We start from the raw sequence: 46,243 nt of genomic DNA, 5'->3' as shown, positions 1-46,243 counted from the left end.
TCTGCAAAATACTTTAGAATTTTTCTAAATTTCTTTTCCGAAATTCGGGAACGAATTATATATTTATTTTTCATAGTTCTCATCGTAACTTACTGCTCCTTTGTGTGAGCTTAAGTTAAAGAGGGCCAAATTTATTTTAAATTTAACGCGCAGCCCTTAAAATCAGAGTGTAAAATTTTAAAATTTCAAATCCGCGCGAAGTTTCGTCCCGCGTCCTCAAAAAATTTCAAATTTCTTAAATAGCTCGGGCTCATCCTGCACGATGCCGCGCTCTATGAGACCTGCCACCACTTCGCGGCTGCATAGCGTCTCCTGCGGCCACCGACGCGTATAACCCTCCCATTCGTGCTTGCTCGTAGCGTCGATGCAGATTCGATCGTCCTGCGTCACAAACACGTCGCGCAGCGCATCGATGCTGTTTACGACGCGCCAAACGCTCATATAGAGGTTGCTCGCGTCGTTCCCCGCATCGGTAAAAATCAAAATTTTAAAATTCTCGCTAAATTTCAAAAGCCGCCGCCAGCTACGCTCTACGGGCTCTTTTTTGTCTATATTTATCAACACGAGCGGGTTTTTCGTATCGCAAAAGTGTTGCTTAAGCGCCAAAATAGCGGGCTCCTCACTTTGAAATTTCGCTAGCAGCTCCTCGTCGCTTAAAATTTGCGGCGCCTGCGAGCTTAAATCCGCAGTCGCATCGATACCGAGCTTACCGCCGAAGCAGGAGTTCGGGCTTGCGTGATCTAGCTGATCGCACACCCCCTCGCTAAAAACGAGGCTGCGCGCGCCTATGCGGTTTAGGACGTACTTCGTAAACGCCTCGTACTCATCTAAGCTCGGCGCGTCCTGTGGCACGAAAACGGCGTGTTTTACGAAGCTCATCTGCCCTACGCCCCAAAACGCGTGCATGATCTGCTTAGCCGCAGCGGGGTAGCGCACGGCGATCTTAGCCAAAATCAAATTGTGAAATACGCCGTTTTCGGGCATTTTATAATCGATCAGATCGGGCGCGCTCGTGCGAAACAGCGGCAAAAAGATCCGCTCGGTCGCGTACCCCATAAATTTATCCTCAAGCGGCGGCTTGCCCACGACGGTAGCGTGAAATATGGGCGCGCGCTTGTGCGTGATCGCGCTAACCTCCATCACCGGGAATGGTTCTACCGGCGTGTAATATCCAGTGTGATCGCCGAAAGGCCCCTCCGGCTCGCTTACTGCGGGATCGACAAAGCCCTCGATCACGTAGTCCGCATCCGCGGGAACGTAAATTTCATTCGTAAGCGATTTTACGAGGCGAGCGGGGCTGCGGCGGATGAAGCCGTAAAGTAGCAGCTCAAAAATCCCCTTTGGCAGCGGCGCCTGACCGCACCAGATATAGAGCGGATCGCCGCCGATCGCCACGGATACGGGCATCTTGCGCCCAGCTTTGCGATATTCGTCGAAAAAACCAGCACCGTCCTTGTGTATCTGCCAATGCATCCCCAAGCGGTCGCGCCCGTAAATTTGCAGGCGATACATGCCGAGATTTTGCGTTTGCGAGTTCAGATCCTTCGTATAGACCTGCCCCATCGTGATAAACGCGCCGCCATCATTCTCCCAGGTCTTAAGCACAGGAAGCTCGCCAAGATCGACATCGGCGCTCAGATGCGCGACCTGCTGGCACTCTCCGCGACCACTAAGACGCTTTACAAAAATTTTACGCAGCGAGATTAAGTGCGCCAAGAAATCAAGCTTTTCGCCGAAGCTTTGCGGACGCTTCGGCTTTAGCAGGCCCTCAATCTCGGCGGCGATCTCGTCAGGTTCGCGACCGAGGATTAAATTTAACGCCTCGAAGGAGCCGAAAATATTGGTTAGCACCGGCGGCATCTGTTTGCCCTGCGCGTTTCGCACGTTCGTAAAAAGCAGCGCCTGCGAGTGCTCGCGCTTAACCTCGATATAGCTTGCGTGCGCTATCTCAAGCTCGGTGCCGATCTGCTCCTTCACCTCGCGCAATAGCCCCTTTTCGTAAAGCCTCTTTAGCCAAAAATTTCCGTTTAAAATTTCATTAAAGCTCTGCATCCGCTGCCTTTAAAAAAATAGATTTTTTTCTTGCGGTTTTTGATTTAGAAGCTGCAAGATCGCGCTCTTTTCCGCAAAAACCAGCGCGTAGTGAAACTCGGGCAGGCTTTTTAGCGCGCTTAGCTTATTGAAGCGAAAGTCGATCTTAACGCCGTCTAGGCGATCCTCCCAGCTGGCGCAGACGATAATTTTTTCGCGGAATTTCGCCCGCAAAAACTCCGCCTCGCGCGCAAAAAGCTCAGGATCGCTCTCGGCGATAAAGGCGCGGTAGCTTCCGCCAAGCGAGCTAACGTTAAAAAATCTATCCACAAAAATCGGCTCGAAATGACCGAATGCGCTTAAGTTTTGAAATTTAAAGGGTATGTTTTTGCGCGAGAGATACTCGATCACGCCGCATAGCTCGGGCAAAAACAGCTGCGGAAAGATTAAATTTGAATAATAAAGCCCGCCGAAAACGAAGCTACTGTAAAATATCGAGCCGCCGTAAAGCAGCCTAAAATCGTCGCTCGCAGGGATCGTGACAGGCGAGATACCGAGGCTTTGCAAAAGCTCAGCATCGGTGGTGAAGTAGGTATTTTTCTCCTTGGCATTCAGCAGGCTGATAAAAAGCTCGCCCTTGCTGCGCGGCGCAAACATCAAATTTTTCGGCACACTCGTGTAGCGCAGGATCTCGCTTTGCACCTCGTTTATCAGCACGAAGCCGTGCCGCCACGTCTCGCCCAAAAATTTTATTAGACGCACGAACGCCGAGCATAAATTTTCAACCTTGATAAAGGCGATCTCGTCGTTGAGCGGCTTGAAATTGTTATCGAAAATGATCGCGTACGCGCCGTTATCGATCGCGGTGCGCACGTCGCGCTCGTTTGCGCCGAGCGCTATGAAAGCTCCCTTTTTTGCGACCTTTGCGGGCTCGATCGCAAAACTCTCGACCGCGGAGATCGCAGGATTATTTAGCATCGTTCCGTTTACGATGCGGGTTAAATTTAATAAATTTACCATTAAGACTTCCCTGCGGCGGAGCTTTTGGCGGACGCGCTCTTTACGGCGCGGCGAAGCTGCTTTGCGGTAGACGCGGAACTTGCGCCGGATGCGGCGGCTTCTTTTGCGGCGATTACGGCAGGTGTGGCAGTATTTTTTACGATACGGCGAGATTTTGCGTTCTGAGAGGCACTTTTAGCGGGTGTCCATTTTGCGCTTGGCGCGGAAATTTTATTTTGCGCGGCGCTTTTTACGGATGCTGATTTTGCAACAGATACAGAAGCTGCGGCGGGCGCGATACTTTTGGCAGTCGATGCGGTTTTTGCGATAGGTACAGGTTTTTTAGCCAGCGGAGATCTTTTTGCAGGCACGCTTTTTGTTGCTGCATTTTTTTTAGCAGAGGCGCTTTTGGAAAGCAAGGCGTCCTTTTTAACGCTCGCGCTAGAAACGCTTGCCGTGCGCTTTCTGCGCGACGCGGCGCTTGTATTAGAATTCTCGCTATCCGCGCTTGCGCGCTTTTTCGAACGCTCATCCGCAAGCTTATCGGTACGCGAAAACGAGCGCACTACCGCGCGTGCGCCGAGTTTTGCACATTTTAAAGCGGCGAACTTCGACAGCTCGCAAATGCCAAACGTTAAAATTTTACGCGCCGCAAATTTTAAAGCAACCCCAGCGCCGAGTTTCAGCGCCAAAGGCGTGGCGCATACAAGCCCGCCTGCACCGATCTTTGCGGCAAAGCCACAGCGGCGACAAAGCTTTAAAATTTTATCTGAAGCGCCGCTTTTCCGCGCGCAGAGCCCAGCCGCGCCGTAGATAGCGAGCTTTGAAGCCTTGCGCGCTAAAGCCCTCATCGCTAACCTACGATCGCGCCGTTTTTTACGGGCGCGAGAGTGCTAAGCAGCGTAAGGCTACCGTCCTCGGCGCTCAAAATCATACCCTCACTGCTATGTTTAAAAATTTTAGCGGGTTTTAAATTTGCCAGCACGCAGATCTGCTTGCCGACAAGCGCGGCGGGATCGTAAAATTTCGCGATACCGCTTATGATTTGGCGCGGCCTCTCCTCGCCCAAATCGATCATAAATCGCAGCAGCTTCTCGCTGCCCTCTATGTTTTCGCACTCCAAAATCGTGCCGACTTTGATAACGCACTTTTTAAAATCGTCGATTTTGATTTGAGCTTCGGTTGTCTCACCCTGGACCCCTTGCGTGGTAGCGCATGAGCCGGAAGCGTTTGCGTTTAAATTTGGTGCGCCTTTTGCCGTGGCGTCTGCGCCCGAACAGCTTGTGGAATTTGCAGCGCCATCCAGCCTATCGTAGTCCGCCTTCGGCATTAGCTCGTGATCGATCTTGGTAAAAAGCGGCTCGCACGGCTTAGCCTTAAAATCTAAAATTTCACCCCGCAGCACTAGCTTCTCATAAAGCGGAGTGGTTATTTCAAAGCCCAGAGTGTCCGCGATACATGCCGCCGTCTTCGGCATCGCGGGGCTTAGCAGCACGGCGACTTTAGCCAAAATATTTGCAACCAATGCGACGAGAGCCAGCGCCTTAGCCTGCTCGCCGTTTTTCATCAAATTCCACGGCTCGTATTTTGCGATCGAAGCGTTCGCAAGAGCAAGCGCCCTCCAAAGCTCTTCTAAGTATCTATTGGTAGCGACCTCCCCAAGCGCGTTAAGTGCGGCGCTCAGATAGGAGTTCGCTTCCTCGATCTCGGCGGTGAAAAATTTCATCACGTCTTTGGAATTTATGACGTAGTCCGAGTATTTCGCGCTCATGCCGACGATGCGGCTGAGTAGATTTCCAAGCTCGTTGGCAAGCTCGGAATTTACGCGGTTGATGATCGCTTTTTGCGAAAAATCGCCGTCTTGGCCGAACGGCACCTCGCGTAGCAAAAAATACCTAAACTGCTCCAGCCCATAAGCGTTTGCGACCTCACGCGGATCCACTACGTTGCCAAGGCTCTTGCTCATCTTTTTGCCGTCGCGCGTCCACCAGCCGTGAGCTGCGATGCTGCGTGGCATATTTAGTCCCAGGCTCATCAAAAACGCAGGCCAATAAACGGCGTGAAAACGCAAAATGTCCTTACCTACGATGTGTAGAGCGTCGCTCCAATACTCCATTCGTTCGCCGCCCGCGCAAAATCCGAGCGAACTAAGATAATCCATCAGCGCGTCCAGCCAGACGTAAATCACGTGCTTCGGATCGTTCAGTTCGGGCGGAATTTTAACGCCCCAATCAAAGCCCGTTCGCGTGATCGAAAGATCCTTCAGACCGCTTTTTACGAAGCTTACGACCTCGTTTTTTTTGCCTAGGGGAAGGATGCACTTTTCGTCCTCATACCATTTTAAAAGTCTGTCTGCATAGGCGCTAAGTCTGAAAAAATAGCTCTCCTCTTTTAAAATTTTAGTCTTTTTGCCGCAGTCGGGGCAATATTCGCCGTCGATCAGCTGATTGGAAGGGAAAAAACTCTCGCAGCTTACGCAGTAGTTGCCCTCGTATTCGCCCTTATAAATGTCGCCCTTTTCATACATCTTGCGAAATACGTTTTGCACCGCCACCTCGTGCGCGGCATCGGTAGTGCGCGAAAACATATCGTAGCTGATGCCAAACTCGTTCCACAGGTCTTTAAATTTAGCGCTCACGCCGTCTACGTACTGCTTCGGGCTTTTGCCGTGCTTGGCGGCGGCTTCTTCGATCTTTTGACCGTGCTCGTCGGTGCCCGTTTTAAAAAAGACTTCGTGTCCTTGCAGGCGGTAAAATCTAGCCATAGTATCGGCGATGATCGTCGTGTATGCATGGCCGATGTGCGGGACGTCGTTTACGTAATAAATCGGCGTCATTATATATTTTTTCATTATTCTCCTTAAGTGTGTAGGATTATCCTACTGCCCTCCGGGACCGGTATTGGAAGCCAAAGTATAATTTACATATCCGGTCTCGGGTTGGATGGTAATAAGGGCATGCTCGCCCGCATCATTAGTAAGTGTGATAACGCAAGGAGTTACAAACATCCTATCATAGGGTACGGCAGAGCCTACCACTTGTCCCATAGGGCGTCCGTAAGAATCAAAAGAGATCGTTTGATTCTTCTTATTACCGCAACCACTAAATTGAATATTGCTTATATTATATGTTTTGGTCAAATTCATCTTTTTATTCATTCTATCGGCTTGAGCATTAAAAGGTTGATCCGAAAATCCCGACGTTAAAAATTTATTAGGGTTTTGTGGATCAATCGCTATATCGTTTAAAGAATTCGGATTGCCGCTTGGAACGGGCGTGCTATCAAAAAATACCGTATATCGCAAGTCGTTCGGCGAGCCTGCTCCACCGCTTGCTGTGTGAAACTGAATCCTCCATAATCTCTTAAACCAATTCGGATCGTCGGGATCGAATTTGTTATCATTCATAGCCAGCTGCTGAGTATAGCGAATATGAGCAGCTACTTGATCTGCCGCCTCCACAAGGCTATTTCGATTGATTTGAGGCACCGCCACCGCCGCTAGAATTCCAACCACCACGATGATGAAAATCAGCTCTATCATAGTAAATGCTTTTTTCATAATTTTTACCTTTCATAAAAATTTTGTTTATATTTTAACATAAAATTTCGCAATTCGCACGCCTCGCTTGTAAATATCTATATTTTGTATCGAATTTTTATGATCCGAGACATATTCCGACTCATCCGCATAGATAAAAGCGCTGTCCCCGCTAGGCAGTCCGTAAAATTTTAGGCGCAGGCAGAGCCTCTCGTCCTCACAGCTTACGCTTTTTACTCCACGATTTTTTAACTCACTTGCCAGCTGCCTAGCTACGTCAAATTTATAGATAAAATGCCGCTGCGGTTTGTTTGCGAACATCGCCCCATACATCACATCGCTAAAAATCACTGCAAAATAACTCACCGCTAAGCTTACCAGCGTTACACCCACGGCGATCTTGTGAAAGGTGCGAAATTTAGGCAATCTAACGCGGTATGAATTAAATAAAACCCGAATGATCAGAGGCGTAGCGATAACGCAATACGGCAGCATCATCTCAAGCGGCACGCGTTGTCTTAGAGAAAAAAGCATCGTTAGACAAAGCGCACTTGTAGCGATGAACCATAGCAGGCTCTTTTCCTCTTTGATCCAAATTCTATAGATAGTGTAGATGAAAAATAAAAACACTAAAGGCGAAAACGCGCCCGCAAAAACGCCCACGGTGTCTAAAAAATACCCCTTCGGCTTGCCCTCAGAGCTCACGTCGTAAAAAATCACGCTGAAGCTAAATAGCGCTATGCAAAGTAGCAAAAGCTCCTTTTTGCGCGTATAAAGCGCCCAAATTCCAAAGCCGACGTATAGCATAAAAAACGCGCGGTCGATCAGGGCGCAAACGGATAGAAGCACGAAAAGCGCGATATCGTATTCGCTCTTTGCAAAATAGATCGCCAGCAGCGTGAAAAAAACGATGATGCCCGCGGGATTTAGCAAAATCGCGCTACTCATAGACGCAGGAAGCGCCATAAATAGCGCCGTAGCGACCACTCTATCGAAGCGACGCTTTAGAATAAATTTTGAAATTTTATAGATCATCGCGGCGTTTGCGAAGTGGATCAAAATAAACGGTATGCGCAAGACGTAGTCGTTGCGCCCGAAAATTTCGCAGCTTAAATTTGCGATTAGCGAAACGAGGGATTTTTTATCGTAAAAAATTTCGGCTTCGTAGTAGCTGATGCTTAAATTTGAGATCGCATAAAGCAGAAATATGCCCTGAAATAGGCACATTATAGAGATCACGAAAATTTCGTTTTGATAAAGCTTCTTCACTCTCATCCTTGCTGCGGGCACTTTAAATTTACGGCTAAATTCTTCGGCTGAAATTTTATAAAATTTAAACTGCCGAATCTTTTAAAATTTAGCCGCTAAATTTAACCGGGCGCCGCTTCATTCCTCTATCGTATAATTTTCCCAAAAGAAATTTATCCACTCATCCGTCTTTGAAATTTTAAAATCGGGCTGGATAAGCGCCTTAGGTTTGTAAAAAATCACCGCGGTTTTAAGCTCTATTTGCGGGAATTTCTCCAGCAGCACGCGCTTGATCTCGACCATGCTGTCGCCGCTGTCGATGATATCGTCCACCAGCAGCACGCGTTTGTAAAGCTCCAGATCGGGCACGTTGAAAACGTCGATGGTGTCGAGCTTTTTGGTGTCTGCGTAGTGGATGGAATTTATCGAAAATATCGTCCGCATATCAAGCGCATTGGCTAGCGCGTGACCGAATGTGAGCCCGCCTCTAGCGATCGCCACGATTGCATCGGGCATAAATTCGTCCCTAACCTGCTTTGCTATAACTCTTGCGTCGCGATCCATCTCGTCAAAACTATAAAATCTCATATCTTTCCTTAAAATTTAATGCATTAAAAATACTAAAACGCTAATCGCGCCAAGCGTCAAAACGCCGAAATTTAAATCTTTGATCCTGCGCTGAGCAAGTCTAACTACGATATATGCGATGAAGCCAAAGCTTAAGCCGTTGGTGATCGAGTAAGTAAAAGGCATCAAAAATACTATGAAAAACGCGGGGATTAAAATTCCAGCGTCGCTATAATCGATCTTGCCAAGCTCGCTAAACATCAAAACCCCGACCATTACGAGAATCGGATAGATCGCATTTGCAGGGATCGCCTTAAATAGCGGCAGCATAAACAGCGTCAGCACGAAAAACATAGCGCAAAATACCGCGGTAAGCCCCGTGCGGCCGCCCGCCTCCACGCCGCTGGCGCTCTCGGCAAATGCAGTAACCGTGCTCGTTCCTATAACGGCGCCTGCGACGCTACCTATCGCATCGGAGGTTAAATTTCTAGATAATTTTTTCATGCCGTCTTTGCTATTCTCTCCAAAAAGTCCTGCGCGGTTTCCCACGCCAGTTAGAGTGCCGATGCTATCGAATAGATGCGTAACGAAAAATGTAATTATAAAAGGCACGAACGCAAGCTTTAGCGCTCCGGAGATATCTAGCTTAGCAAATATCGGCGTTATGCCGCTTGGCGCGCTTACTATGCCATGCGGTGCGGGCGAAATTCCAGCCACCCACGCAACGCACGAAGTAATCAAAATGCTTAAGATAAACGCCGCCTTGATTCTAAGCACAAAAAGCACCAGCACGACCGCTAAGCCTAAAATTCCAAGCAAAACGTTTAGATCTTTTAAATTTCCTAAAGTTACTAGCGTCGCCTGACTAGGCGCGATGACGCCCATCTGCTTAAGTCCGATGAAGCAGATAAAAGCGCCGATACCCGCGCTTATGGCGCGACGCAGATCAAGTGGGATAGATTTGATAACCCAAACGCGAAAGTTCGTAAACGAAAGCACGGTAAAAAGCGCCCCGCTTATCGCTACGATGCCAAGTGCACTCTGCCACGGCATCTTCGCATCCACGCACAACGCAAAGGTAAAATACGCATTTAGCCCCATGCCGACGCTAAGCGCGACGGGGGTATTTGCAAAGAGCCCATTAAATAGTGTCGCGATTATCGTAATAAGCGCGGTTGCCGTAACCAGCGCATCAAACGGCATACCTGCAATACTCATAATATTTGCATTCACGGGCACAATGTAAATCATCGCCAAAAACGTAGTAAGTCCCGCGATAAGCTCCTGCCTTACCGACGTTTTCGCGGCGGCGAGATGAAAGAATTTCTCCACTTGCTCCTCCTTTAGAATTTATTCGTAAATTTCGATTTGATTATACAAGCTGTCGCGCTCTACGGGCACGAAACCTGCAGTGCCGATCATATCGATAAAATCGCGCTTGCTCTGCCCTTTTTTGCTACCGGCGCCGGCGCTGCTTTGAATGCTTTCGTTCTCGATCGTGCCGTCAAGATCGTCCGCGCCGAAATCCTGCGCTACAAGAGCCAAATTTAACGTCGAAGTCGCCCAATACGCCTTGATATGCGCGACGTTGTCGAGCAGAATTCTACTAATCGCGATCGTTTTTAAAATTTCGACCGAGCCCAAAAAGCCCTTAACGTCCAGGTAGTTGTTCTCGCGCTGATACACGAGCGGGATGAAGGCGTTGAAACCGCCGCCGTTAGCGCGAGCTAGGCTCTCATCTTGCAGCGCGCGGATGCGCAAGATGTGATCGATGCGGTGAGCGCGGCTTTCGATATGGCCAAAGAGCATCGTGGCGTTGCTCTGACGCCCGCGCGCATGCCACAGCGAGTGGATACGTAGCCACTGCTCGCTTGAGACCTTGCCTTTGCAAATTTGATCCCTGATCCGTTCGTCAAAAATTTCGGCGCCGCCGCCGGGCATCGAATCCACGCCGCTTTGCATCATCAGCTCTATCGTCTCCTCGTAGCTCATCTTCCACTTTCGCCGCCAGTAATCGATTTCCGCCGCGGTCATCGCTTTGATATGCACAAGCGGATATTTTTGCTTTATCGCTTTAAAAATTCCCAAATATTGCTGCGGCGTAACGAATGGATTGTGCGAGCTTACGATATGAATCTCCTTCGTGCCGCGCGCTACGGTCTCATCCACGATACGCATGATCTCATCATCGCTCATCGTGTAGGCGTTTTGATTTTTGCGGTGCGCCGAAAATGCGCAAAATTTACAGGTATCTGCGCATAAATTTGAAGGATTGATATGACGATTTGCGTTGAAATAGACGTTTTTACCGTTTTTTTCTTTGCGAATTTTAAAGGCGAATTTGCCCAGATCGAAAAGGTCCAAATCCCATAATTTCACGCCGTCTTCGTAATTTAATCTCTCGCCGCTTTGTAGTTTTTCTAAAATTTCCATCGATTTCCCAAGCCAAATTTTGTGCTAATTATATAATTTTTTGCTTACAAAACGGATAAGCGGACTAAATTTAGAGCCGAATTTCGTTAATTTAAAATAGCGTAGTAAAATGGGCGCCAAATTTTAAACAAGGAAAGCAAAATGTGTGGAATCGTAGGCTACATAGGAAACGCCGAAAAGAAAAAAATCATAATAAACGGACTGAAGGAACTCGAATATCGAGGATACGACAGCGCGGGCCTTGCCGTGATGGACGAGAGCGCCAACATAAAGTATTTCAAAGCGGTCGGCAAGCTGAATAATCTGGAAGATAAGATGAAAGATTACCAAAGCAGCGGCTTTGGCGTCGCGATCGGACACACTCGCTGGGCGACGCACGGAAAGCCGACCGAGCTTAACGCACACCCGCATTTTGGAGATTTTAGCTTCGTCGTACACAACGGCATCATCGAAAACTACGCCGAGCTAAAAGACGAGCTCGAAGCGGACGGCGTGAAATTTTTAAGCCAGACCGACACCGAGGTGATCGTGCATCTTTTCGAGAAAAATTTCAAGGCGACAAACGATGCGTTTAAGGCATATGAAGCCACAATTAAACGGCTAAAAGGCGCATACGCAACGCTTTTAATCACGAAAGCAGCACCCGGTGAAATTTTCTTTGCTAAAAACGCAGCTCCGCTGATCGTCGCAAAAAACGATAAAAACGAAATTTTCTTTAGCTCCTCAGACGCCCCCCTCATCGGGCTTGCGAATACTGCTGCGTATCTGGACGATCAAATTTACGGCGTTGCCAAGCTCGGACAAATAGACATTTTTAAAAACTCTAAACCGCATAATTGCGCCTTTAGTGAGCTTCCGAAGGATAAAGGCTACGCGCAAAAAGAGGGCTTTAGATTTTTTATGGAAAAAGAAATTTACGAGCAAGCGCAAGTCGTAACCGAAGCGATGATGGGGCGCGTAATAAAGGGCGGCAAGATAAAATTTGATGAGCTTGATCCGGCGATGTTTGAGGGCATCGACGAGGTCGTATTATGCGCCTGCGGTACGAGCTATCACGCCGCGCTCGTAAGTTCGTATCTTTTCGAGCGCATCGCTAAAATCCGCACAAAAGTGGAAGTTGCTAGCGAATTCCGCTATAAAGAACCGTTTTTGAATAAAAATTCCCTTTTTATCGTGATTTCGCAAAGCGGTGAGACAGCCGACACCTTAGAGGCGCTGCATATCGCTAAAAAAGCCGGTCTTAGGACGCTTGCGATCTGTAACGTCGATAACAGCTCGATCGTGCGCATGGCAGGCAGCGTGATCCTAACTCGCGCGGGTATCGAAAAGGGTGTGGCATCTACGAAGGCTTTTGCGACGCAGGTTATGGTGCTATGGATGTTTGTGGTGTATCTTGCAAATCTGCGCGAAGTCATCTCGGCGCGCATGAATTCCGCTGAAATTTCGGCGATGCTTCATATCCCGCAAATTTTAAAGATCAAAGACGGCTTGCAGGATAAAATTTACCGCATGAGTAAGCACTATCTGCACGGACACGGCTTTTTCTTTATCGGTCGCGATATTTTCTATCCGCTCGCTCTTGAGGGCGCACTCAAGCTCAAAGAGATCTCCTATCTGCACGCCGAGGGCTATCCGAGCGGCGAGATGAAGCACGGACCGATCGCGCTTGCCGATTCTAATCTCTTTACGGTTGCGCTGATGCCAAAGCATTTGCTCTACGAAAAAACGAAAAGCAATGTCGAAGAGCTTGCCGCGCGCGATGCGTATATTTTAGCTATCAGTCCCGAAGAGCCCGAGATCGCGGATGATTTTATCAAAACGAGCGAGCAAAACCACGCGATGAGCGAGTTTTTTGAGATGATGATAATTTTACAAATTCTAGCTCTTGAAATCTCCGTCAGACTTGGCAACGACGTGGATATGCCGAGAAATTTAGCCAAAAGCGTAACCGTAGAATAATCGTTTTTTAAGTTCATTTTGACTAATATTTCTCATTAAAAAATCGGGGAATGTTAGTATATGAGACTTATCGGATTTATCAGAGGTGAAAATGTCATAGTCGCCACGGGCGGGGTCGAGTATAGCTACGAAATGCTAGGCGAGCGCGATCCTAGCCTAACCGACGGCGATGAGGTAAGCTTCGACACGCTAGCATCCAGCGCGATAAATATAAAGCGCGTCGAGGGCTCTAAATCCAAAGACCGCATAGCGCAAAAAGTAGCCCCACAGCCAAAAGAATCTGCAAAGCAAAACGATGAAATTTTTGGTGATAAGAATTCCGCAGAAAACAATGTATCCGAAGCGCCATCCTTTCAAAGCTCCACCGAAAATATCGCAGAGGATAAATCCGCCGTAAAAGAAGCGAAGGTCGCAAAAAAATTTAATAATTTTAAATTTAACCGTAAAGCTAAGCCTGCGAGTGCAAAAAAACCGAAATTCTTTGGATTTGAGTTCGTCCAAACAGACGATCTGCGCACTACGCAAAGCGTCGAGAGTAAAATTTATACTTCATCTATCCGCAAGGAAGGGCTTAAATCCATAATCCTGCCCATAGCGCCGATAGTCATTATTTTGATATTCCGCTCGCAAATCGCAAGCATATTTCTATCTTTTTCGCAGATCCAAGACTACGTCAATCAAGACACGGTTTATATGGTAATGGATCTGCTGATTTTCCTTAGTTTTGCGCTATTTTATCTGCTGCCGCTTAACCGCGCGATAAACCTACTCTCCATAGCGACGCACGATCAATACCCGATGCATCAAATGGCGAATTACAACGTCTTTATCATCCTGTGCGTCATCTCTACGATCCTACAGGATAAGAGCCTGGGGCTAGATGAGTTCGAGCAGTTTTTCATCTGTGGCGTGATCGGACTTGGGCTCATTTCGTTTTATTATAAGTTCAAGGCATTTGCGTTTATGTTTTTCAAAACCGCAGGCTCAATCCTATTTGCTCCCGCACTGCTTGTAGAGCTCGCGGCTATTATTTTCATCGGCATCGGCGACCGCTATACTGGCGCGTCGATGAAATTTATGGAGCTTACGGGGCTATTTTTTGCGAGCACAGCGTGGAGATACATCATAATTTTTATCGTTATGTCGCCGCTTTATTTCCTTGGATTTTGTATGCTAAGGCGGATTAAAAAATAATTTTACAAAATTTTGCCGCAGATTTAGTTACGATGAAATTCTACTATGATAGAATTCTGCTCAAAATTTCATCGCAAAATTTAGCACGAAGACAGAATTTAGCGGGGATTTGAACTTTATCAAAGTAAAATTCTACCGCATTGAAATTTTATCGCAATAAAATTCCATAATTTTAGGCGTAGATCATACCATAAAGCAATATATGTCTTTTATACGCGTTAACGCACGGCTTACAAAAATACCAGTGTGCCTGTGAACTTTCGATGCAATGTTCCCTTTTATTTGACAAAAGCCATAGCAATTTTACATCGCGTCTGTAAAATCCTACCGCTAAATTCCATCTTTAAATCTCGCGCGCTCAGCACATATCGACGCAGAATTTTATCCACGCAATTCAGCGCAAAATTCAAAGCCAAATTTCACATCGCATTCTACGGCGAAATTCCAAGACATAACTATATCATAATAAAATTTTGCCGAAATAAAATTCTAATCGATACGAAAGCCTAAGCTCAGAATTCAAATCAAATTTAAAGCTACAAGCTCCACGCTACGCAGCTCTTAAAATTTCACTGCCCAAATTTTGTCACGTTTAAATTTAGCCGTCCGCGCGCCGTATAAAATTTCATCAGTCACCGCAGCTAAATTTAACTATCGCGCTAAATCCGCGCCCTCGCCTGCTGAAATTTAATCTCGCGCCCCGTTTCGTGCGACGTAGAATTCCTGCCTAAACTCGGCAAACCGCCCGCACATTATCGCCTCCCTCATATCCGCAGCAAGGCGCAGGTAATAATGCAGATTGTGAATGCTAGCAAGGCGGTAAAAGCTAAGCTCTCGCGCGCGAAATAGATGATTTAGGTAGCCGCGGCTGAAGCGCTTGCACGTGTAGCAGTCGCAGTGCGGATCGATCGGATCGTGATCGCTGATAAAGCCTGCGTTTTTGATGCTGATCTTGCCGAAGCTCGTAAATAGCGTGCCGTTGCGGGCGTTGCGCGTAGGCATCACGCAGTCGAACATATCCACGCCGCGAGCGACGTTTTCGACGAGATCCTCGGGCGTGCCGACCCCCATCAAATATCGCGGTCGCGCCGCATCGACGTATGGCATCATGGCCTCTACCGTGTCGTACATCAGCTCGTTTTTCTCGCCCACGCTAAGCCCTCCGATCGCAAGCCCGTCGAAGCTCATCTCGCACAGCGCTTCGGCGCAAAATTTGCGCGCCTGCGGGTCGGTGCCGCCTTGGATGATACCGAAGATATTTTGATGCGCGTGCAGGCCGCGAGATTTCATGGCCTCGTGATAATCTATCGCCTCGCGAGCCCATTTTATCGTGCGCGCGACGCTTAGATCGATACGCTTTTTAAGCCTCGATCTATCATCGCTGCTAAGTGCGCCCGGCTCGCGCGGCAGCTCCACTAAGTCGTCTAAAATCATCATAATATCGGAGTTTAGCTCATACTGCGTATCCAGCACCGAGCGCGGCGTGAAATAATGCGTGCTGCCGTCGATGTGGCTTTTAAATTTTATGCCGCCCTCATCTTTTTTGGTGTTTGCGCGCAGGCTAAAAGCCTGAAAGCCGCCGCTGTCGGTCAAAAAGCTGCGGGAAAACTTCGTAAATCCGTGCAGCCCGCCGAACTCCGCCACTACCCGCGAGCCCGGACGCAGATACATATGATAGGTGTTAGCAAGGATGATCTGTGCGCCCAGGAGCTGCTCTACGTCCGTCGCATCGAGCGCTTTGACCGCGCCCACGGTGCCGACCGGCATAAAAACGGGGGTGCGGATCGTGCTATGCGCCGTGCGGATCGTGCAGGCGCGCGCCGCGCCGTCTGCGGCGTCTATCTTAAAATCCATCTTGATCCTTTAAATTTAGCTTTTTTGGCTTTTTAGCCTCTTTACGCACATTCGGCGCAAAATTTTAAAAAGCGATTGTAGCGAAATTTAAATTTGCGGCAGGTAAAGGCGGGTGAAAAAATTTAAAGGATATTATGATGCGTTTACGGATTAAAATTTCGGTAGCTAGCGACCGACACAGCCGCTAAATGTAAAATTTACAAGCGAAGTTATAACCGCATAATTTAAAAATACAAATATCGCTTAAATTTACGAAGTGAGAGATTATTGATTATAAATTAGTCGCGAACGGCGCAAATTTCACTGCTTGCGACGTTTTATTCGGCGACTGCGTCTAGATAAAATTAGCGGTTTTAGAGTTTATCTTTGCACTTAAAAACTTTTGGCGATTCGCACTTAGGAAGCGATGCGCTGATAGGTTTTAGAGTTTCTTTGCACTTTCAAAAGCCGCGACGCACTATGCCGCTAGGCGCTTTTGCGCGTGCGAGGCTTTCTTTTCGCGGGCGCACTTTTTGCAGGCGTGCTTTTGCCGTCCGGCAGATTTTCCAAAGCTAAATTTGCTATGGATCTCTTTCTGCCCCTGCTCTTTGCTTTTCTATTTTGCAAAAACTCGCTGTACGGTGAGCCGTAAAGGCTAGCGTGCCAGATCGCGCATCCCAGCATCACTATGCCGGAAATTTTATGCAGCTGCGACATGCGCGAGTTCATATTTAGCGCGGTTAGAGCCGTGATACCCATACTCACTCCGAGCGTCACTTTAGCCGCTTTGCGCTGAAAGTTTAGATCCAAAATTTTATCTTCAATGCTCAAATTTTACCCCTTTAATGGAATTTAGTAGTAGCCCAATCGTCGTGCCGTTATGCAGCAGCGCCGTAGCTACAGGACTTAGCGCGCCGAAGGTCGCCAAAAATAAAATGATCGAATTTATCCCCACGGTGGCGTTGAAATTTCGATTTACGAGCCGCAGCGTGTCGTTGGCCAGCGCCTTTACCTGCGCGACACCCTCGATGTCGTTTTTCAAAAGCCCGATCTGCGCGGAAGCCTTGGCGATCTCGGCGCCGTTTAGCATGCTGATGCCGATGTCCGCCTTCATCAGGCTCGGCGCATCGTTTATGCCGTCGCCCACGAAGACTACCTTCCGCCCCTCAGCTTTTAGCTGCTCTAAGATTTCGGTCTTTTGCGTCGGCAACAGCTCGCCGTAATAGCGATCTACGCCGAGCTTTTTGGCTACGGCGCGGGCTTTTGATTTCACGTCGCCGCTTAGCATGACGATCTGCTCTACGCCTAGCTCGCGGAGCCTAGCGATGACGGTGCGGGCATTTGCGCGCACCTCGTCTCTAAGCCCGATGACGCCTAAAAGTCTGCCGTCAAATGCGATGTAAAGCAGCGCGAGCCCCTTTTGCATCGCAAGATCGATGGTCTCTTCGTGCGCCGCGAACGAGATCATCTCGTCGTCTTCGAGGAAGTGGCGCGAGCCGATGATGAGCTTTTTGCCCTCGATACTGGTCTTTACGCCGTGAGCAACGACGAATTCCACCTCGTCATGGTGTTTGTGGATAAAGCCGTGTTTTTTGGCGGCATCCACGATCGCCTCGGCTACGGGGTGAAAGTAATGCTCCTCGGCGCTCGCGGTTAAATTTAAAATATCGTTTTTACTGAAGCGCTCGTCAAACGATATGATCTCGGCGACCTCCAGGTTACCGTACGTAAGCGTGCCCGTCTTATCGAATACGAAGGTGTCGGCGGCCGCAAGCGACTCAAGAGCCTTGGCGCCTTTAATCAAAATCCCGTTCTTGCCCGCTTTTGAGATGCTTGACTTAAAAGCAACCGGCGTAGGCAGCTTAAGCGCGCAAGAGTAATCCGCCTGGAGCACCGAAGCTACGCTCATAAAATTTCGATTTATCAGATAGGACGCGCCCGCAAGCCCGAAGGTCACCGGCACGAGCTTGTCGGCTAAGTGAGTCGTATGCATGCCGATGCTGGAGCGCTCGTTAAGAGATGCCGTGATGTAATGCTTGATGCGCTGCGTGGAGGTGTTTTCGCCGACATTTTCCGCCCAGATACGGATCCTGCCCTCCTCCACGATCGTACCGCTTAGCACGCTATCGCCGCGAGATTTTTTCACCGCAACCGATTCACCCGTCATATTGGCTTGATTTATCATCGCTTCGCCGCTTACGACGTGTCCGTCCACGGCTATGACGTCGCCTGCGCCCACGACCACGATATCGCCTACCTTTAGCTTAGAAGTTGCGATTTTAACCTCGGTCTTTTTGCCGTTTTGATCTATCTCGACCCACGCCTCGGCAATATCCGGGCGGGCGAGCTCGCGGATCAGATCGTCGCTTTTATAAACGGTGCTCTCCTCCATGTATTCGCCAAGAGCGAGCATCGTATTGGTACTGTTTGCGGCAAAGATATCTCCGCGCGCGAGAGAAATTCCGACAGCAGCAGCCTCCAAACCCTTTGAAGTAAGCCCGTGACGAAAGCTTTCTTTAATGCCCTCTTTTAAGATAGGCACGCACGCTACGATGCTAAATGCGCGCGCTAAAGGCGAAGTGCGAAAGATTAAATTTCCGCCCAACGCAAGAAGCGCTAAAATAAATTCGTTTTTGCTTGGCAAATTTTTATGGCTAGCGGGGATAATTGATTTTAGCTCGCTTAAATTTAAATCTTCAAGTTGCTTTAGAATTCCCGCCTTATTTGCACCCGCGTCAAGCCTAAGGATCAAAGAGCCGATTTTAGCGTTAAATCTAGCTTCAGTTACGCCTTCAAGCCTCGCAGCAGCTTTTTGCAACGCGCTCGTATCAAGCCCTTTAAAGCCCGCGACCTTTATGCGTAGTCTAGTTTTGGTCTCATGTAAAATTTTAAAATTTTGCATCGACTACTCTTGCATCTCTGCCTTGGCGTCTTCGAATCGCTCCTTCATCTCTTCAACGCCCATCTGAAACATCTCGGTGCCCTTTGCGATGAGCTTAAAAAGCTTTTTTTGCGCATTTTCGTCGGTGAGAAAATAGGTCGCTGCGGCCCCCAGAACGATGCCTGTGATAAATGAGTTGCTACCGAATAAGCCGTTCGCGTTTTGCCTGCCACCCAAGGAATTAAAAATTCCACCGAAAGCGGAGCCCTGAGTAGAATTTACATCTCTTGAGCTTTGAGCGGCGGAATTTTTACTATCCGAGCCATTGTCGGAGGCTGAGCTATTAAAAGGTGCAGAATTTACCCGCTCGTTTATCCATTTAGCCCAACCGCCGAGCTTTTCATCGCCGGCAAAGCTACCCGCAGAGCTGCTAGCATATTTGTTGTCACCAAAATCGTAATCGTCTAGAATTTCTTTCAAATCTTTTTTTGTGATATAGGGATTACTCATTGCCTACCTTAAGAATAAAATTTCTACCCGCAATGAGCGCGCCTACACATACTGCGACGCCTGCCGCTGCGCGTAGATACTCGCCTTGTACGAGTTTATTTGCGCTATAAATCGCGCCGCCGCCAATGATACCGCCGCTTAGCGCAATATCTAGCGCATCGCGAATCGCTTTAGATTTGCTCTTGCCTTCTTTGGCTTTAACGAGCTCTACGGCGCAACCGCCGATCGCCCCCGCTATAGCGCCGCTTAAAACGTGATCCAGCGGCGAACGCTGTGTCGTAAGTGATCTATTCATTCAAGCCTCTATTTTTCTGATTTGTCGTCTGCGGACGTAAATTTTACCGAAGAATTATCGTCCATTTTTACGATCTGCGGGATATTAAGCGGAGTAGTAGATGCTGCGGATGTCTCACCTACCGGTGTTGCGCCAGTCTTAGCGCTCGCGGTGGATTTTTTAGTTCTTTTAAATCCAGGTTTTGGTCCCGGCTTTTTTCTGGTTTTTTTTGCAGTGCTAGTTTCAGTGTTAGCGCTACTTGTCGCAGCTTTTTTGCTACTAGACTTTCTTTTACCTTTTACCGCCTCAGCGACATCGTCTAGACCTTCTTTGGCTTCCGCAAAAATTTCTTTTGATTTTTTGCTTAATTTTTCCGCTCCGCCTTTGACGCTATTTTTTAGCTCCTCGACGCTTTTGCTACTTACGATTTTATTCGCACCTTCTTTGATTTTATCTCGATTGTTATAAGCGTAAACCGCCGCGCAACCAAGCGCAAAACCTGCTAGAAATGGGATCGGCATTTCATTCTCCTTGTGTTAAGATTATAAAGTCATTTTATCAACTTTACATAGATTTTGATATTATAGCGACTTTTTTAGATTTTTGCAATCCTAATTTAATTTTTCTGCAAAATTCCTTTAATTAAATTAGAAAATGCGCTATTTAAGATATTTTGCAAATCGTATTTTTGAAATATCCGCTCTAATTCCTGCGGATTTTTTAAAATTTCATTTAATAAATCAGCGAAATTCAAAGAATTTAAATCAGCCTCGTATTTAGAATTTAATTCCTTTAAAATCGGCAAAATTTCATTATACGAAACCGCCTGCGCCTTATACAGCAGCTCTTTAAATTCCGCGTTCTTACACGAATTAATTAAATCGTCATAAAACATCATAGAGCTTTTTTCTATCAAAAGTGCCGAAGCCAAAAACTCATTCATATCTTTTACAGCTAGTGCCTCACTGCTATTTTCAGGAGGCGTAACGCCAAGCTCACAAGAATTTGCAAAGTCTAACACCCGCTCAAGTAATCCAGCTCGTAAAGATAGAATCTCTCCTAACTTTTTATCTTGAAATTTAACTGCGCCCAGCGAATAAAACTGCAAAATTTGTGCCTCTTTTTCGAGCAAAAGAGCAATATCTGCAATTTGTGCCTCATTTAAATTCCGAGATTTATTAGAAATTCTACGCGATTTTTTGGTACTACGTAATGCTTCTTCGCTCAAGAAATCGCCTCTATATTGGAATTTACGAGCGCTATTAGCTCAGGCGAACTGATGCCGCTTAAAAACTGCTCCCAAAGGTGCATCGGAAAAATATTTTCGTCGTAGTGAATCGTCAGCGAGCCGATTAGAGAGTTAAATTTATACTCTTTTATCCCGCGAATTGCAGCTATTTTAGCCTTCAGGCTCTCCTCGCTCACGCTATCTCGCAACTCCCTAATTTTGGGACTTACGCGGATACGAATACGACCTTTGCTGTGGCTGATTTTGCTAAAATACTTATGAAATTCCAAAATATCGTTGTGATTTATTTTCATATTTTTCCTTAAATTTGCGCCCAAATAATATCATAAATCATTTAATTCCTGCTAAATTTTGCGAATTATTTGCGTTTAGGGCGAAATATTTTTATCTTATTTTCATCCGCTGTTATGTAATTTCCTCCCATTAAATCAATACAATACGGCACGGCAGGAAACACTGGCAGAAGGCACTCTTTAATCGCTTTTGGATTACCCGGTAAATTTATAATCAGAGATTTTTTGCGGATCGCTGCTATCTGACGCGATAAAATTGCCGTAGGCACGATCTTTTGGCTTTCTGCGCGCATTAGTTCGCCAAAGCCTGGCATTAATTTCTCACTTACCGCCTCGGTCGCTTCAGGCGTTACATCGCGTGGAGCAGGACCCGTACCGCCCGTAGTTAGCACCAAATCACAACCCGCTTCATCGCAAAGATAAATCAGCTTATCTTTGATCAGCTCTAGCTCATCGGGGACAATTTCATAAAAATACTCTTTCTCGCAAGTTAGCCAATCATCCATCACGGCAATTATCTCTTTGCCTCCTAAATCCTCGTAAACGCCACCGCTGGCGCGATCACTTATCGTTAAAACACCTATTTTTACCATTTTCCTCTCCTTTATTGGAATTTTAAAATTTAATCAAAATTTAGCGTGCCGTCTTGCGGCTTTTCTTCAGAGCTTTCGCTATCTTTTTCCAGCTTTTGCAAATTTTGCTCCTGCGCAGAAGCGCCCTCTTGCTCCACACCATCAGATTCGCAGATCTTTTGAACATCCTCGAAAGTTATGAACTCATAGACGAAAATTTGCTTTGAAATTTGATTTAGCTTATCCTGCATCGTACGGATTATCTCGCTTACCTCGTCGTAGCAATCTTGCAAAATTTTATTCACGCTCTGCGCGCTAGGAGTGAAACTATCGCCCATCGCGAGCTCAAAAACCATCTTTTGCGCCAGCGCGATAGCCTGCTTTACGTCACTAGCGGAATTTGAAAAAGCGTCGTTTTTATGGATCTGTAGCGCCGCCATGCCGCTTAAAAGCACTTTGATTTGATTTAAAATTTGCGTTTTGGATTCGATCTCGAAATCCTCGTTTAAAAATTTATCGTTTAAAAGCTCGATCTTTTCGAAATCAAACGAATACCAATACGCGCTAAGCGCCTTTGCGCCCTGATAGAACGCCTGGATCTCCTTTTCGTATTCAGTTAGAATTCTACTTTTTTGCACGCCGTAAAAGACCCTCATTCGCACGTTTTCAAAATCGCTAAGCTCGATCGTATCGCTGCCGCGCTTAAGAGCGTTGATCGCCGCTTCATTTACCAGCGTCGCTACTCCAGCGCCGCTAAAGCCCACGCACAGGCGGCTTACTTTGTTGATATTTGCGCTACACCTTTTGCCCTCGAGGTAAATTTTTAAAATTTCGATGCGGTCTTTGTAGTTCGGAAGCCCGATAAAAACGCGCCTATCAAAGCGCCCCGAGCGCAGAAGCGCGTCGTCGATCAAATTTATTTTGTTGGTTGCGCCGATTACCATCACGCCGCTGTTTTCCTCAAACCCGTCCATCTCGGTCAGCAGCTGATTTAGCGTCGCTTCTCGCTCGTCGTTGCGCCCGATACCGCGCTTGCCGCCGACCGCGTCGATCTCGTCGATAAAAATAATCGCGGGCGCACAGGATTTAGCCTTCGCAAACAGCTCGCGAACCCGCCTAGCGCCGACGCCTACAAAGACCTCGGCAAAGCTTGCGCCGCTTTGGTAAAAAAACGGCACGTCCGCCTCGCCGGCCACGGCTTTTGCGATAAGCGTTTTACCGACGCCGGGTTCGCCGATCATTAAAATTCCTTTCGGCAGCTTGATGCCAAAATTTCGGTATTTTGCGGGATTTTTTAAAAAATCTACGATCTCTATGAGTTCGTCCTTAACCTCGCTGATGCCCGCGACGTCGCTAAATCTCACGTCGCTAACGCTTGGCGAAAGATCGCCGAGATCGCCGCTTGCGCTAGCGCTCTGACGCGCGGCGCCGTCCATCTTGCGGCGTCTAGCCAAAACGGTTTCAAAATAATATACGAAGAGAAAAAATGCGAATGTAAAAATTACCAAAATCGCGCTAATACCGCTCGTGCCATCATCCTTTTCTTTGCTGATTAGAGCGTGATTTGATAGCTCCTTAAGATCTACGAGATCGACTAAAATTTTATAGCGTTTGCCGTCGTAGGTAAAATTTAAATTGCCGTCCTCGATATGCGCGCGCTTGATCTGATCTGCGCGGACTAGCTCGCTAAATTCGCGCTCGGTGATGTATCGCGAATCATCTTTAAAATAAACGATCGAGAGCAAAACGATAAGCAGCACTAAAAAAATCAAAATTATATTTAGCTTGCTTTTTTTGATGTTATGCAAAATTTCCATCAAATTTAACCTCATAATCTCTTATCTCCATCCATTTTTTCGACAAATCCTCATCGCTTTTGATCCAAATTTTATCATAAAATTGATCATATCCTTCATAAAACTCTCCATTTTTCCGCTCGATCAGCACATTTAGCGGCACCTTGTGCGAGAGGCGAAATTTATAATTATTCAGCGCCGTTATGTTTTGCAGCATCTTCAGCCGCGCCTTCGCCGTTTTGCCGTCTATGCGGCCTTTTAGCGATGCCGAGGCGGTCCCTTGCCGCGGCGAAAAGATAAAGGCGTGCAGATGCGTGAGCGGGAATTTTTTGAAATTTTCTACCGCTTCGAGCCAAATCTCTTCGCTTTCGCCCGGATGCGCGACGATAAAGTCTGTCCCCAGCGCAAACCCGCGCTCCGCAAGCTCGCAAAAAAGCTCCAAATCCCTCAGCGCGGAATTTCGGCGGCGCATTATGCTTAGCATCTTTTGCGAAGTGTGCTGAAGCGCGATATGCAGATGCCGCTCCAGCCAGGGCTCGGATAAAATTTCGCGAAAGCTCGCATCGATCTGCGAGGGCTCGATGCTGCCTAGGCGAATGCGTCGAATTCCGCGTATCGCGCCCAGTTTTTGAAGCAGCGCGCCCAGGCTCGTGCCCATGGCTTTGCCGTAGCTTCCGATATTGGTGCCCGTTAGCACGATCTCGCTAAAGCCGTTTGCGGCAAGGCTCGCCGCCTCTTTTAAGATCGCGTCTTCAGAGCTGCTGCGCGAGCGGCCGCGCACCGAGGGGATTATGCAGTAGCTGCAGTTAAAATCGCACCCTTCTTGAATTTTAATAAAGGCTTTGGTGTGATCCTCGTAGTCGCTTACTAAGCTTTTTTCGACGCTACTTAGATCGCCGATATCGTAAAATTTCGACTCCAAGCCCAAAAACTCGTCGATTTTTTCCTTTTGCGACATCCCGAACACGCCGAAGACCGCGCCGCTTTTATACAGCTCCTCGCCGCGCGAAACCGCGCCGCAGCCGGTTAGCAATATCTTTTTACCGAGGCGGTTCATCTTATTTACGTAGTTTCGCACGTCTGCGTCAGCGCCGTTCGTAACGGTGCAGGAGTTTATCACGACTACGTCCGCGCCCTGCTCGTCGTGCGTGATCTCGCCCGATTTGAGGTTACTTTTGATAAGCTGCGTGTCGTAGATATTTGTGCGGCATCCAAACGTTTTAAAATAAATTTTCAAATTTCGCTCCCCGATCCGCTTCCTGCGGCAAAGCCCGCACCCTGCGCCGCTGCGTTTAAATTTTGTGAGCCTTGCTGCTCGGAGCCGAGATCTTGCGCCGCAAAATTTCCGCCCGCAGCCGCATAATTTTTGCCGTTAAAAAGCGTATAAGCAGGATAGGCGATCTTGATGTCGGGCTCGCTTCTTAGGGCGTCTAAAATTTCAGCCGAGATGTTGCTGCGAAGCCCGAGCGTAGCGTAAGAGTTCGTCATATACCAAACCGAAATTTCAATGCCGTATGGCTCAAAAAAGCTAAAAATTCTAGGCTCGACGTTTGGATTTTTGATGCTGTATTGCGAACGAAGCTTGCCCATCTGCTTTTTGGCGATGTCGGTGTAGCCTTTGGAATACTTCCGTACGATGTTTTTTATGAGATACATCGCCTTTTTATGGTTGCTATCAAATGTTAAAAGTATGCTGATGCCGTCCCAGACGGTCTTAAGTCCGCTATGGGTGTAGTTTGAGATAAGATCGGTAAAAATATAATTATTCGGTATGAAAATTACCCTGCCTGCGCGTTTATTTTCTCTCCACGTAGTCATAGTGACGTCCTCAAAAATCGTCATCCTAAGCACTGAAATATCGATGATATCGCCTACGTAGGTCTCGCCATTTTTATGCACTCTGATACGATCGCCCACGCGAAAGCTGCCGCCAAGCACGATCGTAAGCCAGCCTAAGGAGCTCATAAACATATCTTTCATCGCAATCGCAAGACCTGCCGAGGCAAAGCCAAGAACCGTCACGAAGTGCGTCATATTCTCGATGTAAGAAAAGAGCAGTATCAGCGCAATCAGGGTGAAATTTAAAACGTTGATAGCTTTATTTACGATATAAAAATTCTCGTCGTTTTTGATATATTTTTTCGCCACTACCTTGCAGAAAAACGACAGCGCGATGACTATGAGTATCCATACGGCGATGTTTCCCGCGCGCTTGATTTGAGCTTTTATATCGGCGGTCTGCACGGCGATTTGAGAGTTGATCTTTTTTTCGTAAACGTCGTACGTAGTCTGCGCGATCTCGTACGCGGAGCTGAACTCGCCAAGCTCGTAATCTAAGCTTTTAAGCTCCGCCGCAGCGCTTGCGTCCGTATCAATCTGCATCAAACGCTCATATAGCGCCCTTTTTGCTTCAAGTTTATCGATTAAAGCTTTAATATTTTCGATGGCGTTTTTCTGCTCCATCTTTTGAGCTTGCAAATTTCTAATCGTAGAAAAACCGGAAATTATCGAAAAAGGATTTGTAATGCGCGCAGGCTCGGGAGTTTCAGGCATCGCGATGATATCTAAAAACGGAGATTTTTCATACTCTTTTAGCAGTATGAGCTGCTCTTTTACGGCGCGAAGTCTTTTTTGAATCTCTGCGATCTTATCGGTGCCGGCGCTCTTTTTTAGCTCCGCTTCGAGCTGGTTGGATTGCTTTTGTAAATTTTGATAGCCGATGAAATTTGAAAAGCGCGAGATCCAGATATTGTTTTTGATCTCATCGTCAATAACACGGATCTGATCTTTTAGCGACGCGGATAGCTTAGAATTTTCATCTTTCTTCTCACCAGCGGCAGAGCTAGCGTTAGATTCTAAGCGCGTATGTGCGGCGGAGAGCGTAGAATTTGCCTCGCAAAATGCAAGATTAAAAATCAAAAAAATAGCTGCAAGCGCTCTCATTCAAACTCTTTCAGCGCTGCGATTACTTCATCTTTTGCGATCTCTTTGGAAGCGTAGAATTTACCGATGCCGTCGGGCAGGATAAATTTTATCTTGCCGTTTTCGCTCTTTTTATCGAGAAAAAACAGCTCGTAAAATTCCGCCGCATCCTCTACGTGGAATTTTATCGGAAGCGCAAATTTTTGAAGCACTTTGCGGATCTGCTCCTCCTGTTCGCCGCTTAGCTTGCCGAGACGGCGCGCTAGCGCGTTTGCCATCACCATGCCAATCGCCACAGCCTCGCCGTGCAAAAATTTTTTATAATTAGTAATTTTTTCGATAGCGTGAGCAAAGGTGTGTCCGTAGTTTAACACCGCACGCACGCCGCTTTCGCGCTCATCACGCTCTACGATGCCCGCTTTAATCTCCACGCAACGAGCGATTACGTGCGAAATTTCATCGGCGCTTTTCAGATCGTGCGTTTCGAAAAATTTAAATAGTTCGACATCAAAGCATACAGCCATCTTTACAGCCTCCGCAACGCCTGCGGCAAACTCCCGCGCAGGAAGCGTCGATAAAAATTTGCTCTCGCAATAAACCGCTCGCGGTTGATAAAAGGAGCCGATTAAATTTTTACCGAAACGATTATTTACGCCAGTCTTACCGCCGACGCTCGCATCTACTTGCGCTAGCAGGGTCGTCGGAATATTGATAAAATCGATGCCGCGCTCATAAATGCTCGCGCAAAAGCCCGTTATATCGCTAATGACACCACCGCCAAGAGCGATGAGCGTGCTTTTGCGATCAAGCTTGGAGCTAAAAAGCTGCTCTAAAATTTGCTCCACGCTCGCGGTATTTTTATACTCCTCGCCGTCTGGGATCGTGATGATAAATTTTTGCTCGCAATCTAGCCGCTGCAGTAAGAAATCAAGCCACAGCCCCCCTACTTTGGGATTTGTGATGATCGCTACCTTGCCTTTAAGTTTGATCTCTTGCAATTCGTCGATAAAAACGCTGTATTTTTTACCTAAATTAAGATCGATTTTCATACGCTAGCCTTTGATTTTTGGGTAATTGTAACATAAATTTCGATTACTTTTCATACCCGTAATCGCTCGGAACGAAAATTTGATGATTTTTGCCGAGTTTAAAATACATCTGATCCAAATCCTGATTGAAAATAGATGTGAGCTTGCGCGCCAAAATTCTATCATTAAATGGCACGAACTGCAGCAGATCTCGCTCGCTGCCTAACGCTAAAATCGGATTTTGTCGCTCGCAAGGAATCACGAATAAACTCTGCTTAAAAAGCTTCGATAAGCTCACGTAGCTTTGCGCAAACTCGCCCTTTTCGCTCTCGCCGAAAAGATACAAATACACGTCTAGCCCTAGCTGTGAGCTAATGTCAAAGACGATACTCGATTCCTCGCGCAGCCGCTCGCCGGCACTTAGCACGACGCTTTTACGCACATCTTTTAGCTCGCCCTCTCCAAGGCTTAGCACGGGGATTTCAAGCGCTTTAAGTGCTGCTTTTTTCGCCTCAAAAACTCCGCTTGAGCAAACTACCAAGCCTGCTTTATTTTCGCTCACGTCGCGCTTTAAATTTAGCTCGCTCGAGTAATCGATGAGAATTTCAAATTTATCTCGCTCAAACAGCGCTTTAAGCTCGCTAAAAGCGTCGTTTAACAGCGGATTTAAAATTCTTAAATAAATTTTATGATTTCTAATATGCAAATCCAAAAACTCAAGCGCCCTAACCGTCCTAGCTATCTCGTCACCGCTCATTTTTTTCATATCGATTAGCGCGAAAATATTTAGCCCAAACGGCGATGGAAATTGCCCGCTTTGCTTTTTTACTTCAGCAAACACCGCTCGCAGCGCACTAGGCTCACCAACGACTAAGATCGTATCATTCGGATATATCCGCGAGCCGGGCGTCGTTACGATGTAATTATTGTGGCGGTAGATCATCGGAATTTGATATTTGGCATTAGAAAGCGTGCTGATTTTTTTATACGCGAACGAGCTTCCTACGGGCACTTTTACCTCCATTATCTCTCCGCGTCCAAGCCCGATATTATCAGCAAAAACGGGGCTATCGGGTAAAAAACCGATGAAGCGCGAGGAATTTAGCGCAAGGGTATTTACGATTTTTACGTGAGCTTCATTTTTATTTTCGCGCAAAAGTCCCCAAAAATCAGCCACATAAAGCTCTAAATCCGGAGCGAGCGTCTTTAAATTTTCAAGCGTTACTTTAGTGTCAAATTCATCCTCCATTATCATTATGCAGCGGTCAAATTCCTCCCCTACTAGCACCACGCGCAACCGCTCAATGCTAGTAGGATCAAAAATCTCGACCGAAAAATTTGACTCGTTTTCAAGCTCTGCGGGCACGGCATCCGTATTTTTAGCTATGACGCGATATGATCTGATGACATCTTTGATTTTACAAACTTTGGATAAAAAATGGCGTGCAAACTTTCCGCTTGCGATGATTAAAACTTGTTTCATTGCTCTCCGTTTCGTGGTTTTGCAAAGATTATAACCAAAAACGGCTAAATTTTAAACCGCGTGCGGATAAATTTTGCGGGCAAGCCGAGGCGCGGTGACTTAAAAATTTAAAGATCTAAATTTTAAAATCAAAGTTTGAAATTCCAAAAGCGAGGCTTAAATTTTAAAATATATTAAAACCAAGCCTCGTTAAATTTAGTCTTGCTGCTTAGAGCGATAAAATTTCATAAATTTAAAAGCGGTCGCGGTATCTGCACGCGCGCCGCTCAAATAGAAATTTTAAGCCCGCTAGATTTTAAAATTTCACCTCCGCAGAGAGCATAAAGCTTCTGCTTTCGCCTAGCGTTACGCCGTTTGCCGAGCCTAGCACGCTAGTTACGTTAAGTCCGCCCGCACCGTCGGCACTCGCAGGATACATTCCCGCCCAATATTTTTTGTTAAATACGTTATTTACGTTGAAGCGCAGCGTGGTCTTATCGCCCAAAAGATGCTCGCTCGTGTATCTCATTCCAAGATCGGTAACGAAAAAGCTAGGAGTGCTCTGGGTATTTAGATCATCCAGATACATCTTGCCGGTGTAGTGGAAATTTGTGCTGATCGCAAGTTTATTGGTTCCCGGGATCTCGTAATCAAACATCAAATTTGCGTTAAGCTTAGGGATACCGTTTGCGACCTTGCGATTAGCGCCCTCAATGCTTACGTTATGCATCTTAGGATCGATGTAGGTAAAGCCTCCGAGCACGCTTAAATTTTCAGTTATTCGTCCGCCGCTCATAAACTCAAATCCACGGTTGCGCTGCTCGCCGTTTATGCCATAGAGTCCGGTAGAGCTATTTAGATACGCGATAGGTCTGCGGATATCAAAATACGCTACGCTAAAATCGATCATATCGGCTACGCGGATCTTGGCGCCGATCTCGTGCTGCTTGGAGCGATACGGCGACGTGGAGACCACTTCTCCGCGATGCGGACCGCTCTTATAAACATAGGTAGAGCCCTGCTGTAAGCTATCTGCGTAAGTGTAGTAGATGCTAGCGTCCTCTATCGGATGGAATATCAAGCTACCCGCCCAGCTATAGCCCGAATCGCTATAGGCTTTGACAAGTCTTTGCTCGTTTTTATTGTAGGATTCCTGCCTCATCCACGCCTTAGATGCGCTTAACATCACGTCAAATTTATCGTTTATCGTGATATCGTCTAGCACCGAGACGTTATACATATCTATTACTGCGAAATGATATAACCCGCTTCCGCGCTTAGCGTTAGTGTAATCTAAAATTTTAGGATCGTTTATGTTACCGATAGTAGGCGAAGTATGGTTGGTACTCGCGTTTTTATATCTATCCTGCGTCCAGTGGTATCCGTTGGTCTGCACGCTAAAATCATGCTCGATATCGCCCGTGTTAAACTGAGTATTGGCCTTGAGATAACCGCTTGGCAGGTCGAATCTATATGCCGCCGTAGCACCGCCGCTATGTTGGGTATAATAATCGCCCGGCTGCGTCCATTTCGCATTTGGGTTACTTAAACATATAGCAGGCTTTCTATTATTCGGCAAAGCAGCGTAATTAGCGCAATCAAACCCTTCGGGAAGCAAATAGTTTACGACGCTGTGAATGTCGCGATCGGTGCGCTGAAACTGAAAGCCGCCCTCTAAATACCATTTATCGGTAGGCGTAAATTTAAATTTCGCGCTTGCAGTCGTGGTTTTTAGATGCATACCTCCGAAGCTCTGCCCAAGACCGCGCTCTGAGGAATCTACTGCTCTTGGAAGCGTAATTCCGTCCGTAATCTTGCCGTCTTTTACGCCGAGGGCAAACTGCCCCGCAAAACCTTTGGTATTGTGCTCGTAATAGCTCGCCGCGGTTTCAAAAGTAAGATCGCCCGTCGGATAAAATTCCATCGTGACGCTGGCTAAGCGGCGCTGTAAATTTGAACCCTTGGGCTGTCTGTCGCCGTTGGATCCATAAAACACCGCGCGGTAGCCGAATTTTTCAAATTTATCGGATAGATCAAGTCCCAGCCCCAGGTTGCTTCGAGACATATAATCGCTCCAAATTATGTATTGATCTTTTACCGGGCGCTTGCGCGTGTAGCTGAAAATTCCCACCGGATTTTGCGCGCCGTAGAGCGAGCCTGCGACGCCGTTTTGCACCTGAAAGCTCTCAAACATCGCCATCGGAATCGCCGTCGTCGAAATCGTATAAAAGCCGTCCCAGAAGCTGTTGCCTACGACGCTACCTTCAAAGCCGCGCGTCTGCGGGCGTCCGACCGTAGCGCCGCCGCGCATCTGAATCTGCGCGGACGGGAAGTATTTGACCGCCTCCTCGTAGCCGGTGACGCCTTGGTGGTTCATGATCTCCTTACTGATCGTGTTGATCTGATACGGAAGATCCAAAGCGCGCTTGCCCGCAAGGATACCATGCTGCACATTTTTGCTCAAAAAGCCCTCGTCGATGCCGCTCTCGCTGATATTATCGCCGACGGAATTTACCTCGATTACGCCCATATTCTGCGACTTTTCAGGCGCAGAATTACCGCCACTTTGCGCTGCAGCCAAACTGCTGCATAGTAGGCACATACATGCCGCTAATGAAATTTTAAATTTCATCGTTTTCCTTCGTTCCATTATTTTCCCTTCGTTATGGATATATTTAATATTATTTTTTAGCATATTAGAAAAATTTTCCTAAATTTAGGCTAAATTCGAGATATAAATTTATATATTTGTAGTCGCATTTTTTAGCTTTAAATTTCATAGACGATATACTGAGATACAAAAGAAAAATTGTGCAAATTTATATGAAATTCTAAAATTTTAATGTAAAATCGCCCGTATGAAAAAACTAATACCGGCGCTTAAGCAAGCGCAAAACCGACTCAAAAATTTTTTCCGCCTCTACGATACCGAGCTCATGCACCATGCATCAAGCCTTAGCTTTCACACGATTCTGGCGCTACTGCCGGTGCTGATGGTCTCGCTTAGCGTTTTTATGCAGCTGCCAAGCTTTAAAGGCTACTACGACAAGATTATGGGCTTTATCTTTTCAAACTTCCTGCCCGCAAATCAAGCGAGCATGGCACACTATATCGAGGAATTTATGGCTAACGGACTAAGCCTTGGCGTAACGGGCTTTTGCGCAGTGTTAGTTACGTCGGTGCTGTTTTTCGGGGACTTTGAAGCGATTATCGCGCGCATTTCGCATTCGCCCGAGCGAAGCTTTTTTAAGAGCCTAAGCACCTACTGGACGCTGATGACGCTCGCTCCTGTGGGGCTTGGAGCATCGTTTTATATCAGCGGCGAGCTTCAGGAGCTACTAAATAAAACTGAGCTTACGAGCTGGATAAATTTGCTTAAAATTCTACCCTACTTAATCGTTTGGGGGATTTTTGCTATCACTTACGCTACGGCGATCAACCGCGAGATCCGTGCAAAAGCGGTGCTTGCCTCATCGCTCGTAGCATCGATTTTATGGTGGCTTTCAAGACTGGTTTTTGCGCAATACGTCTTTTATAACAAAACCTATCTTAGCATATATGGCTCATTTTCGGTCGCGCTATTTTTCTTTCTGTGGATCTACATAAGCTGGATTTTCTACCTATACGGCGTGAAATTCTGCGTATTTTTGGACGCCAAATTTAAAAGAGGTGGCGAGCGACAAAGTGCTTGAAATTTTTAAATTTCATAACGAATTTTACGAAAGATTATAGTAAGAATTGACGATAATCGTATATTAATTGGCTGTTTAAACGATAAGTTATCGTCAGCGAAAGGATTAAATTTGAGCTCTCGTCTTTGCTCGGTCTATATACGAGCGATCTACTTTAAATTATAGAATTCCTTAAGGAGGAGAGAATGGCGTTTATTGCGGAGTATATTTCTAAAGAGGACTTGGAGAAATATGATATTATATACGCTGTTAATAAAATTAGAACAAAATTTAGAAAACCTTTATTGAGCGATCAAGATATTAGATGGTTAAATTGGGTAGTAGATAAACAAAAACAGACCTATCTTATCTTTATCGGTAGCCCTCAACTGCCGGATCCACGGGATGGCTATACAGGCGAGGATATTTGGTTGCTTCATTATAAAGGTAAAAATATCGAGCTTGATATAAGGCGAATTTATGATGAGACTACAAGTAAATATTTCACGGAAAATCCATTTAAAATCAAATATAAATTCCAAAGCGTAAATTCTGACATTGGAGATATTTCGATAGACGAGCTTTATAAAATTTTAAATGAAGCCTTGTCTGAGTATGGCAGCGGCGGTATTGAAAATAGGGAATATGTTCCAAAAGAACATGAAGTCGTAACTTTTCTGCACGATTAAAATCCAAAGAACCAATGAGCTGCATTTAAATACATCTGATATTTCACTATCAAATTTAAATTTTCTACTGCGCTATAAAACGCCCCACTCTTTTTTATATTCGTTTATTATCTCATCGGGCGTTCTTTCTCCCTTATCGACCTTGATAAGATCGATTATATCTTGCTCGTTTGCAAACATACCCTCTATCGCGTGGTTGCAGATGATAGATCTATTTTGCTCGTATTGTTTTCTACGCTCAGCTCGTCTTTATATTTTTCAAGTATAGCCAAACTCTTTTCTAAACTATAAACTTCCGGATATTTTTGCATGCTCTATCCCCTAGCAATATAAAATTTTATCAGCTGCGGCGCCCTATTAAAAAGCAAAGCTTAAGCAGGCAGACGCACTTTTTGCTACGAATAGCTTGCAAGTAGTTCGCACTTCGCCGCAGCTAAAGCAGATAACTATTAGATGACGGGAAATTTTACCGCAAGTAGCTCACAAATAAATTTAACAAAGCCCTTATCAAGCAAAAAACGAAGGAAAAGCCGTCAAAGAAAACTGCTACTCTCTTACGATGAAAGCTCCAGTAAATTTGCCATTATGCGCGAAATCTCTCGCCTCATCCTCGCTTTTAAATCCGCTTAAAAAGACGCGATAAATCGGCGCGCCATCTATGCTAAATTCTTTGATGATCGCAGGATATCCCGCCGTGCCATGATAATCGCGCTGATAAATTTGTGCGCCGCTTCTGTTTCTAAACGCACCGATTTGTACCATAAAATTTCCGCCGACGATGGTCGCTTTCGGCGAACCTTTAGCAATAGTGTGCCCATAAAAACCCACTACTTCGAGCTTTACAGGCGCCGTGCCTTTGGCAAATACGCCCACTAGATTGGCAGCTGTTTTGCTAAGATCAATGATGCGACCATCCACGAATGGACCGCGATCGTTGATGCGCACAGTTGCGGTAGCGCCGGTGTCGCGATTCGTGACCTTTACCATCGTATTCATTGGATAGGTTTTGTGCGCGGCGGTCATGCCGTTCATATCGTAAATTTCGCCGTTTGAGGTGTATTTGCCATGAAAATTCGGCCCATACCAGCTGGCGATGCCGATTTGAGTGTCACCGACGCTTACCTGCTCTGGATAGTAGGTTTTGCCGTTGATTTTATAAGGGCGCATGGTGGCGGGAGAGTTTTTGCCGATCTTGCCCGCACCGCCCGCAGACGATCTAGACGACGGTGCGGTGCGAAACGAGCAACCGGCAAGAATCAGCGCAAAAAGCACACTCAAAAGAGCGATTTTCTGGTACGGCACCTGCGATCCGATCTTATTTATTGAATTTTATATTATTTAGCGCTATTTCATTTTTGTCTTTGAGGCTAAGCTCGTTCGCCAAACCTGCTAACACGCGTCCTGGCTTGCGCTGTTTCAGACGTGGTTCATACGCTTGAAACGCGCCTTGGTTTACGACAAATTCTGCATATTTGCTTTGTGGGATATAAAAGAAGTACTTGCCGTTAAGCGGCGAAATTCCGTTTTTAATATGCGCGTTGTAATCCTGCATCTGCGATGGCGAAATTCCGATCTGTTTTGCAACCGCGCTTAGCTTTGTGCCCGGAGCTACGGCGATACGCTTTAGCCCCCACGGCTCGCTTTCAAAAAGCAGAATTTTACGCATATTTTCATTTTGAGCAATGTAAGCGTATTTAATAATGCGCTTGATAAAATTCTTAGTCTCCTTAGGAAGTGCAGGACTTTTTAGCAAGCGATCCAGATCATCGCTGCCAGTAGCTGCAATCGCATTTTTAAGCTTTTGATCGCCACAATTATACGCCATTAGCGCTAAATACCACTTGCCAAAATTTTGCTTCAGATGCAAAATATACGAAAACGCAGCATCCGTAGAGGCTGCGGGATCGCGACGCTCATCTACGGCGCTATCTACTCTAAGACCGAAATTTTTCGCAGTTGCCGGCATCAGCTGCCACATACCACCTGCGCTAGCGCCCGAAGTTACGGTGTTTTTAAGATGAGATTCTACCATTGCCAAATACAATAAGAATTCCGGAGCTTCGATGTTATCGACCTCGGATTTGACTAAGTATGCATTGTGCGACTGCGAAGTCACGATATGCTTAAACTGCTTGCGATCGCTTGCATTGATCGCACGGAATATGCCCGCAACTACGTTTTTGCTCGATTCGTTATTTTCGATGCCGAATTGATTTAAAATATAGTCGTGATTTGCGCGCATCAGACCGGGCTGGCTCGCAAACGCTTCGCCCACTAAAAGTAGGGCTAGCAGTATAAATTTTATGGCTTTCATATCTCTCCTTTGATTTTATCGCCAAAAAGCCTACAGGCGTTTTGAGTCGTTATTGCTTCGACCTCTTCTACGCTTAGGCTTAAAATTTCCGCGACTTTTTCTACCACGAGTCTCGTAAATGCAGGCTCGTTGCGCTCGCCGCGATGCGGATGCGGGGTTAGATATGGTGCATCCGTCTCGATTAAAAGGCGCTCTTGCGGAATTTGCGGTAAGATCTCAGCTAAGTTTTTTGCATTTTTGAATGTCAAAACTCCGCCGATACCGAAGTAAAATCCGTATTCGCTAAGACCTAGCAAAAGCTTGCTGGCATTGAAGCAGTGCAAAACACCGCCGCATAAATCGCCGGCACGATCTTTTAGAATTCCGAAGCTATCTTCGTTTGCTTCTCGGATATGGACTATAAGTGGTTTTTGAAGTTGTGTTGCTAGATCGATTTGTGAGATGAAGGCGTCTTTTTGGCGGGAGATTTCTAAGGCTTTGGCTTCCTTGCTCTCTTGATGCTTAAGTCTGAAGTAATCAAGCCCGCATTCACCAACGCCTACGCATTTGGGATCGTCAGCATACCGCTTCAGCACCTCCATATCGAAAGAATCTATCTCGTATGGATGCACCCCTACGGCAAAATACACATTATTCCGTGCGTGCGAAATTTTACATGCCTTATCTAGGTCTGCTACATCGGCACCGGGAATGATGATGCTGCGCACGCCTGCAATCGTGGCGCGCTCAATCACCGCGCCCAAATCGGCGTCGAAACTAGCATCGTCTAAATGGCAATGTGTATCTATAATCATAAAACTCACTTGATAAAATTTTTCGAAGCGGATTTTACGTCGTTTTGCAAAATCACACTTAAATTTAAATTAAACGCGGTATTGTAGCAAAAAATTTCAGATTTAAACTTAAGCTTAAAATTCCTTCAGCTTTGCCTTAGTTTTTTAGCGAATTCCAGGGCTTCTGCAGTAATCGTCTCGCCACTTATCATACGAGCTAGCTCTGTTATTTTCTCATTTTCGCTTAATAATCTCACGCTAGATTTGCCGTTCGTTTTACTTACTAAAAAGTGTGACGCAGCCTTTGAGCTAAGCTGCGGCTGGTGCGAGATCGCAAAAATTTGATAAAATTTTGAGATTTTTACCAGCACGTTTGCGATACTCATCGCCTCTTTTCCGCTTAAATTTGAATCGATCTCGTCTAAGATCAAAATTCCCTCGCCGTTATTTGTAAGCTCCAAGCTTGCCGCGATGAAAGCAAGGCGTAGGCGATTCGTCTCGCCTGAGCTTAAATTTTTAAATTCCGTCTTGCACAAGCTGACGCTAATTTCGTCCGTGCCGCACTCACTAAGAACCGCGGGCTTAAAACTAAGCTCCACTCCGTCCATATAAAGCTGCTTTAGATAGGAATTTATCAGATCCTCGAGCCGTTTTTTAGCGCCCTTGCGAGCCTCGCTAATTTTTTCGGCAAGGATAGTGGTGCTTTCGCTAAGGCGTTTAAATTCCGCTTGTAGCTTGGTTTTTTCAAAGCTTAACTGCTCGTAATGCTCAAGCTCTTTCTTGCGCGCTTCAAGCGTAGCTAAAGCCTCTTCTACGCTTCCGTAGCGCCTATTTAGCGCGCTAAGAGCTTCGATGCGATCTAAAATTTTCTCTATGTCGATGTTTTCGAGCTCGTCTAAATTTAAACTTTCTTGCTTTAGCCGCAGTTCGTTCATTGCATCCTCGAAAAACGCACTATCCAGTCCGCTAAGACTTAGCGCTTCGATGACGCTGCGTTCCAGCTCAAAAACGCCCTGCGCCCTAGCCCAAAGTTCCTCGATCTTATCTTTTTTACTAAGCTTTTTTTTGATCTGCAAAAGCTCCTCGTATTCGCCGATCTTAGGCGATACGCGCTCGATTTTTTCAATCTCGAAGCGAGCAAATTCCTTTAACTCCTCGATTTTGCGCTCTTGATCCAAAATTTCATCCAGCTGCTTTTTTGTGCGGCTAAATTCCACAAAAGCGCTTTGAAGCTCCGATAGGCTTTGCGCGTGCGCCGCATCTTTTTTCGCGGCGATAAAATCAAGTAATTTTAGCAAGCTGTCGCTACTCATTTCGCCGGCGTTTTTAGCGCCTAAAAATTTCACGTATTCGCCGGCGATCGTACTCAGATTTTTTTTCGAAACCGATTGAGAATTTATAAAGTATCGCAAGCTACGCTCTTTTAAGACGCGAAAAATATTTGGCGTATCGTTTATCAAGCCGAAATTTTCCATATCAAATTTATGTTCTACGTCCGCTTCTATGAGCTCTGCCTCGCATTCTTTAAGCCCAAACACCGCTAAAATAGCGCCTATTAATACCGATTTACCCGCGCCACTGATGCCTGTAAATACGCTAAGTCCCGGGCCAAAACTAAGCTCGCTCTCGCAAAAACCTAGATTATTTTTAATATAAATTCTTTCTAGCATCCGCCGTGCCCCCATCTGAGTTTGGCTTTTAAAACGTCGAAATAATCGTAGCTCCTGCGCTTTATCAAATTTGCCTTGGCGTGTGAAATTTTAGCGCTCATGCTGCTAAATTCCGTCATATCAAAAACGTCTTGTCCGTCGATGACGACGCTAACTTCGGAGTTTCCGGCGTTTTTGAAGCTTACGAGATATTCTTTGGGAAGGATCAAAGGCCGCTGCGTCAGGCTGTGCGAGCAGATCGGCGTGACGCAAAACACGTCGCACAGCGGATAGACGATCGGGCCGTTTGCGCTCATATTATACGCGGTCGAGCCCACGGCGGAGCTTACGATAACGCCGTCGCCGTAGTAGGTGTTGAAATATTTTCTGTTTAAAAAGGCGTCGATCTTCGCCATCGAAGAGATATGGCTGCGGGTGATTACGACGTCGTTAAATGCACTCTTGCGGACGATCTTGCCGCTGCCGTTTTCCAGTATAACTTCAAGCAAAAACGGGCGCTCGATCTCGTATTCGCCGCGTAAAAATTCCTTTAAAAATTTTGCAAATTCGCTCGGCTGCACGTCCGTTAAAAAGCCTAAAGTGCCTGCATTGATACCCAAAATAAAGGCGTTTTTATCGCTTAATAGCCTCGCAAGCCCGATGAGCGTGCCGTCGCCGCCGAGACTGATTAAAAAATTGGTCTTTTTTAAAATTTCTGCAAGCGTATGTGGCTTAAGGCCGAAAAATTCTGCTCCGTCCTCTTCAAGCAAAAGCTCAATACCTTGCGCTTTTAAAATTTCGCAAATTTGCTCCACGACGGGGCGAATCTCTTCTGATTTTTTGGCTATTAGCCCCGCGAATTTAAGGTTTTGATGAATTTTGTTTTCCATAGTTTTATTTTATAAAAAATTAGCTTTGTAAAAGCAAAATTTAACTATACTTGTGTTTTACAAATAAATTTAAAGGAGTAAAATTGCGAAGTCATTATTGCGCCGATTTGAGTAAAAACGATATCGGCAAAAGTGTAACCGTGTGCGGCTGGGTAAATTCTTACCGCGACCACGGTGGCGTGATTTTTATAGATTTGCGCGACCGAAGCGGGCTTTTACAGCTAGTCTGTGATCCCAAAGATAGCCATTCGGCATACGAGGTAGCAAATACCGTGCGAAACGAATTCGTCCTAAAAGCCGTCGGCAAGATCCGCGCTCGCGGCGAAGGGCTGGAAAATCCAAATTTAAAAACGGGCGACATTGAGGTCGTAGTAGAAAGCTTAGAGATCGAAAATCCAAGCAAGCCGCTTCCTTTCGTAATCGGCGATAAAAGCGTCAACGAAGAAACGAAGCTGAAATACCGTTTTTTGGATCTGCGCGCCGATGGAAGCTTCGATAAATTTAAGATGCGCTCCAAGGCTGCGATCGCCGCGCGAAACGCGCTCGATAGGCTCGGTTTTGTAGAGGTCGAAACGCCGATCTTAACGCGCGCGACGCCTGAGGGCGCTAGGGACTATCTAGTACCTAGCCGCGTCTATCCGGGCAGCTTTTACGCGCTTCCGCAAAGTCCGCAGCTTTTCAAGCAGCTTTTGATGTGCTCGGGCTTTGATAAATACTTCCAGATCGCGCGCTGCTTCCGCGATGAGGACCTGCGCGCCGACCGCCAGCCGGAATTTACGCAGATCGATATCGAGATGAGCTTCAATACCCAATACGACGTAATGAGCGTAGCCGAGGAGGTTTTAAAAGACATTTTCAAATCCTGCGGTCGCGAGATCGTCACTCCTTTTAGACATATGGAGTACAAAGACGCGATGGAGCTTTACGGCAGCGACAAACCCGATCTGCGCTACGATATGCCTTTCATCGACGTAGCCGATATTTTTGAAAAATCGAGCAACGAAATTTTTTCAAATTTAGCCAAAGACCGCAAGGCTAACCGTGTAAAAGCTCTTAAAGTCGAGGGCGGCGATCTGAAATTTAGCAAGCGCCAGATGCAAGGCTTTGAGGAATACGTGAAAAAATTCGGCGCGCAGGGACTTGCGTTTATCCAAGTAAAAGAGGATGGTCTAAAGGGGCCGCTGGTAAAATTCTTTGAAAAAAGCGAGCTGGACGAGCTCATCAAGCGCTGCGAGCTAAAGGTCGGCGACGTCGTATTTTTCGGCGCAGGCAAAAAGAAAATCGTGCTTGATTATATGGGTAGATTTAGAATTTTCCTCGCAAACGAGCTTGGTCTCATAGATCCGAACAGGCTTGAGTTTTTGTGGGTCGTAAATTTCCCTATGTTTGAGCAAAACGACGACGGCAGCTACTCTGCGATGCACCATCCTTTTACGATGCCGAACAATCCCGACGAGCCAGATTTGGAGGATATTACCTCGATTGCCTACGACGTCGTGCTAAACGGCATTGAGCTTGGTGGCGGCAGCATCAGGATCCATAAGGCGGACATTCAAGAAAAGGTCTTTAGGCTGCTTAAAATCGAGCCTGCGGAGCAGAGGGAGAAATTCGGCTTCCTGCTCGATGCGCTAAGCTTCGGCGCGCCTCCGCACGGAGGTATCGCGATCGGCTTTGACAGACTGATGATGCTCGTTACCGGCTCAAGCAGTATTCGCGAGGTTATCGCGTTTCCTAAAACGCAGCGCGCGCAGTGTCCGCTCACCAAAGCCCCTAGCGTCGTTACAGACGAGCAGCTTCGCGAGCTAGGTCTTAGGCTTCATAAGAAGGAGCAAAAATGAAAAGCCTTTTTCTAATCATCGGCGCTCCTGGCAGCGGCAAAACGACCGATGCGAGTATGATCGCTCAGATGAATCAAAGCATCGAGCACTACTCCACGGGCGATCTGCTACGCGCCGAGGTAGCAAGCGGCAGCGCTTTAGGCAGGCAGATAGACGGTTTCATTTCTAAAGGCAATCTCGTGCCGCTTGATATTGTCGTAAATGCTATCGTTAGCGCAATTAAGAGCTCGCCTAAAGACTTCATCATCATCGACGGCTATCCAAGAAGCGTCGAGCAGATGAATAAGCTAGACGAGGTACTGCGAGGCGACGATGATGTAAATCTTAGCGCAGTCATCGAGGTATGCGTTAGCGAGGAGGTCGCCAAGGAGCGCGTTTTAGGACGCGCTCGCGGAGCGGACGATAACGAGGAGGTCTTTAAAAACCGCATGGCGGTATTTTCAGAGCCGATCGAGGATATCCGTAAATTTTACGGCGACGCGGGCGTATTTTACAGCGTAAACGGCGAGCGCACGGTCGAGGAGATCGTAGCGGACATAAACGCTATAATCGCCGCGCAGATCGAAAAATTAGGCTAGCACGCTTGGATGGCGGCTTAAATTTAAAGCGCACCCAGCTTCTTTTTCGTATTGCAAGCGGCGCAGATCGTGGATCGCACTTAAATTTAATGCGCCTCTGAAGCGAGCGCGCCTTTAAATTTATAGCTTGCCGTTGCGCGAGATAATTAAAAATTTAAGCGTAAATTTAAGCAGCTCGCCGTGTAAATTTAAATGCACGCGTCAAATGCGAGCGGATTTTAAATTTAATGAAATTTCGGATCTGTTTGCAAATGCAGAGATTAAAATTTAAGGATAGATATGGTTAGAAAATTTTTACTTAGTATGGCTTTGTGTGCGGCTGCATTCGGCGCGGGCGGGTTCGTGCCAAGCGGCTCCGCGGCGCAAAATCAGCCGTCAAGCGTCAAAGAAGCGCTTAAATTAAGAGATGATTCTTCTGTCGTAATCGACGGCAAGATAAAATCTCAACTCAAACACGAGCATTATAGATTTGTGGATCAAAACGGCGATAGCATCGAGGTTGAGATCGACGATGACGTTTGGCGCGGCGTGAGCGTGGATGAAAATACGCTCGTGCGAATCACTGGCGAGATCGACAAGGATTTTACTAAAACGACAATAGACGTGAAAAATATCAAAATTTTAAATTCTAAATAAAGGAAAACTATGGATCTTTCAAAGATAAAAGTGGGCTCAAACCCCGATAAAATCAACGCAGTAATCGAGATCCCTTACGGCTCGAATATCAAATACGAGATCGACAAAGCAAGCGGTGCGCTTTGCGTCGATCGCGTGCTATACGGCGCGATGTTTTATCCCGCAAACTACGGCTTTGTGCCCAACACCCTAGCCGACGACGGCGATCCTGCGGATGTTTTGGTGCTAAACGAATACCCGCTTGCCGCAGGCAGCGTGATCCCGTGCCGCCTAATCGGCGTTTTGATGATGGAGGACGAAAGCGGCATGGACGAGAAGCTACTTGCCGTGCCGGTTAGCAAGATCGATCCGCGATATGAAGGTATCAAAGGGGTCTCCGATCTGCCTAAAGCGACGCTGGATAAAATTAAAAATTTCTTCGAAACCTACAAGCTTTTAGAGCCAAATAAATGGGTCAAAGTAAAGGATTTCGCAAGCGCCGCGGAGGCCGAGAAAATCCTAGACAAAGCGATTAAGGCTTATAAATAATACATTTTTGCGTACTCGGCGCGAAAATTTAATCAAAATTTGACCGACCCGTTCGGTCAAATTTATCGTTAAATTTTAATTCTACAAATTTTCAAAATCTTATAATATTTTAAATTCCGTGCAATTTTAACTGGAGCCCGCGCTTGGTTTTTATCACTCGTTTTTCGGCGGCTAAGTAGTCTGGATTATTTAAATAAAATTTTTTAAAACTACATTGCGCGAAATAGTGCTACGGGGATCGGAGCTCTACAAACTAATGGCAGAAAAATTCCGTGGGCCAAAAGGTTTCATAGAGATCGCAGTTAAAATTTCAAAATTCGCTATCTTAATTTTGAAAGAGACCGCGGGCGTCATTGCAAAATTACAGAGCTGACATCATAGCAGACAGGAGCCTTTGGGCTGCCGCGCTACGTAAAATTTTAAAATTTAAAAACACCACAAAATCAGACGATACCATGTAATTGGTAAGCCTCAGATAGCGGTAAAATTTCTTTACCGAAAGCGTAGCGGCATCTGTGTGGTTACGTGCTTTGTAAAATTCTATAAATTTTTCGCTAGATCGTCGCAGAATAAAATTTGACCCACTCTTTTTATATAAACTTTTGCCGATCTAGAAAGCAGTCGGGAGATTTGATAAACAATACCCTTGTTGATACGCTTAAAAAGGAGTTGCGGTTTTACCGAGCCGTTTAAAAATTTTAAAGATTAAAATTTGGACTAGATATTAAATTTAGTCCAAATTTTATTGAAATTTACAGGGTAAGCTCGAAGGTCAGTTTGAAATTTCGCCCCGGAGCGTAGAAGCGGTTGATTCCCAGGCTATCTGATTTGCGGACCATATTCGTAGTGCCGAAAGACCTTACCGATCTAGCCGATTCCCAGGTTAGATATTTTTCGTCGGTTATGTTGTAGCAGCCGAATCTGAAGGTTAAATTTTTAGTTGGCTTGGTGTATGCCACTAGGTCTAGCACTTTGTAGCTGGTGCTTAACCAGTGCGCTCTGTAATCGGTCACCTGGCGCCCGTTTATAGGATCTCCGCTTTGCCTCTCGTTTTTCCAAAACATATTGTAGGTATCTTCGGGCTTTTTAGCCGATACGGTCGTAAGGTATATATCAACTCCGAATTTGTCATTTTTCTCGGCATAGCCCACGTTATATACCGAAGTTTTTGGCTGTATCGCATTCATCGGCACTAAACCGTCATCATCGGTTAAAATTTTTCCCTTTTGTTTCGTAAATTTATATCCTACATAAAATCCGCCCAGACTATCGGAGATATCGCTTAGGTTAAATTTAGAGCTTATCTCTATGCCGTTTACCTTGGCTCTTTGTCTGTTTACGTTTTGATACATATCGAAATCAAGCGCGCTATTTGCGTTTGTATTTACTCTTTTTGTGCCTTGGTATTCCAGATCCAAGAAGTCTTGATAGTCCGTCTTAAATCTACTAAGCGTGATAAAACTCTGACTTTCGCTATGAAATGTAACGGCCACCTCTTTGGTTTTGGCTATTTCAGGTCTTAGATCCACATTCGGCTTTATCGTAAAATCGGGATGCTTAAACGCAAGATATAGCTCGTCCGTAGTAGGGGCTCTAAAGGCTTTTGAATACTTCGTTTGAATTCTTACGAACTCAAGTGGGTTAAAATTTAAACCCACGGCGTAGGAGTTGTTTTTATACTCCTTCGGCTTTGACATGTACTCTATATTTCGCTCAGCATTCGTTGCATTCAGCGCATCGACTTCGGCTTGCTTTGCTAGGTATGCGTTCCTGGCTGCCACATAATCCGACCAATTTGGATAGTCGCTCCACTTAGGCTCTGGAAGTGGATTTTTCGCAAGCGGTATAAATAGCCCCTCAACCATACCGTCAGGGATCTTTGGAGTCTTGCCCGGAACATAGCCCGGCTTATATCTTACTCTATCGTATCTATAGGCTAGATTGAAATCAAAAAAGTCATTTACTATAACGTCGTCCGCTACGTGAAAGACTCCGTTTTTGCTTTCGACCGGTATTAAAAATGATGTTTCAGGCTCAGTTTTAGGGCATTTCAGTGCATTGAATGCATCTGCACCTTGGCAGTCACCTGGAGCGGTATCTGCCCACCATTGAGGATTCGTAGCGTCAAAACCCGCCCTATTTACCATAGATTTATCGGTTTTTATATATTTTAGTCCATATGAAAGGCTATTTTCCACACTCAAAAGATTAAAATCTTTGCTAAAATCCAGATCAAACTGCTTAGTATCGGTATTTAGATCCCTCTCTTTCCAGTCTCTTTCAAGATAGCCCTGTGAGTTTGGTAAAAGCATATTAAATTCATTAGAATCTTGTTTGACTATGCCATTAGTATAACTAGGTTTAATTACCTTATATCTCTTTCCGTTTAAGGTCTCTTCGTGTATATCAAATTCATAATTCTTTCCATTTGAACCCGTAAAATTATAGGTTGGACTATTCAGAGGCAGACTCATTTTTTCTATTGGATCAGAATTGAAGGGAATTCTATAAAGCGTTAACGGACCGTTACAGTTAAATTCTTCGCAGTTTAATTTCATATTACTTATATTTGGAATGGCATAACCCGATAAATACGTTTTTCCATTTGAATCAATTAATCTCGTCATTCCTCCCGGACCGCCTCTATCTATGTTAAATTCGTTTCCGTTTGAGTCTACTATATTATTGTTGCCATCTCTTTTTATTATAGGGTTTGCTATTTCTGCGCAATTATCGCCTCTGCAATACTCCTCCGTTCTGGCTCTTTGTTTGATTCTTTGATTAGAGAATGAAAATTTTACGCTATCCCAAAGCGGCGTTTCGGTAAAATTTTCGTAAGCGATACCTCTATTTTCTCTCTTACTAAGATCGTCCGTGTATCTCTCTCCGAGCTTGCTTTCGAAAAAATCGGGATTAGTAATCGATCTTGGATAGAGCGTATATGAGTAGTCGTTGCCTTTCGATCTATTTTTAGAATCATCATTCATGAGGGTAATTCTATTTTCATCATTTGGCTGAAAGGATATTTTAACTAAGGTGCTCTCTTTTTTGATGGTATAAGGATCGGTTTGCTCCCTCTCCCTTCCTCTGACGCTATCGTCGTAAGTGCCGTATCCGTAGTTTCTAAGCTCGTGAGAATTTCTATCGGTTCTGATTACTAAAAAATCAAACCAATTAACTTTCGCAGCAAGAGTATGAGATCTCATTTTTTCCTTATCTCTGCTGGAAATGCCCGCTTTAAAGCCGTAAAACCAATTTTTATCGATTAAATAATCCCGTGCATCCTTGGTCTCGAACATAACGGAGCCTCCAAGTGCGCCAGAACCCGCTTTTATCGAGTCTGCGCCCTTGGTGATAGTCGCTTGTTTGACGTTTTCCATCTCGACGCCGTTTCTCGTGTTGTTAAAATTCCCGTATCCTTCAAAGATCTCTTTAAAGCCTTGCGAGCTTAAAGTCTCTGCTTGATGAAGTCCGTCTATCGTGATGGCGACGCGGTTTTCGTCCACTCCGCGGATTGAGTAACCGCTAGAGCCCATCCTGCCAGATTCTACGACGCTAACCCCCGTTTCATATTTTACGAGGTCTCTAGTGTCGGAGACTTGCTGCTTTTCTAGCGTTTTGGCGCTCTTTTTTGTTTCGCCGACTTTTTTGGTAAGCGGGTCGCTTTCTACGTTTCCCGTAACATTGATCTGCCCTAAATTTTGGGAGTTGCCTTCGCTATCATCCTGTGCAGCTAAAGTGGCCGCGCATAAACAAAGCGCTCCCACCGCTGCAATGGAAAACCTAAATAAGCTCATTTTGATCCTTTTATAATACTATTTCTCATAGGCGTTATTAAAAAGAGCAGTATATTAGTGAAAAATTCTTTAAATTTAAATTAGAAAGAAT

Annotated in this window: 38 protein-coding genes and 2 pseudogenes; 8 read left to right on the top strand and 32 right to left on the bottom strand. The window is 46.0% G+C overall.

All coding sequences use genetic code 11. The annotated features are described in order from the left end of the window. From Q0101_RS01275 to mqnE, 10 genes and pseudogenes are all read right to left on the bottom strand, one after another. Nucleotides 1–83 (bottom strand): annotated as a pseudogene (locus Q0101_RS01275) (IS1595 family transposase); the annotation flags it as partial. Between the two features lie 133 nt (nt 84–216). Beyond that, the gene (locus tag Q0101_RS01270; protein ID WP_297941572.1) at nt 217–2,052 is read right to left on the bottom strand and encodes a menaquinone biosynthesis decarboxylase; all 1,836 of its coding nucleotides are present in this window, start codon (nt 2,050–2,052) and stop codon (nt 217–219) included. Between the two features lie 9 nt (nt 2,053–2,061). Next, nucleotides 2,062–3,051 carry a hypothetical protein gene (locus Q0101_RS01265; RefSeq protein WP_297941571.1) on the bottom strand — a complete coding sequence of 330 codons (990 nt, stop codon included), beginning with the start codon at nt 3,049–3,051 and terminating at the stop codon, nt 2,062–2,064. Next, the gene (locus tag Q0101_RS01260; protein WP_297941569.1) at nt 3,051–3,881 is read right to left on the bottom strand and encodes a hypothetical protein; all 831 of its coding nucleotides are present in this window, start codon (nt 3,879–3,881) and stop codon (nt 3,051–3,053) included. Before Q0101_RS01260 ends, Q0101_RS01265 begins: the two co-directional genes overlap by 1 nt. A 2-nt stretch (nt 3,882–3,883) precedes the next feature. Then, entirely contained in the window at nt 3,884–5,881 is a 1,998-nt protein-coding gene (gene metG, locus Q0101_RS01255) for a methionine--tRNA ligase (RefSeq protein ID WP_297941567.1), read from the bottom strand. A gap of 27 nt (nt 5,882–5,908) precedes the next feature. Then, complete coding sequence (locus Q0101_RS01250; RefSeq protein ID WP_297941565.1) at nt 5,909–6,589, bottom strand: type II secretion system protein; 681 nt, start codon at nt 6,587–6,589, stop codon at nt 5,909–5,911. Between the two features lie 27 nt (nt 6,590–6,616). After that, nucleotides 6,617–7,843, bottom strand: a complete 1,227-nt coding sequence (locus Q0101_RS01245; protein ID WP_297941563.1) for a hypothetical protein — start codon at nt 7,841–7,843, stop codon at nt 6,617–6,619. 111 nt (nt 7,844–7,954) lie between these two features. Further along, complete coding sequence (locus Q0101_RS01240) at nt 7,955–8,404, bottom strand: phosphoribosyltransferase (protein ID WP_005871628.1); 450 nt, start codon at nt 8,402–8,404, stop codon at nt 7,955–7,957. A gap of 15 nt (nt 8,405–8,419) precedes the next feature. After that, complete coding sequence (locus Q0101_RS01235) at nt 8,420–9,715, bottom strand: NCS2 family permease (RefSeq protein ID WP_297941562.1); 1,296 nt, start codon at nt 9,713–9,715, stop codon at nt 8,420–8,422. A gap of 18 nt (nt 9,716–9,733) precedes the next feature. Next, nucleotides 9,734–10,816 carry an aminofutalosine synthase MqnE gene (gene mqnE / locus Q0101_RS01230; protein ID WP_297941560.1) on the bottom strand — a complete coding sequence of 361 codons (1,083 nt, stop codon included), beginning with the start codon at nt 10,814–10,816 and terminating at the stop codon, nt 9,734–9,736. A 141-nt stretch (nt 10,817–10,957) separates the two neighbouring features. On the opposite strand from mqnE, the gene glmS reads away from it, so the two are divergent. Together glmS and Q0101_RS01220 are read left to right on the top strand one after the other, a co-directional pair. Next, the gene (gene glmS / locus Q0101_RS01225; protein WP_297941559.1) at nt 10,958–12,775 is read left to right on the top strand and encodes a glutamine--fructose-6-phosphate transaminase (isomerizing); all 1,818 of its coding nucleotides are present in this window, start codon (nt 10,958–10,960) and stop codon (nt 12,773–12,775) included. A gap of 60 nt (nt 12,776–12,835) precedes the next feature. Further along, entirely contained in the window at nt 12,836–13,969 is a 1,134-nt protein-coding gene (locus Q0101_RS01220) for a hypothetical protein (protein ID WP_297941558.1), read from the top strand. A gap of 687 nt (nt 13,970–14,656) precedes the next feature. Here Q0101_RS01220 and tgt read toward each other — a convergent pair. The 15 genes from tgt to Q0101_RS01145 form a co-directional block, all read right to left on the bottom strand. Further along, the gene (tgt, locus tag Q0101_RS01215; protein WP_297941557.1) at nt 14,657–15,823 is read right to left on the bottom strand and encodes a tRNA guanosine(34) transglycosylase Tgt; all 1,167 of its coding nucleotides are present in this window, start codon (nt 15,821–15,823) and stop codon (nt 14,657–14,659) included. A gap of 465 nt (nt 15,824–16,288) precedes the next feature. Further along, on the bottom strand, nt 16,289–16,633 hold the full coding sequence (locus Q0101_RS01210; protein ID WP_297941556.1) for a hypothetical protein: 345 nt from the start codon (nt 16,631–16,633) through the stop codon (nt 16,289–16,291). Then, nucleotides 16,623–18,704, bottom strand: coding sequence for a heavy metal translocating P-type ATPase (locus Q0101_RS01205; protein WP_297941555.1), 2,082 nt, complete (start codon nt 18,702–18,704; stop codon nt 16,623–16,625). Before Q0101_RS01205 ends, Q0101_RS01210 begins: the two co-directional genes overlap by 11 nt. A 3-nt stretch (nt 18,705–18,707) precedes the next feature. Beyond that, the gene (locus Q0101_RS01200; protein WP_297941554.1) at nt 18,708–19,193 is read right to left on the bottom strand and encodes a hypothetical protein; all 486 of its coding nucleotides are present in this window, start codon (nt 19,191–19,193) and stop codon (nt 18,708–18,710) included. Continuing rightward, nucleotides 19,186–19,488, bottom strand: coding sequence for a Cys/Met metabolism pyridoxal-phosphate-dependent enzyme (locus Q0101_RS01195; protein WP_177386687.1), 303 nt, complete (start codon nt 19,486–19,488; stop codon nt 19,186–19,188). Before Q0101_RS01195 ends, Q0101_RS01200 begins: the two co-directional genes overlap by 8 nt. Before the next feature lie 8 nt (nt 19,489–19,496). Continuing rightward, nucleotides 19,497–19,988, bottom strand: a complete 492-nt coding sequence (locus Q0101_RS01190; protein ID WP_297941553.1) for a hypothetical protein — start codon at nt 19,986–19,988, stop codon at nt 19,497–19,499. Between the two features lie 95 nt (nt 19,989–20,083). Further along, nucleotides 20,084–20,575 carry a hypothetical protein gene (locus tag Q0101_RS01185; protein ID WP_297941552.1) on the bottom strand — a complete coding sequence of 164 codons (492 nt, stop codon included), beginning with the start codon at nt 20,573–20,575 and terminating at the stop codon, nt 20,084–20,086. A 116-nt stretch (nt 20,576–20,691) separates the two neighbouring features. Then, nucleotides 20,692–21,009, bottom strand: coding sequence for an HMA2 domain-containing protein (locus tag Q0101_RS01180; protein WP_177386684.1), 318 nt, complete (start codon nt 21,007–21,009; stop codon nt 20,692–20,694). 65 nt (nt 21,010–21,074) lie between these two features. After that, nucleotides 21,075–21,602, bottom strand: a complete 528-nt coding sequence (mog, locus tag Q0101_RS01175; protein ID WP_297894536.1) for a molybdopterin adenylyltransferase — start codon at nt 21,600–21,602, stop codon at nt 21,075–21,077. Nucleotides 21,603–21,631: 29 nt separating this feature from the next. After that, complete coding sequence (locus Q0101_RS01170) at nt 21,632–23,413, bottom strand: AAA family ATPase (protein WP_297941550.1); 1,782 nt, start codon at nt 23,411–23,413, stop codon at nt 21,632–21,634. Further along, a complete protein-coding gene (gene mtaB / locus Q0101_RS01165; RefSeq protein WP_297941549.1) occupies nt 23,382–24,614 on the bottom strand; it encodes a tRNA (N(6)-L-threonylcarbamoyladenosine(37)-C(2))-methylthiotransferase MtaB in 1,233 nt (410 codons plus the stop codon). Before mtaB ends, Q0101_RS01170 begins: the two co-directional genes overlap by 32 nt. Next, entirely contained in the window at nt 24,611–26,320 is a 1,710-nt protein-coding gene (locus Q0101_RS01160) for a mechanosensitive ion channel family protein (protein ID WP_297941547.1), read from the bottom strand. Before Q0101_RS01160 ends, mtaB begins: the two co-directional genes overlap by 4 nt. Further along, on the bottom strand, nt 26,317–27,348 hold the full coding sequence (gene aroB / locus Q0101_RS01155; protein ID WP_297941546.1) for a 3-dehydroquinate synthase: 1,032 nt from the start codon (nt 27,346–27,348) through the stop codon (nt 26,317–26,319). The genes Q0101_RS01160 and aroB overlap by 4 nt, the downstream gene beginning before the upstream one ends. Before the next feature lie 43 nt (nt 27,349–27,391). Beyond that, the gene (locus tag Q0101_RS01150) at nt 27,392–28,810 is read right to left on the bottom strand and encodes a TrkA C-terminal domain-containing protein (RefSeq protein ID WP_297941545.1); all 1,419 of its coding nucleotides are present in this window, start codon (nt 28,808–28,810) and stop codon (nt 27,392–27,394) included. Between the two features lie 295 nt (nt 28,811–29,105). Further along, complete coding sequence (locus tag Q0101_RS01145) at nt 29,106–31,421, bottom strand: TonB-dependent siderophore receptor (RefSeq protein WP_297941573.1); 2,316 nt, start codon at nt 31,419–31,421, stop codon at nt 29,106–29,108. 226 nt (nt 31,422–31,647) lie between these two features. On the opposite strand from Q0101_RS01145, the gene Q0101_RS01140 reads away from it, so the two are divergent. Beyond that, nucleotides 31,648–32,481 (top strand): YihY family inner membrane protein, encoded by an 834-nt coding sequence (locus Q0101_RS01140; protein WP_297941544.1) that lies wholly within the window; start codon nt 31,648–31,650, stop codon nt 32,479–32,481. Nucleotides 32,482–32,666: 185 nt separating this feature from the next. Continuing rightward, nucleotides 32,667–33,149, top strand: a complete 483-nt coding sequence (locus tag Q0101_RS01135; RefSeq protein ID WP_297905386.1) for a hypothetical protein — start codon at nt 32,667–32,669, stop codon at nt 33,147–33,149. A gap of 72 nt (nt 33,150–33,221) precedes the next feature. Here Q0101_RS01135 and Q0101_RS01130 read toward each other — a convergent pair. The 6 genes and pseudogenes from Q0101_RS01130 to Q0101_RS01105 form a co-directional block, all read right to left on the bottom strand. Then, a pseudogene (locus Q0101_RS01130) lies at nt 33,222–33,460 on the bottom strand (hypothetical protein). Nucleotides 33,461–33,695: 235 nt separating this feature from the next. After that, on the bottom strand, nt 33,696–34,451 hold the full coding sequence (locus tag Q0101_RS01125) for a septal ring lytic transglycosylase RlpA family protein (protein ID WP_297941543.1): 756 nt from the start codon (nt 34,449–34,451) through the stop codon (nt 33,696–33,698). A 13-nt stretch (nt 34,452–34,464) separates the two neighbouring features. Then, nucleotides 34,465–35,463 (bottom strand): lytic transglycosylase domain-containing protein, encoded by a 999-nt coding sequence (locus Q0101_RS01120; protein WP_297941542.1) that lies wholly within the window; start codon nt 35,461–35,463, stop codon nt 34,465–34,467. Next, nucleotides 35,460–36,257 carry a TatD family hydrolase gene (locus tag Q0101_RS01115; protein ID WP_297941541.1) on the bottom strand — a complete coding sequence of 266 codons (798 nt, stop codon included), beginning with the start codon at nt 36,255–36,257 and terminating at the stop codon, nt 35,460–35,462. Before Q0101_RS01115 ends, Q0101_RS01120 begins: the two co-directional genes overlap by 4 nt. A gap of 125 nt (nt 36,258–36,382) precedes the next feature. Continuing rightward, entirely contained in the window at nt 36,383–37,906 is a 1,524-nt protein-coding gene (locus Q0101_RS01110) for an AAA family ATPase (RefSeq protein ID WP_297941540.1), read from the bottom strand. Further along, nucleotides 37,900–38,775: an NAD(+) kinase gene (locus Q0101_RS01105; protein ID WP_297941539.1), complete on the bottom strand. Its 876-nt coding sequence runs from the start codon at nt 38,773–38,775 to the stop codon at nt 37,900–37,902. Before Q0101_RS01105 ends, Q0101_RS01110 begins: the two co-directional genes overlap by 7 nt. Before the next feature lie 83 nt (nt 38,776–38,858). On the opposite strand from Q0101_RS01105, the gene aspS reads away from it, so the two are divergent. From aspS to ppa, 4 genes are all read left to right on the top strand, one after another. Beyond that, nucleotides 38,859–40,613 (top strand): aspartate--tRNA ligase, encoded by a 1,755-nt coding sequence (aspS, locus tag Q0101_RS01100; RefSeq protein WP_297882756.1) that lies wholly within the window; start codon nt 38,859–38,861, stop codon nt 40,611–40,613. Beyond that, complete coding sequence (locus Q0101_RS01095; RefSeq protein ID WP_295151487.1) at nt 40,610–41,191, top strand: adenylate kinase; 582 nt, start codon at nt 40,610–40,612, stop codon at nt 41,189–41,191. The genes aspS and Q0101_RS01095 overlap by 4 nt, the downstream gene beginning before the upstream one ends. A 279-nt stretch (nt 41,192–41,470) precedes the next feature. Next, the gene (locus Q0101_RS01090) at nt 41,471–41,827 is read left to right on the top strand and encodes a NirD/YgiW/YdeI family stress tolerance protein (protein ID WP_297941537.1); all 357 of its coding nucleotides are present in this window, start codon (nt 41,471–41,473) and stop codon (nt 41,825–41,827) included. Nucleotides 41,828–41,836: 9 nt separating this feature from the next. Next, a complete protein-coding gene (ppa, locus tag Q0101_RS01085) occupies nt 41,837–42,355 on the top strand; it encodes an inorganic diphosphatase (RefSeq protein WP_005871687.1) in 519 nt (172 codons plus the stop codon). Nucleotides 42,356–43,107: 752 nt separating this feature from the next. Here ppa and Q0101_RS01080 read toward each other — a convergent pair. Next, nucleotides 43,108–46,152: a TonB-dependent receptor gene (locus tag Q0101_RS01080; protein ID WP_297941536.1), complete on the bottom strand. Its 3,045-nt coding sequence runs from the start codon at nt 46,150–46,152 to the stop codon at nt 43,108–43,110. Nucleotides 46,153–46,243 lie beyond the last annotated feature (91 nt).

It is taken from the genome of uncultured Campylobacter sp. (genome assembly GCF_937921625.1).
GTDB lineage: Bacteria > Campylobacterota > Campylobacteria > Campylobacterales > Campylobacteraceae > Campylobacter_B.
The sequence above is the reverse complement of the archived record's forward strand: the minus strand, read 5'-3'. Positions and strand labels throughout refer to the sequence as shown.

Coding starts and splice junctions, on each gene's coding strand:
- Q0101_RS01270 (WP_297941572.1), bottom strand. CDS start 2,052: ATGCAGAGCTTTAATGAAATTTTAAACGGAAATTTTTGGCTAAAGAGG.
- Q0101_RS01265 (WP_297941571.1), bottom strand. CDS start 3,051: ATGGTAAATTTATTAAATTTAACCCGCATCGTAAACGGAACGATGCTA.
- Q0101_RS01260 (WP_297941569.1), bottom strand. CDS start 3,881: ATGAGGGCTTTAGCGCGCAAGGCTTCAAAGCTCGCTATCTACGGCGCG.
- metG (WP_297941567.1), bottom strand. CDS start 5,881: ATGAAAAAATATATAATGACGCCGATTTATTACGTAAACGACGTCCCG.
- Q0101_RS01250 (WP_297941565.1), bottom strand. CDS start 6,589: ATGAAAAAAGCATTTACTATGATAGAGCTGATTTTCATCATCGTGGTG.
- Q0101_RS01245 (WP_297941563.1), bottom strand. CDS start 7,843: ATGAGAGTGAAGAAGCTTTATCAAAACGAAATTTTCGTGATCTCTATA.
- Q0101_RS01240 (WP_005871628.1), bottom strand. CDS start 8,404: ATGAGATTTTATAGTTTTGACGAGATGGATCGCGACGCAAGAGTTATA.
- mqnE (WP_297941560.1), bottom strand. CDS start 10,816: ATGGAAATTTTAGAAAAACTACAAAGCGGCGAGAGATTAAATTACGAA.
- glmS (WP_297941559.1), top strand. CDS start 10,958: ATGTGTGGAATCGTAGGCTACATAGGAAACGCCGAAAAGAAAAAAATC.
- Q0101_RS01220 (WP_297941558.1), top strand. CDS start 12,836: ATGAGACTTATCGGATTTATCAGAGGTGAAAATGTCATAGTCGCCACG.
- tgt (WP_297941557.1), bottom strand. CDS start 15,823: ATGGATTTTAAGATAGACGCCGCAGACGGCGCGGCGCGCGCCTGCACG.
- Q0101_RS01205 (WP_297941555.1), bottom strand. CDS start 18,704: ATGCAAAATTTTAAAATTTTACATGAGACCAAAACTAGACTACGCATA.
- Q0101_RS01200 (WP_297941554.1), bottom strand. CDS start 19,193: ATGAGTAATCCCTATATCACAAAAAAAGATTTGAAAGAAATTCTAGAC.
- Q0101_RS01195 (WP_177386687.1), bottom strand. CDS start 19,488: ATGAATAGATCACTTACGACACAGCGTTCGCCGCTGGATCACGTTTTA.
- Q0101_RS01190 (WP_297941553.1), bottom strand. CDS start 19,988: ATGCCGATCCCATTTCTAGCAGGTTTTGCGCTTGGTTGCGCGGCGGTT.
- Q0101_RS01180 (WP_177386684.1), bottom strand. CDS start 21,009: ATGAAAATAAATCACAACGATATTTTGGAATTTCATAAGTATTTTAGC.
- mog (WP_297894536.1), bottom strand. CDS start 21,602: ATGGTAAAAATAGGTGTTTTAACGATAAGTGATCGCGCCAGCGGTGGC.
- Q0101_RS01170 (WP_297941550.1), bottom strand. CDS start 23,413: ATGAGGTTAAATTTGATGGAAATTTTGCATAACATCAAAAAAAGCAAG.
- Q0101_RS01160 (WP_297941547.1), bottom strand. CDS start 26,320: ATGAGAGCGCTTGCAGCTATTTTTTTGATTTTTAATCTTGCATTTTGC.
- aroB (WP_297941546.1), bottom strand. CDS start 27,348: ATGAAAATCGATCTTAATTTAGGTAAAAAATACAGCGTTTTTATCGAC.
- Q0101_RS01150 (WP_297941545.1), bottom strand. CDS start 28,810: ATGAAACAAGTTTTAATCATCGCAAGCGGAAAGTTTGCACGCCATTTT.
- Q0101_RS01145 (WP_297941573.1), bottom strand. CDS start 31,421: ATGAAATTTAAAATTTCATTAGCGGCATGTATGTGCCTACTATGCAGC.
- Q0101_RS01140 (WP_297941544.1), top strand. CDS start 31,648: ATGAAAAAACTAATACCGGCGCTTAAGCAAGCGCAAAACCGACTCAAA.
- Q0101_RS01135 (WP_297905386.1), top strand. CDS start 32,667: ATGGCGTTTATTGCGGAGTATATTTCTAAAGAGGACTTGGAGAAATAT.
- Q0101_RS01120 (WP_297941542.1), bottom strand. CDS start 35,463: ATGAAAGCCATAAAATTTATACTGCTAGCCCTACTTTTAGTGGGCGAA.
- Q0101_RS01115 (WP_297941541.1), bottom strand. CDS start 36,257: ATGATTATAGATACACATTGCCATTTAGACGATGCTAGTTTCGACGCC.
- Q0101_RS01110 (WP_297941540.1), bottom strand. CDS start 37,906: ATGCTAGAAAGAATTTATATTAAAAATAATCTAGGTTTTTGCGAGAGC.
- Q0101_RS01105 (WP_297941539.1), bottom strand. CDS start 38,775: ATGGAAAACAAAATTCATCAAAACCTTAAATTCGCGGGGCTAATAGCC.
- Q0101_RS01095 (WP_295151487.1), top strand. CDS start 40,610: ATGAAAAGCCTTTTTCTAATCATCGGCGCTCCTGGCAGCGGCAAAACG.
- Q0101_RS01090 (WP_297941537.1), top strand. CDS start 41,471: ATGGTTAGAAAATTTTTACTTAGTATGGCTTTGTGTGCGGCTGCATTC.
- ppa (WP_005871687.1), top strand. CDS start 41,837: ATGGATCTTTCAAAGATAAAAGTGGGCTCAAACCCCGATAAAATCAAC.
- Q0101_RS01080 (WP_297941536.1), bottom strand. CDS start 46,152: ATGAGCTTATTTAGGTTTTCCATTGCAGCGGTGGGAGCGCTTTGTTTA.